General features: G+C 61.0%; 55 protein-coding genes and 1 pseudogene (1 of these 56 only partly in view). 27 read left to right on the top strand and 29 right to left on the bottom strand.

The annotated features are described in order from the left end of the window. The 3 genes from ALI44B_RS00865 to ALI44B_RS15710 form a co-directional block, all read right to left on the bottom strand. On the bottom strand, positions 1-113 hold the 5' portion of the coding sequence (locus ALI44B_RS00865) for a M23 family metallopeptidase (RefSeq protein WP_083709365.1). The gene continues 346 nt to the left of window position 1, outside the view; 113 of the gene's 459 nt are visible here — the first part of the coding sequence; its start codon is at positions 111-113; its stop codon lies beyond the left edge, outside the window. A gap of 541 nt (positions 114-654) precedes the next feature. Next, positions 655-819, bottom strand: a complete 165-nt coding sequence (locus ALI44B_RS16045; protein WP_179100182.1) for a hypothetical protein — start codon at positions 817-819, stop codon at positions 655-657. Positions 820-1,008: 189 nt separating this feature from the next. Further along, positions 1,009-1,458 (bottom strand): hypothetical protein, encoded by a 450-nt coding sequence (locus ALI44B_RS15710; RefSeq protein WP_143458869.1) that lies wholly within the window; start codon positions 1,456-1,458, stop codon positions 1,009-1,011. A 400-nt stretch (positions 1,459-1,858) separates the two neighbouring features. On the opposite strand from ALI44B_RS15710, the gene ALI44B_RS00860 reads away from it, so the two are divergent. Then, positions 1,859-3,196: a PP2C family protein-serine/threonine phosphatase gene (locus ALI44B_RS00860; protein WP_077052911.1), complete on the top strand. Its 1,338-nt coding sequence runs from the start codon at positions 1,859-1,861 to the stop codon at positions 3,194-3,196. Between the two features lie 336 nt (positions 3,197-3,532). Here the strand turns inward: ALI44B_RS00860 and ALI44B_RS00855 are convergent, their stop codons facing one another. After that, the gene (locus ALI44B_RS00855; protein WP_077052910.1) at positions 3,533-4,738 is read right to left on the bottom strand and encodes a PP2C family protein-serine/threonine phosphatase; all 1,206 of its coding nucleotides are present in this window, start codon (positions 4,736-4,738) and stop codon (positions 3,533-3,535) included. Between the two features lie 244 nt (positions 4,739-4,982). Between ALI44B_RS00855 and ALI44B_RS00850 the strand changes: the two genes are divergently transcribed. Genes ALI44B_RS00850 through ALI44B_RS00840 form a run of 3 tightly spaced genes read left to right on the top strand, consistent with a single transcriptional unit; the run spans position 4,983 to position 7,738 of the window. After that, entirely contained in the window at positions 4,983-6,965 is a 1,983-nt protein-coding gene (locus ALI44B_RS00850) for a glycosyltransferase (RefSeq protein ID WP_077052968.1), read from the top strand. Between the two features lie 31 nt (positions 6,966-6,996). After that, entirely contained in the window at positions 6,997-7,329 is a 333-nt protein-coding gene (locus ALI44B_RS00845; RefSeq protein ID WP_077052909.1) for an STAS domain-containing protein, read from the top strand. Further along, a complete protein-coding gene (locus ALI44B_RS00840; RefSeq protein ID WP_077052908.1) occupies positions 7,322-7,738 on the top strand; it encodes an ATP-binding protein in 417 nt (138 codons plus the stop codon). Before ALI44B_RS00845 ends, ALI44B_RS00840 begins: the two co-directional genes overlap by 8 nt. Before the next feature lie 192 nt (positions 7,739-7,930). Here the strand turns inward: ALI44B_RS00840 and ALI44B_RS00835 are convergent, their stop codons facing one another. After that, the gene (locus tag ALI44B_RS00835) at positions 7,931-8,275 is read right to left on the bottom strand and encodes a hypothetical protein (RefSeq protein ID WP_077052907.1); all 345 of its coding nucleotides are present in this window, start codon (positions 8,273-8,275) and stop codon (positions 7,931-7,933) included. Between the two features lie 439 nt (positions 8,276-8,714). After that, on the bottom strand, positions 8,715-8,966 hold the full coding sequence (locus ALI44B_RS00830) for a hypothetical protein (RefSeq protein ID WP_143458867.1): 252 nt from the start codon (positions 8,964-8,966) through the stop codon (positions 8,715-8,717). Between the two features lie 427 nt (positions 8,967-9,393). Between ALI44B_RS00830 and ALI44B_RS00825 the strand changes: the two genes are divergently transcribed. The 3 genes from ALI44B_RS00825 (at position 9,394) to ALI44B_RS00815 (ending at position 12,696) form a co-directional block, all read left to right on the top strand. After that, positions 9,394-11,268 carry an IPT/TIG domain-containing protein gene (locus tag ALI44B_RS00825; RefSeq protein ID WP_179100181.1) on the top strand — a complete coding sequence of 625 codons (1,875 nt, stop codon included), beginning with the start codon at positions 9,394-9,396 and terminating at the stop codon, positions 11,266-11,268. Between the two features lie 170 nt (positions 11,269-11,438). Further along, positions 11,439-12,200 (top strand): TetR/AcrR family transcriptional regulator, encoded by a 762-nt coding sequence (locus tag ALI44B_RS00820; RefSeq protein ID WP_077052904.1) that lies wholly within the window; start codon positions 11,439-11,441, stop codon positions 12,198-12,200. Positions 12,201-12,372: 172 nt separating this feature from the next. Further along, the gene (locus tag ALI44B_RS00815) at positions 12,373-12,696 is read left to right on the top strand and encodes a DUF7882 family protein (protein WP_077052903.1); all 324 of its coding nucleotides are present in this window, start codon (positions 12,373-12,375) and stop codon (positions 12,694-12,696) included. Positions 12,697-12,956: 260 nt separating this feature from the next. Here ALI44B_RS00815 and ALI44B_RS00810 read toward each other — a convergent pair whose 3' ends face one another. From ALI44B_RS00810 to ALI44B_RS00800, 3 genes are all read right to left on the bottom strand, one after another. After that, positions 12,957-13,253 carry a hypothetical protein gene (locus tag ALI44B_RS00810; protein ID WP_077052902.1) on the bottom strand — a complete coding sequence of 99 codons (297 nt, stop codon included), beginning with the start codon at positions 13,251-13,253 and terminating at the stop codon, positions 12,957-12,959. 111 nt (positions 13,254-13,364) lie between these two features. Further along, positions 13,365-13,664 carry a DUF7882 family protein gene (locus ALI44B_RS00805; protein ID WP_077052901.1) on the bottom strand — a complete coding sequence of 100 codons (300 nt, stop codon included), beginning with the start codon at positions 13,662-13,664 and terminating at the stop codon, positions 13,365-13,367. Positions 13,665-13,838: 174 nt separating this feature from the next. Continuing rightward, a complete protein-coding gene (locus tag ALI44B_RS00800) occupies positions 13,839-14,123 on the bottom strand; it encodes a hypothetical protein (protein WP_077052900.1) in 285 nt (94 codons plus the stop codon). A 577-nt stretch (positions 14,124-14,700) separates the two neighbouring features. Between ALI44B_RS00800 and ALI44B_RS00795 the strand changes: the two genes are divergently transcribed. Further along, positions 14,701-15,012: a DUF7882 family protein gene (locus tag ALI44B_RS00795; protein WP_077052899.1), complete on the top strand. Its 312-nt coding sequence runs from the start codon at positions 14,701-14,703 to the stop codon at positions 15,010-15,012. Next, positions 15,009-15,305: a hypothetical protein gene (locus ALI44B_RS00790; RefSeq protein WP_077052898.1), complete on the top strand. Its 297-nt coding sequence runs from the start codon at positions 15,009-15,011 to the stop codon at positions 15,303-15,305. Before ALI44B_RS00795 ends, ALI44B_RS00790 begins: the two co-directional genes overlap by 4 nt. Before the next feature lie 25 nt (positions 15,306-15,330). On the opposite strand, the gene ALI44B_RS00785 is transcribed toward ALI44B_RS00790, so the two are convergent. Continuing rightward, positions 15,331-15,669 carry a hypothetical protein gene (locus tag ALI44B_RS00785; RefSeq protein WP_077052897.1) on the bottom strand — a complete coding sequence of 113 codons (339 nt, stop codon included), beginning with the start codon at positions 15,667-15,669 and terminating at the stop codon, positions 15,331-15,333. A 346-nt stretch (positions 15,670-16,015) separates the two neighbouring features. Here ALI44B_RS00785 and ALI44B_RS00780 point away from each other — a divergent pair, with 346 nt between their 5' ends. Beyond that, on the top strand, positions 16,016-17,131 hold the full coding sequence (locus ALI44B_RS00780) for a fatty acid desaturase family protein (RefSeq protein WP_077052896.1): 1,116 nt from the start codon (positions 16,016-16,018) through the stop codon (positions 17,129-17,131). A 307-nt stretch (positions 17,132-17,438) separates the two neighbouring features. Then, a complete protein-coding gene (locus tag ALI44B_RS00775) occupies positions 17,439-17,768 on the top strand; it encodes a DUF7882 family protein (RefSeq protein ID WP_077052895.1) in 330 nt (109 codons plus the stop codon). A 139-nt stretch (positions 17,769-17,907) separates the two neighbouring features. Here ALI44B_RS00775 and ALI44B_RS00770 read toward each other — a convergent pair whose 3' ends face one another. The 3 genes from ALI44B_RS00770 to ALI44B_RS00760 form a co-directional block, all read right to left on the bottom strand. Further along, positions 17,908-18,672: a hypothetical protein gene (locus ALI44B_RS00770; protein ID WP_143458865.1), complete on the bottom strand. Its 765-nt coding sequence runs from the start codon at positions 18,670-18,672 to the stop codon at positions 17,908-17,910. A gap of 23 nt (positions 18,673-18,695) precedes the next feature. Then, a complete protein-coding gene (locus ALI44B_RS00765; protein ID WP_077052893.1) occupies positions 18,696-19,079 on the bottom strand; it encodes a hypothetical protein in 384 nt (127 codons plus the stop codon). A gap of 192 nt (positions 19,080-19,271) precedes the next feature. Then, positions 19,272-19,670, bottom strand: coding sequence for a hypothetical protein (locus tag ALI44B_RS00760; protein ID WP_077052892.1), 399 nt, complete (start codon positions 19,668-19,670; stop codon positions 19,272-19,274). Between the two features lie 299 nt (positions 19,671-19,969). On the opposite strand from ALI44B_RS00760, the gene ALI44B_RS00755 reads away from it, so the two are divergent. Both ALI44B_RS00755 and ALI44B_RS00750 read left to right on the top strand, forming a co-directional pair. Next, positions 19,970-22,357: an AAA family ATPase gene (locus ALI44B_RS00755; RefSeq protein ID WP_077052891.1), complete on the top strand. Its 2,388-nt coding sequence runs from the start codon at positions 19,970-19,972 to the stop codon at positions 22,355-22,357. Continuing rightward, a complete protein-coding gene (locus ALI44B_RS00750) occupies positions 22,347-24,233 on the top strand; it encodes a UvrD-helicase domain-containing protein (protein ID WP_077052967.1) in 1,887 nt (628 codons plus the stop codon). The genes ALI44B_RS00755 and ALI44B_RS00750 overlap by 11 nt, the downstream gene beginning before the upstream one ends. Before the next feature lie 333 nt (positions 24,234-24,566). Here the strand turns inward: ALI44B_RS00750 and ALI44B_RS00745 are convergent, their stop codons facing one another. Then, a complete protein-coding gene (locus tag ALI44B_RS00745; protein ID WP_077052890.1) occupies positions 24,567-25,676 on the bottom strand; it encodes a mannosyltransferase family protein in 1,110 nt (369 codons plus the stop codon). 238 nt (positions 25,677-25,914) lie between these two features. Between ALI44B_RS00745 and ALI44B_RS00740 the strand changes: the two genes are divergently transcribed. The 6 genes from ALI44B_RS00740 (at position 25,915) to ALI44B_RS00710 (ending at position 37,871) form a co-directional block, all read left to right on the top strand. Beyond that, entirely contained in the window at positions 25,915-30,342 is a 4,428-nt protein-coding gene (locus tag ALI44B_RS00740) for a beta strand repeat-containing protein (RefSeq protein ID WP_083709357.1), read from the top strand. A 545-nt stretch (positions 30,343-30,887) separates the two neighbouring features. Next, entirely contained in the window at positions 30,888-31,481 is a 594-nt protein-coding gene (locus ALI44B_RS00730) for an RHS repeat-associated core domain-containing protein (protein WP_179100180.1), read from the top strand. A gap of 19 nt (positions 31,482-31,500) precedes the next feature. Further along, positions 31,501-31,812: a hypothetical protein gene (locus ALI44B_RS16040; RefSeq protein WP_179100179.1), complete on the top strand. Its 312-nt coding sequence runs from the start codon at positions 31,501-31,503 to the stop codon at positions 31,810-31,812. Positions 31,813-32,436: 624 nt separating this feature from the next. Then, positions 32,437-32,640, top strand: coding sequence for a hypothetical protein (locus ALI44B_RS00725; protein ID WP_077052886.1), 204 nt, complete (start codon positions 32,437-32,439; stop codon positions 32,638-32,640). Positions 32,641-33,583: 943 nt separating this feature from the next. After that, positions 33,584-35,035, top strand: a complete 1,452-nt coding sequence (locus ALI44B_RS00720; protein WP_077052885.1) for a Shedu immune nuclease family protein — start codon at positions 33,584-33,586, stop codon at positions 35,033-35,035. Between the two features lie 2,269 nt (positions 35,036-37,304). Then, a complete protein-coding gene (locus tag ALI44B_RS00710; RefSeq protein WP_077052883.1) occupies positions 37,305-37,871 on the top strand; it encodes a hypothetical protein in 567 nt (188 codons plus the stop codon). A 6-nt stretch (positions 37,872-37,877) separates the two neighbouring features. Here ALI44B_RS00710 and ALI44B_RS00705 read toward each other — a convergent pair whose 3' ends face one another. Continuing rightward, positions 37,878-38,492: a recombinase family protein gene (locus ALI44B_RS00705; protein ID WP_238591941.1), complete on the bottom strand. Its 615-nt coding sequence runs from the start codon at positions 38,490-38,492 to the stop codon at positions 37,878-37,880. Positions 38,493-38,665: 173 nt separating this feature from the next. Then, positions 38,666-39,193, bottom strand: a complete 528-nt coding sequence (locus ALI44B_RS00700) for a GNAT family N-acetyltransferase (protein ID WP_077052881.1) — start codon at positions 39,191-39,193, stop codon at positions 38,666-38,668. A gap of 155 nt (positions 39,194-39,348) precedes the next feature. Between ALI44B_RS00700 and ALI44B_RS16035 the strand changes: the two genes are divergently transcribed. After that, complete coding sequence (locus ALI44B_RS16035) at positions 39,349-39,489, top strand: hypothetical protein (protein WP_179100178.1); 141 nt, start codon at positions 39,349-39,351, stop codon at positions 39,487-39,489. Positions 39,490-39,577: 88 nt separating this feature from the next. On the opposite strand, the gene ALI44B_RS00695 is transcribed toward ALI44B_RS16035, so the two are convergent. Next, entirely contained in the window at positions 39,578-39,820 is a 243-nt protein-coding gene (locus tag ALI44B_RS00695) for a hypothetical protein (RefSeq protein WP_077052880.1), read from the bottom strand. 436 nt (positions 39,821-40,256) lie between these two features. Between ALI44B_RS00695 and ALI44B_RS16500 the strand changes: the two genes are divergently transcribed. After that, the gene (locus tag ALI44B_RS16500; RefSeq protein WP_286140721.1) at positions 40,257-40,391 is read left to right on the top strand and encodes a hypothetical protein; all 135 of its coding nucleotides are present in this window, start codon (positions 40,257-40,259) and stop codon (positions 40,389-40,391) included. A 241-nt stretch (positions 40,392-40,632) separates the two neighbouring features. Here the strand turns inward: ALI44B_RS16500 and ALI44B_RS00690 are convergent, their stop codons facing one another. The 3 genes from ALI44B_RS00690 to ALI44B_RS00680 all read right to left on the bottom strand — a co-directional run bounded on the left by ALI44B_RS00690 (position 40,633) and on the right by ALI44B_RS00680 (position 42,896). Next, a complete protein-coding gene (locus tag ALI44B_RS00690) occupies positions 40,633-41,370 on the bottom strand; it encodes a hypothetical protein (RefSeq protein ID WP_143458860.1) in 738 nt (245 codons plus the stop codon). Positions 41,371-41,785: 415 nt separating this feature from the next. Beyond that, on the bottom strand, positions 41,786-42,136 hold the full coding sequence (locus ALI44B_RS00685; protein ID WP_077052878.1) for a hypothetical protein: 351 nt from the start codon (positions 42,134-42,136) through the stop codon (positions 41,786-41,788). 316 nt (positions 42,137-42,452) lie between these two features. Further along, positions 42,453-42,896, bottom strand: a complete 444-nt coding sequence (locus ALI44B_RS00680; protein ID WP_077052877.1) for a hypothetical protein — start codon at positions 42,894-42,896, stop codon at positions 42,453-42,455. Between the two features lie 313 nt (positions 42,897-43,209). Between ALI44B_RS00680 and ALI44B_RS00675 the strand changes: the two genes are divergently transcribed. Beyond that, positions 43,210-43,737 carry a GNAT family N-acetyltransferase gene (locus tag ALI44B_RS00675; protein WP_077052876.1) on the top strand — a complete coding sequence of 176 codons (528 nt, stop codon included), beginning with the start codon at positions 43,210-43,212 and terminating at the stop codon, positions 43,735-43,737. Here ALI44B_RS00675 and ALI44B_RS00670 read toward each other — a convergent pair. The 8 genes from ALI44B_RS00670 to ALI44B_RS00630 all read right to left on the bottom strand — a co-directional run bounded on the left by ALI44B_RS00670 (position 43,734) and on the right by ALI44B_RS00630 (position 52,240). Further along, positions 43,734-44,111, bottom strand: coding sequence for a hypothetical protein (locus ALI44B_RS00670; protein ID WP_077052875.1), 378 nt, complete (start codon positions 44,109-44,111; stop codon positions 43,734-43,736). The genes ALI44B_RS00675 and ALI44B_RS00670 overlap by 4 nt on opposite strands. Before the next feature lie 116 nt (positions 44,112-44,227). Beyond that, positions 44,228-44,848, bottom strand: coding sequence for a TetR/AcrR family transcriptional regulator (locus ALI44B_RS00665; protein WP_083709355.1), 621 nt, complete (start codon positions 44,846-44,848; stop codon positions 44,228-44,230). Between the two features lie 33 nt (positions 44,849-44,881). Beyond that, complete coding sequence (locus ALI44B_RS00660; protein ID WP_083709353.1) at positions 44,882-45,541, bottom strand: DUF998 domain-containing protein; 660 nt, start codon at positions 45,539-45,541, stop codon at positions 44,882-44,884. Positions 45,542-45,668: 127 nt separating this feature from the next. Beyond that, complete coding sequence (locus tag ALI44B_RS00655) at positions 45,669-46,910, bottom strand: DUF418 domain-containing protein (protein ID WP_083709351.1); 1,242 nt, start codon at positions 46,908-46,910, stop codon at positions 45,669-45,671. Positions 46,911-47,151: 241 nt separating this feature from the next. Next, the gene (locus tag ALI44B_RS15440) at positions 47,152-49,320 is read right to left on the bottom strand and encodes a CapA family protein (RefSeq protein WP_083709350.1); all 2,169 of its coding nucleotides are present in this window, start codon (positions 49,318-49,320) and stop codon (positions 47,152-47,154) included. Then, complete coding sequence (locus tag ALI44B_RS00640; protein ID WP_077052872.1) at positions 49,317-50,318, bottom strand: D-alanine--D-alanine ligase family protein; 1,002 nt, start codon at positions 50,316-50,318, stop codon at positions 49,317-49,319. The genes ALI44B_RS15440 and ALI44B_RS00640 overlap by 4 nt, the downstream gene beginning before the upstream one ends. Continuing rightward, on the bottom strand, positions 50,207-51,466 hold the full coding sequence (gene alr, locus ALI44B_RS00635) for an alanine racemase (RefSeq protein WP_083709348.1): 1,260 nt from the start codon (positions 51,464-51,466) through the stop codon (positions 50,207-50,209). The genes ALI44B_RS00640 and alr overlap by 112 nt, the downstream gene beginning before the upstream one ends. Positions 51,467-51,622: 156 nt before the next feature. After that, positions 51,623-52,240 (bottom strand): M15 family metallopeptidase, encoded by a 618-nt coding sequence (locus ALI44B_RS00630; RefSeq protein WP_077052964.1) that lies wholly within the window; start codon positions 52,238-52,240, stop codon positions 51,623-51,625. 86 nt (positions 52,241-52,326) lie between these two features. Here ALI44B_RS00630 and ALI44B_RS00625 point away from each other — a divergent pair, with 86 nt between their 5' ends. The 5 genes from ALI44B_RS00625 to ALI44B_RS16030 all read left to right on the top strand — a co-directional run bounded on the left by ALI44B_RS00625 (position 52,327) and on the right by ALI44B_RS16030 (position 56,691). Then, positions 52,327-53,022: a response regulator gene (locus ALI44B_RS00625; protein WP_077052871.1), complete on the top strand. Its 696-nt coding sequence runs from the start codon at positions 52,327-52,329 to the stop codon at positions 53,020-53,022. 34 nt (positions 53,023-53,056) lie between these two features. After that, positions 53,057-54,142, top strand: coding sequence for a sensor histidine kinase (locus tag ALI44B_RS00620; RefSeq protein WP_353615657.1), 1,086 nt, complete (start codon positions 53,057-53,059; stop codon positions 54,140-54,142). A gap of 281 nt (positions 54,143-54,423) precedes the next feature. Then, complete coding sequence (locus ALI44B_RS00615) at positions 54,424-54,990, top strand: aggregation-promoting factor C-terminal-like domain-containing protein (protein WP_238591940.1); 567 nt, start codon at positions 54,424-54,426, stop codon at positions 54,988-54,990. A 117-nt stretch (positions 54,991-55,107) separates the two neighbouring features. Beyond that, positions 55,108-55,566 (top strand): hypothetical protein, encoded by a 459-nt coding sequence (locus ALI44B_RS00610; RefSeq protein ID WP_077052868.1) that lies wholly within the window; start codon positions 55,108-55,110, stop codon positions 55,564-55,566. A 342-nt stretch (positions 55,567-55,908) separates the two neighbouring features. Beyond that, complete coding sequence (locus ALI44B_RS16030) at positions 55,909-56,691, top strand: hypothetical protein (protein ID WP_179100176.1); 783 nt, start codon at positions 55,909-55,911, stop codon at positions 56,689-56,691. Between the two features lie 231 nt (positions 56,692-56,922). On the opposite strand, the pseudogene ALI44B_RS16330 reads toward ALI44B_RS16030, so the two are convergent. Continuing rightward, a pseudogene (locus tag ALI44B_RS16330) lies at positions 56,923-57,126 on the bottom strand (NUDIX hydrolase); the annotation flags it as partial.

Genomic DNA, 57,126 nt, shown 5'->3' with positions numbered 1-57,126 from the left:
TTGCAGATCACTTCACGGGGGCCGTAGGGAGACGTGATCGGCGCATTGACCGGTGTTACCCGAGTGCCGCTGCCACCGGCTGAGCAGGTTTGGCCGACGAGCCCGTCGACCACGGCCTCGGCGGCTTTCTGGAGCTTCGCTTAGTGGTTTGAGTCCACGTTTGCTTGCACGCGATGAGCGGAGCCACCTATGCACCACTGCTAGTGAAAAAGCCCGAGTATGCATGTAGGGCTGCCGTCCGGGTTCGTACCGGCGTTGATATTGTCGTCGCAATCACGTTCCACACATCGCTCTAGCCCAGCGCCGCCGTGGTCCTGACGGAGTGCGACTCGCGAGAAAGCCCTTAGTCAATAGCGGATCTACATCCGCCCGTGCGAAACATTAGAATGCCGATAATGTTGATTATGTCAACAACGATTTCCTAACCCCGATAGTCAGATTTCGTTACCTCCCAGCCTCAGGCGCGGCGCCCAAGTTGTGAGCGATGTCGTCGCGTTCGTAGTTGCGTTGGCCGATAAGCGCTTGCGCACAGATAGAGGTACCACCTGTCGAGCTACTGGAGCCTCAGCCTCGATGTCCGACGGCTTTGCCGATGCGGAAGTCACTCGCGTATACACCACCGTTGACGTTGAAAAGGAAGTAGCAGTCTCGGGCTTAGGTGAGGCCCTTTGGGGGTTTGTAGTTCCAGCAGTTCCAAAGACTGCCGATATACACCGTCTTGTACTGTGCGGCCTGGGCAGCACCCCCAGTTGCCAACGTCATGCCTGCGGCGAGGCTGATGGCCAGTGCTGCGGCACCGAGACGCTTCTTGATGGTCATGTTTGTCCCTCTTTATCGAGAAGGATAATAGTGAACGCAGCCCTTGACGTAACAAGCCAATCGTCTGCGTCACCCTCGCGCCGCATCCCGCGATCCTGTGGGCGGGCCGTCGTTCCTCGACGCAACAGGGGCCAGGTCTGAGTCTCTCGGTATCGGAGATCCTCCGTCGCGATTGCGCCGTGTCACCGGCTAGCGATCGAAGCCAAGACCTTTGCGGTTTACTCGGATCGCGCCGAACATGTCGTCTGTGATGAGCCGCGCGTGCCAGGCGTCCTCCACTTCTAGCCAGGTCCCCACCCCCGGTTCCCAGGTCTCATCGAAGGGGTCGAAGGCGGGCATCGGGTCATACGCCCACCGGCTCAGCTCGTCGATCGCCTGCTGCTCGGAGATCTCTCCGGTTGCATACCGTTGCGCAACCTCGGTTGGCGATGCACCACTGAAGCCGGGTCGAGAACGAGCCGTTCGATTGACGATTTGGCTTACTCGAGGTTCGGACAGTCGCGCCCATTCTGCGATGGTCTTTTGACGAACATGCGCAGCGGCGTCCTGAACTGTCCGCTTGAAATCGATCGTCGCTAATTCCATTCGCGCTCGCGCAGCGACGACCTCATTCAAACGCTTCGCATTGTGAGATGTCATGGCTCCCCCGGGTCTGGGTCGTCATCAAACTCTCCTTCGGCGCCGCGCGCAAGGGACTATATCCGTCACTCAACCGTTGCACCGTTCGTCGAGCGAACGGCCACCGGATGCATGACAGTGCCGAAACGTTCGAAAATGCCGCACCTTAGGTGATCGTTGGCGGCTCGACGGCTGCTTCAATTTCGGGGCGAGGACCAGTGAGACGCTATGTACGAGAACCATCTACTGGCGACCTAGCTGCTGCGCGGCTCCTCGGCGGAAGTAAGTTCAACCCAGCGTTTGCTAACCGCTTCCTTCACTCATTACTTAGCGGCGGTTTTTGCTAGGGGGTAGGCCCCACTGCACGTTGCCCCTATCGTCAGTACGAACGACCGGATCAGATTTTGTAAAGGATTTCCTAATGATGACGCTGAGTACGTACCTTCAGCGTTACTCAGTTACGCCCCTTGTGAAGCAGGCGCCACTGACTGTCCTGGTGGCCCTGGCAGCGGTTCTCTCGCTCACGGTTCCGCAACTCGTCGTATCAAGCGAACCAGGACTTTACCTTGCTGTGGAGTTGATTGTCGCTGCGACCGTTTGTGCATGGGTCATGACAGCGAAAGGCTTAGCGCTTTCACCCTGGGTGAACATTGTGCCGGCGCTCGATTTCCTGGCGCTCGGTATTTTGCGCTGGTCGACCGGGTCGGCGGCGTCCATCTTCACCGCCCTAGTTGTTTTGCCGGTCGTGTGGCTAGCAGCTCAAGAAGGACGACGATTTGTGGCATTCGCCGCGCTCGGGACCGCGCTTGTCATACTTACTCCATTTATCGTCGGCATCGGTGATGGCGACAGGGTCATCGAGCTTCTCCGTTTGGTCATCGTCGTTCTCGTTTATGCGTCGCTAGCCGCAGTCGTCAACGAGCTGAGCCGCCAGTTCGGTATACAACTCCGGTTGACGCAAGCCCGCGAAAAGGTCATACAGATGGAATTGAACCGGGCCGCGGAGGTGCAGCGGTCTCTACTCCCACAAGCCCTTTCGAACGTATCTGGTTACTCCTTCGCCGGAACGTGCCTGCCAGCAGCCACCGTCGGAGGTGACTTCTTCGATTGGTATAGGACCGACGACGGGGTGGCGATCACTCTCGGCGATGTCATGGGAAAGGGCGTGGGCGCCGGCCTCATCGCTGCGGCGGTACGTGCGGTTTTACGCAGTTCGCGGATTGACCCCGACCCGAGCGCCGCTTTAGTGCGTGCTTCCGAAGGACTGAGCACCGATTTCAGCGACGGCAGCGCCGGTACCGGAACCGCCTTCACAACCCTGTTCCATGCCCGTCTCAGTGGCAACGTGCTGCGGTGGGCGGACGCGGGACATGGGTTGACAGTCGTATTGCGAGACAACGGGTCCGTGGAACGCTTGTCCACAACCAACTTGCCAGTGGGCATCGGCATTGAAGACACCTGGCTAACGAAAGAAACGCACCTCGAATCCGGGGACCTGATCGTTGTGTTCAGCGACGGCGTTCTCGACCTCTTCGGCGGGGGCCTCGATACCTTCGACCACATCGTTCAGCTAGCTCAGAAAGACCTTCGACCGTCCGCAATCGTGACTGCCCTATCGGAGCTGGCCCGCTCAACAGAGCATGAAGACGATGTCACAGTCGTCGCGATTCGTCGGTCACCTGTATGGGCGACCCAGGAGACACGTGCTGACGTCACCCCAGTCGCCTTCGGCGGAGAAAGCTTCAGCACGCCTCAATAGCCGGCACCCAGCCGAACGGGTCCAGCGTCCGAGGACCACCGTATCGGGAATACGCGGCCCGAATTGCCAAGCTGGAAAGTAATCGTGGGCAGGAAAAGCTGCTCGTCTCTAGGTGCGTCGCCCAAATCTATTGCACGGCTTTACTGAGGCATAGCTAACCGCCCACAGCGGCGTCAACGTGTGAGCCGTTCAGGTTGGCGGACACAAAGGAGGAGGCCGGGCAGACTCTGCCAGGCCTCCCTTTACCACCCAGTTTGGGGATGAGTGGTAAACGGAATCCTAGGCCCGATCGTCGCTGGTTGACAGAGACAAATGGAAGGTCTGCTCAAGGGCGTATCAGCCGCCGATCGAGGGCCGACTGACGACGAGGACCGTGATGTCGTCGGTGGGCGGATTTTCGTTGGCACGACGCTGAACGCGGGTGAAGAAATCTGTGACGTCGGAACTGGCGCGCAACTCCTGGGCAAGGTCGTCCAAACCCACCAGAGTGCCGTCGAAGATGTCGAGCACCCCATCCGAGACCGAGAGCAGCGCCTCGCCGGCGGCCAGGCCGACGACTCGCTCGTTCCAGCCCTCGCCCGGTTCTTGGAGCCCGAACGGCAGGTCGTTCGAGTACAGGCGCGTGAGCGTGCCGTCTCGACCGACGTGCAGCGTCAGGCCGTGACCGGCGTCAACGAAGCGCACAGTGTCGGTATCGGCGTCCATGACCGCGTGGAAGACCGTGGCGAACGTTTCGGCCGACGAGAGACTGTCGTGCGCCACATCCTGTGCCGTCGCCAACGTCGCCCTGGGCGACGGATCGACCCTGCCGAGAGTGGACGCGATGAGGGCCCCAAACGCTCCGGCGCTCTCCCCTTTGCCCATGACATCCCCGAGGCTCGCGTTGACCAGCGTGTCCGCGGTGGCGTGCGTGTGGAAGTCACCGCTCGTGTCACCCCAGGGCAAATCGAGCACGTCGATCACGAGCCCGCCGATGCGCGCGCTCTCGACACTGGGGCGGCCGTGGGTGCCGGGTCGCGCCGAGCTCTCTAGCTGCTCCAACCTTCCCGACCGCTCGGCGCTGCCACGGATGGTCTGCTGCGCCCACTCGCCGAACGCTTGCAGCCGGTGCTCGTCCTCCGGAGCGAGGGTGCGTGGGGCGGTGTCGAGCAGGCAGAGCGTGGCGACCGCCGTCTCGTCCTCGAGTGACAGTGGGATGCCCGCATAGAACCGGATGCCGTTCTCAACCACGGCCGAGCGATCGCGGAAGCGTTCATCGTCGGCCGTGTTCGGGACGATCAGCGGGCGCGCCTGCCGAACCGTGACCTCGCAGAAGGCCGCGCCGAAGGGCGTCACCCACCGGTCGCCCCCAGGCTGCCCCGAGATGGTCTCGATAGTGGAGTCGTCGACAAGATTCACGAGTGCAAGGGGCACGTCGAAAAGATCGCGGGCGGCCCGCGTGATCTTGTCATAACGCTCGCTCCCGTCGGAGCCCGTCAGCCCCGTGGCAGCAACACCGGCCGCCCGGCGCCTCTCCGTTGCTTCATCGATCTGATCGCTCACTACCATCCCCGTTCAGCGGTCGTGTCGGCCCTTCTCGGACGAGACTTTAGCACCGAGCCTCGGCCTAAAACGAGGGGCACCGAAGCGGGCGAAGCCGTGCTAATTTCACCGGAACGGAGTTTCCCAACCATTGGGGACGGTCAGAAACGACGAGCGACACGACGGGCGATGACAGATGACGTCTACGGGCAACGACGCCGACGAGGAGGCACGCCGCCAGCATCGTCGACGTGAGGATCGGCACATGCTGGTTCTTCGCATCGTGGCGCTGGCGACCGTCCTCCTCGGCGTCAATTACGTGGCGTGGCGCTGGCTCGAGTCGATCAACTGGGACGCGTGGTGGATCGCCGTCCCCCTGGTCGTCGCGGAAACCTACAGCCTGATCGATGTGGCACTGTTCGCGTTGACGATGTGGCGCGCACGTGAACGCCCGGCTCCCCCGCCCCCTCCCAAGGGCGTCACGGCGGATGTCTTCATCGCCACCTACAACGAACCGGTCGAGCTCGTGTCGGTGACGGCTCGAGCGGCTCGGGACATCCGCTACCCGCATCAAACGTACATCCTCGATGACGGCGATCGCCCGGCCATGCGGGCGGCGGCCGCCGAACTGGGGGTCGGTTACATCACGCGGGGCCGTGAATGGAAGGACCGCCCACGGCACGCGAAGGCCGGCAACATCAACAACGCGCTCATGCAGACCACGGGCGAGTTCCTGCTCATCCTCGACGCGGACATGATCCCGCGACCCGAGATTCTCGACCATACTCTGAGCTATTTCCATGACGAGAAGGTCGCTCTCGTGCAGACGCCGCAGGTGTTCAGCAACGTCGCGACGGGCGACCCGTTGGGCAGCCAGGCGCCCTTGTTTTACGGGCCCATCCAAGAGGGCAAGGATGGCTGGAATGCGGCGTTCTTCTGCGGCTCGAACGCCGTGTTGCGACGCGAGGCCCTCATGCAGTTGGGCATCGCGGGCTATGTTCGAGAAACCGACCGGGCCGTCGCGGCGACCCTGCGGGACGCCACCCGCGTCGTGCGCCGCGCCCGTCGTCGCCTCGGCACAGGCTCCGCCCGGGGCTCGGCGCACGGTGTCGCCGCCTCGACCCTGGCGGCGGCCCTTGACGAGACGGCTGCCGCGCTTGACGAGGCCCGCCGGCAACTGGGCAACGCCGAACCCCTTGGCGAGGTGACGTACACGCTGCAGCGACGGGTGCGGGCCGCATCCGCAGGTCTTGTGAGCGACGATCTGCGCAACATCCGCGCCGACCTCGCCGAGATCGACCGCCTAGCGGGCATCGAACCGCAGGCTTTCGACCCAAGCGACGGCGAAGATGCCCTGGCAGCCTTGTCCTCGCGCGAGCTGTCACCGCTCAACGCCCTCGAAGCGGTGCAACTCGCCCTGCAGGCGGTCGACGTCGACCGCGGCGACGAGGCGCAGGCGGTCATGCCTCTCGCCACGATCTCGGTCACCGAGGACATGGCGACGTCGATGCGGTTGCACGCCCTGGGGTGGAAGAGCGTGTTCCACAAGGAATTGCTGGCCGACGGTCTCGCGCCCGAGGATCTAGCCACGGCGCTGACGCAGCGTTTGCGCTGGGCCCAGGGCACCATGCAGGTATTCCTGCGCGAGAACCCACTGTTCAGCCGCGGGATGCGCTTCACCCAGCGCTTGATGTACTTCTCCACCATGTGGAGCTACCTGGTGGGCTTCGCCACCATCGTCTACCTCGCCGCCCCTGTCGTCTTCCTCGTCTTCGGGGTGCTGCCGGTGAAGAGCTGGGCCCCCGAATTTTTCTGGCACTTCCTGCCGTTCTTCATCGTCAACCAGATCCTGTTCTTGGTAGCGGCGCGCGGGTTGCCGACGTGGCGCGGGCAGCAGTACAGCCTGGCCCTCTTTCCCGTATGGATCCGCGCCTGCGTCACGGCGTTCAATAACGTGGTGCTGAAGCTTCCACTGGACTTCGCCGTCACGCCCAAGACCAAGCAAGCCGTGGGCAAGCGGCCGTGGGGCAAGATCCGCTGGCAACTCATCGCGGCAGCCATCCTGCTGGTGTCGGTGATCATCGGCCTCGTGCGCGTCTTCGTGCTGGGCGACGAAGTGATTGGAACAGTGGTCAACGTCGTGTGGGTCGCCTACGATTTCGTCTGCATGAGCGTTCTCGTCACGGCGGTGCGATTCCAGGGATACCAGGAGGCGCCGGAGGAGACCGCGGCCGCCGCGGACCGCTGACTGACACCCATTCGACCGACGAAGGAGAAACATGGACTTCAGCACAGAGAACGTCGACACCGATATCGCAGTCGTGCGCGGCGACGGTCGACTCAACATGGTCTCGGCGCCGCAATTGCGCGAAACAGTGCTTGCGGCGCTCGACGCAGGGCGCCGACGCATCGTGGTCGACCTCTCGAACACGTCGTTCATGGATTCGTCTGGCCTCGGGGCCCTCATCGGCTGTTTGAAGAGCGCGCGCCAGGCCGACGGTGACCTGCGCATCGCCGCCCCCAACGAGCAGCTGCGGATGGTGCTGAAATTGTCGAACGTTGACCGTGTGTTGCGTAGTTACGACTCGGCCGATGAGGCCTACCGTGACTGAACTCGTGCGCGAGCTCACCTCGCCTCCCGACACGGTAGATGAGGTGCACGGACTGCTCGACGCGCTCTGGGTCGCCGAACCCACGGTTACAGACGACGATCGGATGCGGTTCGAGACCGCACTCATCGAACTCGCAACCAATGTGGTGCAACACGCTGACGCGGGCGACGGTGTGGCCTGGGTCGTGACCGTGACCTGCCAGCCCACGCTTCTCTCGGCCCGCCTCACCGACACTGCCGCGCGCGCCTCGATCGATGCGGATGCCGAACGCCAGATGCCGCACGCCCTGGCCGAAGAGGGTCGCGGGCTCGCGTTCGTGCGGTTGCTCGTCGATACCGCCACCTTCGAGAACACCAGCACGGGCAACGAGTGGCGCATCACCAAACGGCGCGGCGACGACCAGGCATAGCGCGGTCTCCCGCCCAGGCTTCTGGCAGGTGACCCGATCAAGCAGCGGCGCGACATCCCGCAACACAGCAGATACATACATGGGTGCGCGTAGTCATGAGACGAACTGCGGCGGAAGCACAGGCGACCCGCACCAGCAGAGCAACAGGAGACGATAACGGCCAAACTCTTCTGCTCGCGAGCTTTCCGAGGCTCAGATAGCTTCGCCTTCTTCGAAATGGGCGATGCTTTTGCGTTCGAGAAACTCACAAAGAGCAGCAGCTGCGGACAACTCGGCGGCAAGCCCGTGCAGTTCAATGGAGGTGAGCTCAAAGGGCTCTGCGCGCGGTTCGAAGCGGATAAGCCACTGCTGGTCGCCCACGGACGCCGGTTCCATGACAATCTCTGTGCTGACGTTGACGAGGGGCACGATGACGAGACCCGTGTCTGCGCCGTCCTCGCCGTCTTGGATGAGGACATGTATGAGCTCGCCGTCCTTGCGGACCGATCGAAACTCAGTCAGCCAACGCTCGAGGGTCTCCTTACTTCGGAACGGCATCGAGCCCTCTTCGCACTAACGACAGCTATGGTGACCGTCTCGCAACTACGCGCCCGCCGATCGAGCACTCAATGCGACTATTTTACGTTCGGTAGCCATACTCAGTCCGTTGCTGGCCCGGATGTGTCGCGGATGGTCCAGAACGGACCGTGACGCGCTTCGCTCGTTAGCGATCGAACGCTCGTACTCTTTCGGCGACTCCCCGTGCTCCCCCACGCGATACTTCCTGTGGTCTTACGGCAGGAGTTGTCGATGTTGAGGACAGTATCAGCTGAACGCCGCCAACTGTCCTCGCCATCGCCTGTGTGGCCGGAGAGCGGGCGCCCGCTAAGGCGGTTCCAAGAATCCCAGCGGGACGCTCGAGCGTTAAGTGGTTGTGCGCTGGCCCATTAGGCCAGCGCACAACCCGAACCCCTATCTGGGATCGGACTTCAGATCATTACCGAGGTCCGACGGCCTTACCAATACGGAAGTCCTTGGCGTACACGCCGCCGTTGACGTTGAAAACGAAATAGCAGTCGCGGGTCTGGATCAGGCCTTTCGGCGGTTTGTAGTTCCAGCAGTCCCAGAGACTGCCGATGTAGACAGTCTTATATTGGGCCGCCTGGGCAGCGCCACCCGTGGCGAGCGTCATCCCCGCGGCAAGGCTGACGGCCAAAGCAGCGGCACCGATTCTCTTCTTTATGGTCATGGTTCCCCCTTCGTTGAGAAGGATGATAGCGAACACCGACCTCGGTGCAACAGGTCAGCTTTTCTATCGGAGTTCCCACGCCCATTCGTCTTCAGACGGCTGGGTTTGGGAACAGACAGGTTACGGGATACCGAGAAAGTTCATCCTGTCACGCCGCCCTCGGCCCCCTCCCTAGTGCGATGCACGATATTTCGGATCTCGAAGAATAGGCCATCAACGGATCAGTCCCTAGGTGCCCATCCCACATGGGATATTCACCCTCACCGGATGATTTTTCCCCCACAAATTCTGTGTAGGGGCTTCTCAAGAGTGTCTATTGCCACGTATGTTGTGCGCACTAGAGCTCAACGAGGAGTTCTAAGTGACAGTGGGGCGGGTTTGTATGTTTGCTCGATCTAAATCACGTGTCGGAGCCGGATTCTTCGTTGTGGGGGTGATCGCTGGCTCGAGCCTTCTCGCCGCGACTCCCGCGAACGCGGCCCCGAGTGATGCCTCCGCGGTAGGCGCCTCGGCGACGGTCGCACTCGACCTTCCAATCATCGGCTTCAACGCCGACGCAGCGGTAGGCAATGTTGCAGTTGCAGCACCCGGCACCGCCGGATTCGACGAGGACGGCATCACACTGCTCGACGCCGCCCTTGCAGACATCACCCTCGGTGCTGTCACAACGAGCGCGACAAGCTCAGCGGCAGGATCCGAAGGGTCCGCCCAAATCGCAGACGCGGATGTTTCTCTGTTCGGTCTCGACATCCTCACTCTGGACGCCGCCACCGCTACCGCAACGTGCCCGACCGGCGGCACACCGACGGCTGTTGCCGACGTTGCCGGCCTCACGCTTCTGGGCGGCGTGGCCACCGTTGATGCCGGCGATCCGGTCGACGCGACTGTTGCTCTGGGAGTCGACTTCGGTGGCGCAGGCGGTGTCGACCTCACGGGCGTGGATCTCACGGTCACGGTTGACCAGGTAGAAACGGTGACTGCTGGTGGGGCCACGGCCATCGCATTGGTTGCCGTTGTCACTCTCGATGGCACCGCGGGCGTGAATGTGTTCGACGACGAAGCCGTCGCGACCGTCACGCTTGCTAGCGCGACATGTGAGACGCCCGCAGTGGTGGCCGTCACCGCGGCAGCGATCACCCCGAACGTTGGGCCGACGGCAGGCGGTCAGACCGTCACAATCACGGGCACCGGCTTCACGCCGGCGACTACCGTCACCATCGGCGGCGCCCCTGCGACCGGTGTCGTTGTCAACGCCGAAGGCACCTCGCTCATGGCAGTCACGCCCGCAGGCACTGAGGGCGTGACGACCGCGGTTATCGCGAACCCGGGCAGCTCCGCCACACTCCCCTACACCTATGTCGAACCTGACGTGGCGAGCATCTCGCCAACGTCTGGGCCGGAATACGGCGGCACCACCGTGACGATCACGGGTGCAGGACTTGGAACAACTACCGGCGTTGAATTCGGTGGCGAGCCGGCTGTCATCCAATCGGTCAGCCCCGACGGAACATCGGTTGTCGTAACGTCCCCGGCCAGCGAAGGTTCAGTCGAAGTGACATTGACCCTGGCCGGTGGATCCACACTGACCGCTGACGAAGACTTCGTCTACGTCGCACCGATCGTGTCCGACGTGTCCCCGAGTTCTGGCCCGACGGCCGGCGGCACCACCGTCACCATCGTCGGTGAAGGCCTCGGCGGCACCACCGGTGTTCTCTTCGGCGACACCCCGGGCACCATCGTCGGCACCCCCACCGACACGCAGGTCGTCGTCACCTCCCCCGCCGGCACCGTCGGCGCGGTCGACGTCACGGTGCAGCTGCCGGGTGGCGTGATCGTCGTACCGGATGGCTTCACCTACGTTGCCGTGCCCGTCATTGACAGTGTCACCCCGGGCTCTGGTTCTACAGCGGGCGGCACCGTCGTAGTCGTGGTCGGCAGCGGATTCGTTCCTGGAGGCACCACCGTCACGGTGTGCGGCGTCGTCATCCCGGCAACACAGGTGACCGTGAACGCGGCCGGCACACAGCTGCAGTTCTCCACACCCGCTTGTGACGCCGGCACGGTCCCACTCGTTGTCACCACCGCGGGCGGCGCATCCGGCCCGGCTGACTTCCGTTACGCGCAGGCTGTTGCACCGGTGGTCGGTGGCAACGGTGCTGGTAACGGCTCGGGCAGCGGCTTCAACGGGCCACTCGCTAACACCGGCGGCGACACCGCACCCCTCATCGGGTGGGCAGTGACCTTGCTACTTGCCGGCCTCATCGCTGCCGCAACGCAGATCGTCCGACGCCGCGCCGCGTAACAGCATCTCAATAAAGAAAGGGGTACCGTCCACTTAAGTGGTCGGCGCCCCTTTCTTTGATTACCGCCGACGAGAGCGGTCTCATGAGCATCAAGCCGCGGTTATTGGTCCGCGTCCTGGCAAACAGGCCTATTTCCCCCGTTTCGGCGTTTCGAGGCGCACACTGAAGGATGCTCCTTTCCTCGAACGCTGTCCACGAACGCATCATTCATGCCGCGACTCCCCTGTTCACGCAGCGAGGCATCCGCCAAGTCACCAAAGAAGAAGTGCAACGTGTCGCAGGAATCACGGGACGCGAGTTCGACAAAGAATTCTCCTCGCGAGACGACCTCGCGACCGAGGTGCTCGAGCGACGAGAGCACACTTGGAACACCGGAATCGTTGAAGCCGGAGCGAGGGCCGGAGCAACAACCCCCGAGGGGCGGTTGCTTGCGATCTTCGATGTTCTTGACGAGTGGTTCCACCGCGACGACTACGAAGCGCTCAGCCGGGTCGACACGTTCCTTCATATGGGTAGCGACCACCCGATGGGGCTTGCGAACGTGGGTTACCTCAAAGAAATGCGTCACCTCGCCGCCCGCTTAGCGATGGAAGCGCGCCTGGATGACCCGGCCGAATTCGCGTTGTCATGGCACGTCCTCGTCACCGGTTCCATCATCAACGCAATCGAAGGGGATGACCGGGCCGCCTCTCGAGCGAAAGAGATGGGTCTCGCCCTGATTGCCAAACACCGTCCGCCCCGCATCGCCAACCCGTTCACCGCTGAGGACCTCCTAGATATTGCTAGGACGAGCGAGGTAGCCAGCGACCTGGAATATGGCGAAGATCTCCCCCAGCCCAGCGGCCCCGGTGAAGAGTCCTGGTTCATGTTCGATGAATGGGATCAATGGGCAGAAACAACACCAGAAGCCCCCAACGGTGGCCGCCGTTAGATTCTCGTGAGGCGATGCGAACGGCATCCGTCTGCGATGCTGAGGTACCGCTCTCCTCCCCGTGCGCGACACTGAGTACGGGAACAGCCTGCGATGCACGACCAGGACCTCGACGGCGCATCACCACGCCGGCCCTTGGGGGCCTGTCAGCACACGAGAGACAGGCCATCCCATGGGGACACTCAACTACGCAAAAACCACGGTCGATTTCGATGACCGGGTTCTAGCGCACCTCAAAGTCGTCATCGTTTCGAAACTGCGGCGCGGCGAGCCCCTGCAGCTGAGCTGGAAAGAGCCCGGCGAAACCGGCCACGGACGCAGCTCCATTTGGTTGCACCCCACGATTCCACTGACCTTCAAATTTAACGGCAGCCGTCCCCCCTCGCTGAACCCGGACTGGTTGGCCGTGCTCATGGCTAGTGCGAACTCCAATCAGGGTCTTCATGTTTCCTCTGAACCCGAGGGGCCGATTGCGCCGGCTCGGCGCCCGCGATGAATTCGGGGGCTCGATAAGGCACCGTTCGCTGAATGAATATGGGCCGTGTCTCTGCGTCGGTTCCAACGAATTGAACCGGGTATGTGGACGCCGAACCGGGCTTTGAGTTTGCGGCGGAGTATCACGAATGCTTCATTTGGCAACCCGTGCCTGGTGATTTGGCGGCGCACATCGGGCGGCGTACGGTGGCCTAGTTGTCCCCCGAATGACAACGAGGCCCCGCCCCCTTCTTGAGGCGGGGCCTTCATTATGCGTGGACGCTAGTAGTCCAATTCGCAATCGGTCCAGGTTTTTGAGGCACCTGTCTCCAGGTCAGCCAGAGCCGAAGCTTCTTCGTCGGATAACGGTGGAGTGTCCTCGACGGGCTCTTCCCGGATGACAACGTTCGTTGCGGGAGTGACGAGGACATCGAAGTTGGTGTTGTGCGGTCCGGGTATCGCAACGAAGTCGCCACCTGATCGGGCGGCACGCCGGAAGCTTTCTTTCATTGCCGCTTGATCAATGTCGCCCGGCAGGACGATGCGAACCCGGTTGATCTCCAGGGTTGTGCGCTGCATAGCTCTCCTCTCGATTCGTCGATCGTACGGAGCATCTGCCGACACGTGTAACCGATTGACTCGAGAAAGGGGCCTGGCTAGAGCGGCGCAGGAGGCCAAATGAGCACTCTGCTAGGCAAGCGGTTCAGAGGTGACGCGGAGCCCTGTTGGGGAGTTGGCTGATGCGGCAAGGCTGTCCAACCAGGCGCGGTTGATGATCGGTGGGCGCCCACCATGGAACTTGTAGACCAGGGACACGGATGGGTGGATCCAGATAGTGGTGCGGCCGTCTCCGATAGCGTCGTCGTCCTTCCACGCGAAGGAGAATGACTCTCCGCGGCGGAGTTTTGAGGTGATGACGATTTGGAGGTGTTCGAGCGTCCGGTCATCGAAGTCGATGACGAGTGACCCGCTGTAGGTCAGCTTGCCCATAAAGGTTGTGTCCCTACGTTGTTGATTGGTAACGATCCTCGACTATCTGTGGGATAGCAAGGTAAAACCGGCATTCACAGGTTCACTGTGCCGCCCCACCGTTAAAGGCAGAGGTGCCGCGTGATCCTTTTGGATCAGGCGGCACCTCGTAAGCGACGAGAACGTCGGCTGTGATTAGTCGTTGTGGTTCTCGTGTCCGCGCGTTCCGGCCTTGGCGATGCCGCGGCTCAGAATGTATGCGGCGGTGACGATGGCGACGTACTGCCACGCGTGGTCTGCTCCGAAGCCCTGTCCGTCGTCACCGTTATCGGTGACGGCTGCGGCGATGAGGATGCCGGCGGAGATGATGAGCCAGATGTAGAACTCAGTGGTCTTGAAGGCCGCTTTGGTTTCAGTGGCGACGCGGTGAGCAACGTTGGTGTTGTTGTTTCGCGGCGCGTTTTGGTGAGTGTTGGACATGAGTTATGTCTCCTTGAATGATGGGCGGAAAGTGTTTCCACCTCGAAGCAGTCGAGCGTCACACGCCGGTGTTATTCCGGGGCGCTGGAACTAAAGGCTTCGTGTTTCGAACTCTAAGCGCGGGTGTGAACTTCCGGGGAGGGGATATCCAAACATCGTGACCTCGTGCTAGTCGCGAGGCCTCCGCTTTTTCGTTGTACTCAAGAGCCCGGAGCGTGCCTCTCTTCTCTGCATCCTTGGTTGACCGTCGCTTGTTTCCTCGAGGAATCCGCACGGAGATCCTGCAACCTCGAGCCCGGCGGACAGCGTGCGGAGATTCGCAGTTGTTAGGGAGAAATAATCTTCTCGAGCAGCGAAGCGGATGACCCATTGCGTTTCGCCGCTGCCTGTCGGTTCGATGTCGATCTGAGCGATCGCATGGGACATACGGGACGACAAGCAGACGTGTATCTGCGCCGCCGTGTCCGTCCTGAACGATGACCCCAGTAAGGGCCTCATATAGCCGTTACCCAGCGTTGGGGTTTGCGTTTGCATTCGATGTGAAGGATCGTTTGCACTAACCAACAAAGGAACACTTATGGGGAAACTCACCTACGACGGCACGCTTGTCGTCGACTTCGACGACCGCGTTCTCGCCCACCTGCAGATCGTGATCTCCGCGAAACTTCGCCGAGGAGAGTCGTTCACCTTCTCCTGGCGAGACGACGCATCGATCGGCGACGGGCGCACCACAATTTGGCTGCACCCCGCCGTGTCCCTCGTCTTCAAATTCCTCGGCGGCCGGCAACCCGAAATCAACCGCACCTGGCTAGCTGAGCTCTCCAATGTTGCTAACTCAGCAACGGGGCTCACCCTGATACCTGAACCAACAGGAGAGTCGAAACGATGAAAAGAGTCGAAATCGACTATCTCGGGAAGTCGTACACGCTCCCGAACACCACCGCAGCGCACGTTCGAACGGAAATAGAAAACGGCCTCTCCAAAAACAAGCCGTTCTGGTTACGCGCGAACTTCGGCGAAGGCAAGCCTCAACCCGTGGATCTCCTCATCACCCCAGGAATCGGCATCACCGTCGCTGATATCAACGTCGACGAGACCACCGGCGATATCAACGCCGGCCCCGGCACCCTCGACGGAGCAAGCCACACGCTCTCCGAGCAGGACCACGAAGATTCACAATAGACCGAACCGGCCATAATCAACGCGGTTAGGCGAGATCCTCGTAAATATTCAGATTATCGGGGTCGTGAAGATCTAACGGCTGAGCCGGTCCGCCCTCGAGTCGTCTCATGTTGTCGCGGATCTTTTCGACGAGCGCTGCGTCAACGATCTCTGGTTGGTCGTCGTCATATTTTTCGGCAATGAGCTGGCTCGCCGGCCCCAGGAGAATGTTCGCTCGAGAGTCGGTTCCGTCCTCACCTCGTATCGGAATGTCGACGGTCGCGGACGTTCCGTGGCGCGCAAGGCACTCCGCGTACGCGAGAACAGCACGCGATATTTCTGTGCCGGTCCTGACGTTCTCTGCTGCGTAAGAAATGCGTTCCATCGTCCTATGCAACGCGCTCCGCCGCCATTAGGCAACCCGCTTGCTTTTACCTGCCCCCGAGCCAGTTTCCTCCCGGAGTGCCTACGGGCCCTTGTTTCGCCAAGCCGAAGTCAGGCCTAGCGCCGAGCTGAAAATATCCGTTTGCCGGGGTCATGCCGTTTTGGAACCAACCTCCAAAAGGGGCACCTGTGCCTGAGGTTAAGGCGCATAAGCGGACGATAGATGCACGCCGAAACTGAAATAGCGAGGCAGCAACAGGCCTGGTGAGCAGGAGTTAACCTTTCGGGATGACGGCGACGGGGACAGAGTGTTTTCGGTGCGGATGCCGCCGGAACCGAGGCACGCAATGAACTCCACACACCCCTCCCCTAGAATCATCGCGACGAAACCGCGGGACCCCAGCTCTCAGCAGACGCCGGCCGGTGCTGGGGGAAATTTATTCACCGGTCTCGCGCGAGAGATCCAAGAAGCCGGCCTTCTTCGACGCCGCTACACCCATTACTGGGTTCGACTGATCGCGGCGCCCGCGCTTCTCACCGGAGCCATCACCGGTTTCATCCTGCTCGGGGACACCTGGTGGCAGCTCTTCGTCGCCGCCGGTTTCGCGGTTCTCTTCACCCAGATCGCGTTCCTCGGGCACGACGCCGCGCACCGCCAGATCTTCCGCTCCGGGCGGTGGAACGACTGGGCCAGCCTAATCATCGCCGACCTCTTCGTCGGGCTCAGCTACGGGTGGTGGCAACACAAACACACCAAACATCACGCCAACCCCAACAAGGATGGCTCAGACCCGGACCTGGATCTCCCGATCATCGCGGTCACCCCCGCTCAAGCTGCGCGCGAACGACCCCCGATCGCACGGTGGCTGATCGCCCATCAGGGTGCGTTCTTCTTTCCCCTCCTGCTCCTCGAGGGCATTGCGCTCCATGTGTCCAGCATTCAACGCATCACCCAACGCGCACCCGTGAAGCGGCGCTGGGTTGAGATCGCATTCCTCGGTATCCGCATCGGCGGGTTCGTAACGGTGGTGTTCCTTGTCCTCTCCCCCGGCATCGCGTTCGCGTTCCTCGGCGTTCAACTCGGCCTGTTCGGCGTGTACATGGGTGCATCATTCGCACCGAACCATAAAGGCATGCCCATCGTCCCGCCGACCGCTCGGGTGGACTTCCTCCGCCGGCAAGTACTCATGTCCCGCAATATTCGAGGAGGTCGCGCTGTCGACACGCTCATGGGCGGCCTCAACTACCAAATCGAGCACCACCTGTTCCCCTCGATGCCCCGCCCCAACCTGCGGCACGCGGCGCCGATCATCGCGAAGTACTGTGCCGAACACGGTGTCACCTACACACAAACATCCCTGTTGGCGTCCTACGCGATCGTGATCCGCTACATCAACCAAGCGGGCCTCGGGGCGCGCGACCCGTTCGATTGCCCCATCGTCGCGGATCGTCGAAGCATCTAGCTCCCGGAGCAAAACACTCGAGGTGATCACCCAATCCGGGGGACAATATGAAGCTGCTAACAGGCATCGACAGAATCACCGTCCCTCGCGGCGTCCGGTAGCGTCATCTCAAGAACTGAGTCGAGAGGCCTCCAATCACGGCGATCAGCGTCACTCAGCCTTTCCTGTTGCGGCGTCTGCCATCCCCCGGTAAGTACCGCCTCAGCCCGCCGAACGCCACTCCCCCGTTTCCCTCGCCGATGAAAGTCTTGATAACGTCCCTCAGTCAGAAAATCACCGGCTCTTGTCTAAGGGGAAGAAAACCACCATGGGAAAGGTCATCTACGGGATCGCCCCGGCCATCGAAATCGAAGACCGCGGCCTGCGACACCTGCAGGTTGCGATCATGACGAAACTGCGCCGTGACGAACGGTTCACTTTCAGCTGGGGCGACGAACCGCTCGTCGGAGGAGATGTGGCACTCGAAGGCGGAGAGGGGAAATACGGCACTGTATGGCTCTCCAGCGCCGCGTCTCTCTACTTCAGCTACGACGCATTCCCTGCCGGGCCCCTCAACAAGACGTGGGTCGAAGCACTGCTCGAAATCGCGAACCGCACGGGCGGGCTACGGCTCGTTCCCGAACCCGACGAGAAGTAACTCCTCCGCTGCAACACTTCACGTTTCCTGGTTCCCTCACACCAAACGAATTGTGCGACAAGCTGTTGCACAATTGCCGTGAAGTCAGCTCACCGTTCTCCTCGAGGAGCTCGAAAACCCCACCGGAGAGAACAGCCAGTTACCGCGTCCAGATCTTGCAGAACTCTTGCGCGGTCTTCAGGTCAACGTCGTGTTCGTTGATGGGCGATTCATCGGTGACAGTAACTGGCTCATCGAGGCCAGCATCGGTCGCACGCATCCAGTACGCCCAGCAAGTGCCAGTCCCACCAGCTGGGTGCCCATGCTTTGAAATGAATCGGATACCCAGCGGCTGAGTGCCGTCGAACAAGGTTGCGGTGTCTCGTAGCCAGCGGGCCAGCAGCGTCGTTACAGCCCGGTCATCGGCGGTGACGTGCGCGACAGTTAGCCCACCCGTTATGCCCAGCTCCGCCAGTTCCTCCTCTAGATGACGGGACAGAGCGGTGAGGGTGCTGATGGACATGATGTCCACCCACCATCCTTGCGGGTAGTCAACGCAATAGATCGTCCGGCCGTCCCGCCATGCCCGGGGCAGCCAGCGGGCACGCATCGTGCCCGCCTGGTCCCAGTCCTCGACAACCATTGCCCAGTACTCATCGAGCGGGATCCCCATCGCGTCCGCGTCTCTCTGCAGCGCACGACGAGCCCCATTGATCTCGGTCCGATACGGGGCGAGAAGCTCCATGAAGGACGTCAATCGATCATCCGTCGTATAAAGGGTGTGACCAACGGTGTCGAAACGGCTCCAAGCGGCGGTGTCGAGAGTTCCATCCGCCTCGGTCTCTCGCTCTTTAGGCGCGAGGGGACCGTAAGAGCTGCGGGCAATGCGGTAGTTTCCAGGTCTGGGCCCCTCGACGAGCTCCAACCCGGTGACGTTACAAAGCGCCATCAACCAGAGAACGAATCATCGAGGACCGCCTGGGCGGCCTTGCCTGCATCCTTGAATCGATCCTCTCGAATCGCGGTGATGGGAGTGTCGTAGTCCAACCACGGATTTGCGCCAATAAACCACGCCCGGGCCACGTGTTCACCTTCGGTCTCCGCGAGCCGCGTCCATTGCTCGTAGGCGAATTGCAGGCGCCGCATCGCCTCGTTTTTTGGAGCAGGGCCGTCGATTTTGGCCCACCGGTAGGGAAGCTTCGCGTCTTTACTTCCGGCGAGAGAGGCAACAAGCGTGCCACCGAGAGAACCGTTGAGGCGCCGAGTGATCTCCCGGATATCCAGCTTGAGCGTCCGCGTGTGCGCTGTGGCAACGTGCGTCGTGTCTGTCATGGTGACCCTCGATCCTGGTGGCGTGACCCAATACTACTCGCTTCACACGGATAAACCACTATATTTACACCATCAAGGTTGAGATGCGGGATACCGACGAGGTGCTGACTGACCCCCAAGCCAGCGATGGACACCGCGCACCCTTTCCCCATAGTCCCCCGGTTCGCCAGCGGCCTCAGCCCTCCCCCGCCTCTAACCAGCCGCCGGGAAAGCGCGTGCCGCGGCGACCCCCCGTGGGCCGACGATATCGAGAGGTTCATCGCGCAGAAGACGCGCAGGCGCATTGTCGTCTAGCTGCGAATTCAAGCCTTGGAACCAGGACTGTATCGTGGCTTTCCCCTCGCGTTCGTAGAGCAAGCCAGCCGCATAGTACGCAACCCGAAGCCGCTGGACGATCTCTGTGCTTGGCGCCCGATCGCCGTCTGCCCATTCGCGCACCGACCATGTGTGGGAAACGTTGCCGATGTAGGCAACAAGTTTCGCGCCGAGAACCTCTCGCAGCTCCGAGACAATGAGGGCACTTCCGAACCGAATCGAGTTGTCGCATGCCTGCAGGCCCGCGCGGGCGCTTGTCTCCCTATCGATGCTCATGCCGGTAACGTACTCCCGCCAGCGAGATGACGTGCCTAGTTAATCCCCGAAACTCCATCTGAGACCGACAATAGGCCCACGGCCTATCGAAGATCAGGGAATCGTCGCGCTAGATCAGCCTCTGAGACAAGCACAAACTTGTCTCTCAACCCATGCGTTTCGACACACCAATGTTTCGAGACAGCTGGTCGGCGCGAAATGAAACGCGCAACGTGCGGTCGCATCGGAAGGCGCGGCCGGGTGCGCGTTGCCTGGATCAAATAACTCAAGTCTGATCTTCACCTATGCCAACATGAGGCATGCGCATTAAGGCTGTCGAGATCCGGAACTTCCGCAAGTTGGCTTCGGTACGGCTGGATTTCGCGGAAAGAACGACGCTCCTTGTCGGGGCGAACAACAGCGGTAAGACGTCGGCATTGATCGCGCTCCGCTCTTTCCTCAAACAGGGCATTTCGGCCTTCAACAAGAACGATCTGACTCTTTCCCGTTGGCAAGAAGTCAATGAAATCGGCGTTGACTGGGCATCGAACCCTGCCGTCACGCCTGCCGGAACCTGGGCCCGCCTGTTACCCAGCCTCGACGTTTGGCTCCACGTCGAGGATGACGAGGTGCATCGTGTAAGTTCCCTAATTCCCACCCTTGATTGGACCGGCGGCCTGGTGGGGGTTCGCTTCGCAATGCAATTGAAGGACGAGGAGTACCTTGCTCGCGCTTTCCACGATGCCTGGGGGGCCACGCAGGCGCTGAAGCAGGCGTGGCGCGTCCCTGTGCCCTTGCCGACAACACTCAACGCCGCGTTGAGCCAGACGGCGATTGCTGTGGGAGGAGACCCCGTCGCGGACAGATCTGCTCGCGATGGATCGACCGATGAACCCGCCGCGGGGACGGGCCAACAGCGAAAAGGGATCCGGGGGGCGGGTGATCTCTCCCTCTGGCCAGATGACCTGATCGACTTCCTGTCGAAACACTTTCAGACTCACCTCGAGCTGCGCCACTATGTGCTCGATCCCTTTCAGTTTCTGCCTCCGAAGGATGACCGTGCATGCGTGCAGGACCTGCCGGAAGACGCGCTGCCCCTCGCGTCGAATCCTCTCGCGAACATTGTTCTCATCGATGAGATCAACGCACAGCGGGGTCTTGGCGACGCCAGCGAGTCATCGGCAGACGTAGCGTCAGGTCGGATTTCTGACACAGCAAAGCTGTCTCGGCAGTTGAGCGACTACTACACCAAGCACCTCGATCCAGCCGAGAATCCGGGCCCAGAGGACCTTGATGCACTCGAGACGATTGCCATAGCTCAAAAGGAATTTGACGACAGGCTCAAGCAAGCATTCAAAGTCGCCTTTGATGAGATGGCGGACCTGAGCTACCCGGGTGTCACTGACCCGCGAATCCGAGTGGCCTCCAAGCTGAGCGCCTCGGAGAGTCTTAGGCACGAGTCAGCTGTCTCCTTCGAGCTGGAAAGAGCCGGTGGACCAATCACTAGCGAGATGTACTTGCCCGAAGGCCAAAACGGGCTCGGCTACCAGAATCTGATCTCGATGGTCTTTCGTCTCATGAGCTTCCGCGATCGATGGCTGCGTGTCGGCAAGGCAGCCAAACCCACCTCGGACGAATTCATTCAGCCAATCCACCTCGTCCTCATTGAGGAGCCCGAAGCGCACCTGCACGTTCAGGTCCAGCAGGTGTTCGCGAAGAAAGCATTCGACGTGCTCCGCAACCACGCGGATCTCCTCGACAAGCCAGAACTTACGACGCAACTCGTCATCAGCACGCACTCGAGCCACATCGCGCACGAGTTGCCATACGAAAGTCTGCGATATTTTCGCAGGCTCCAAGCTGGTGCCCACGGGGCCGATGTCCCTACGTCGAACGTCATCAACGTGGACTTGACGTACGGCACCACAACGGACACGCAGCGCTTTGTCACGCGATACCTCCGCGTTCAGCACGCCGACATCTTCTTCGCTGACGCGCTGATCTTGGTCGAGGGCAGTGCGGAGAAAATGCTCGTTCCCCTATTCATCAAGAACCATCACCCGGCCCTGTATCAGGCCTATGTGACGATGCTCGAGATTGGTGGCAGCCATGCTCACCGCCTGCAGCCGCTGATCGACGCCCTAAAGATCCCAACCTTGGTCGTGACGGACCTTGATCCCAAGTCCAAGAGCGGCCCGAACGAGCCCACACAAAGGGGCGCGGAGCAGATCAGCGGGAATCCGACGCTGAAGAACTGGTCGGACATACAGACCGATGTGGATTCTCTCCTGGACGCGGAAGCGGAAACCAAGATTAAGAAGGGCGATGGCCAGTATGCAGTGCGGTTCGCATACCAAACGCCGGTGGCGGTGTCGCTTGGCACGAAGTCGGAAGAAGCCCTACCGAGCACGTTCGAAGATGCCCTTGCCTTCGAGAATGTTGCCTTCTTCCAAGGACTCACAGGCGCTGGGTTGACAAAAAAGTTCAGCGACATCCTTGCAACTGAAACTAACGTGAAATCAGCTGCCGAGAAGCTCCATGCGGCGCTCAAAACCGGCAGCAAAGCGGAACTCGCCCTGGACATCATGGTGTCGGCCGATTTCGAGACCATGAAGCCGCCTCACTACATCGACGAGGGGCTGAGCTGGCTCGAAGACCGCCTAAAGAAGCAGGAACTCAACATCGACGGTGGCACCGATGTCAACTGACCCTTCCGTCGACGACAGGGTCGATATCGACATCGCCCAGTGCCTTGCGCCCGGCGTTGCGCGATCGTTCTTCCTCTACGCTGGCGCCGGATCAGGCAAAACGCGATCGCTCGTCCTGGCCCTTCAACACGGCACGAAGGAGCGAGGGCACGACCTGGCCCTGCGGGGACAGCAAATCGCCGTCATCACTTTCACCAATGCCGCCGCCACCGAGATCTCCAGCCGTCTGGACTTTGACCCACTCATCACCGTCTCCACCATCCATTCCTTCGCTTGGAATCTCGTCAACGAGTTCCAGGAAGACATTCGCGACTGGATGAAGCTTGAACTCGCCGCCTCCATCGCCAAACTCGAATCGTCTTCGAGCAAGCCCGGCACCAAAAAAGAGGAGGACAGGCTCTACCGATTGGAACGAGATCGAGCCAGTGCCGCGTTGATCGACGGCATCCGCCGGTTCACTTACAACCCCGCGGGCGAGAATCGTGAAAAAGCGGCCCTCAATCACTCTCAGGTGATCAAGCTCGCAGCGCACCTGCTTACGAGCAAACCCACACTTGCTCACATCCTCATCAACAGGCATCCAATCCTCTTCATCGACGAAAGCCAGGACACCAACAAGACTCTGCTTGAGGCATTCATACACGTCGCAAAGGAAAACGAGGGACGGTTCGTACTAGGGCTATTCGGCGACACCATGCAGCGCATTTACAACGAAGGCAAGACCGACATCGAGACTTCCATCCCGGCCTCGTGGGCAACACCGGTCAAGGTAATGAACCATCGCAGCCCCGAGCGAATTGTCGAATTGAGCAATCGCATTCGGGCCGACGTTGACGACCATCCGCAGCAGTCGCGAGCCGATCGCGGGATGGGAACTGTCAGGTTGTTCGTCGCGGGGGTGGATTCTGACACCGCCGCTAGTGAGACCGCGGCCGCCGAACAAATGGCTGAGATCACCGGCGACGCCGACTGGGCCATCCCCGCAATAGACGATGTGCGAACGGGGAAAAACCCTGCAGTGAAGCGTCTGATCCTTGAGCACAGCATGGCCGCGCAGCGATTCGGCTTCGCCGAGCTGTTGAACGCCTTGAAATCCCTGCCCGGGGACAACACGAGCGTTCTGGATGGTTCCGTGGCAGAACTTCAAGTCTTCTTGAATCAGGTGGGACCCTTAATTCAGGCGCATCAGCGCGGAGACAAGTTCACCATTGCCCGAATTGTGCGAGAGAACTCACCGCTCATGAGAAGGGAACTTCTCGAGCAAGTTTCATCGGAATCGGGAGCCCTGCGAAGGATCCTTTCGGAGTGCCAGGCCGCAGTCGACCAACTGACAAACCTTTGGGAAGGCAACTCGCCTCCGACAGTTGGACAGGTCGCCGGAGTCCTCGAAGAAACACGTCTCTTCTCGTTGACTACCTCGATCAAGACAGCTCTACTAACGGCTGAAGCCGAAGGTGGCGACGAATTCTCGACCGCCGAGATTGATGTCTGGCAGAGCTGCCTCGCCTCATCCTTCAGTCAAGTAGAGCGCTACGGGCGCTACTTCGCTGGAACGACTCCATTCGCAACTCATCAGGGCGTCAAGGGTCTGGAGTTCCCTCGAGTCATGGTGGTCATCAGCGATCAAGAAGCTGGCGGGTTCATGTTCAGCTACGACAAACTGCTCGGTGCCAAAGGTCTGACCACTACCGACATCTCCAACGCCGCCGAAGGTAAAGACTCGTCCCTAAGCCGCACCAGGCGCCTCATGTATGTTACGGCTAGCCGCGCTTCAGAGTCGCTAGCAGTTGTCGCATATACGAGCGACCCACAAGCCGTGCGCGCCTTCGCAATCGACAACGCATGGTTCACAGACAAGGAGATCATCATTCTCTAGGCGAATTGCTGCCGTAACCGGGTGTTGATGCATCCCGGCGCAACCAGGCCCCTCGGTTCCAAATGGAACGGTTACATTCGGGCGATGGAGATTGCCGCAGTTCTTCGCTGGTGGCCTGTGACCTGACGAAGGTCGAACGACCAGCGCTCGTTGATTGCCTACTATCTTTCGAAAAGTTCGCCCTAGGCACAGGCACATTACTCCGCACGGTGACTATGCACGCGTGAGCAGGGGTCAAGCGGGACATTATCTTGTGTCTCATATCTCTACGGTTTCGGGACGGCCAAGCAGCGAGACATCGAGCGACCGATAGTAGCCGAGGCGTCTCGACCGCTATGCGGTGACGTGGAACGGCGTGTACATGATCGTGAAGGCGTAAAATCCCGACAGCGCAGCGAAGACGACCAGCACAATCGGTACAACGATACGCGGCCGCCAGGCGGTGACGGCGAGGCCGACGAGCACGAACAGGGGAACGATCGCAAGCAGCATGCGGGGGCGTGGGCCGACATTGCTGTACAAGAAAACCGACCCCAGCAGCACGACCGCGTAGGCGATGACCGGCCAGGGCAACACACGCCAGAAGCGGATGCCGAGGGCGACGAGCACGACGAAAAGCACAAGACTGGCGAGCATCACGAGGTAGTTGATGCGGTCGGGCTCAGTGCCGACGATGGCTCCGCCGAAGCGGCTGACCAGTTCGACACCAAAGTCAAGTGTCTGGTTCCACTGGCGCTGCGCCTCGAGCCAGATCAGGGGCCGGCCCGTGCGCACGTAGGCGTACCCGAACGACAGTGCGAAGCCGACGGCACCCGCAGCGAGGGGCAGCGCGGCAAGCCACGGCACGGCACGGCGCGGTTCCGACATCCACCACCGGCGGCCGACGATGACGAGTTGCACGACCACGGCCGCCAGAACCGCGACACCCGTCGAGCGGATGCAGCACGCACCAAACACGGCGAGGGATGCGATGACCCACCGTTCTCGCACGAGCGCGTCGAGCGCCGCCACCGCGAAGAACAGGAAGGCGGCCTCGGTGTACGGCAAAGACAGAACGACGGCGCCGGGGAAGAAGAGGAACAGCGCCACGACGACCAGGGCGGTGCGGTCTCCCACAAAACGAGCGGCAAATCGGCGCAGAACGAGTGCGAGTGCGACACCGAAAACAGACGCGACGATCAGACCCGCGACCGCGTGGTCCACGTGCAGAACCCGGGACACGACCCGGATGATCATGGGCCAGGTGGGGAAGAACCCCCACGGACCGTAGTTGGGCCGGTCGGGCAGATTCAGGTCGCTCGGATAGCCGAATTCGGCGAGGTAGAGATACCACCAGCCATCCCACCGCTGCTGCGCCGCGACGAGTGAGGCGGGAACGCCCTCGGCACGCTGGGCAGCGAGAAACCCGATGACGGCGGGCACCCGGCTGAGCACGAAGAGCACGACAACGGCGAGCCACGACAGCCAGAGGGGTTTCCATCTAGTTGCTGGGGGTTGCTCAAGGCGGGTTGGTCGGACGCGGTGGGCGTTCGTAAGCGATGACACCTGAGGAAGCCTACCGAGCAAATCACTCCCCCATCCGCCGGGCGCACCAAATACGGAAACTACCCCTGAACGGGGGTGCGCGGAGGTAGCAACAAATCGATAACTTGAGCGTAGGGCCCGCTATTTGCGTGGGCTATTGCTCGGTTTGGAGCATTTTCTGCGCGCGCTCGATGGTGTGCGCTGGGGGGAATCATTCATGTTCGTACCGGTGTTTGTGTTGCGCAAAACCTGGCTCACCGTTCTGGCAATGCTGGCGCTCGTCGCTCTTATTGCAACAGGGCTAACTGTTCATGCGTCCCCAGCTCGAGCTGATACCGCAGCTACCGGAGGCGGCGGATTATTCGTGCCGCAGCAAGGCCGGGCGTATTCGAGCGCCAACCCGGGCAACACGAAACTGGTACCAAATCAGTGGCGCACTGTCCCACTACTTGGTCAAGCGAACTTGCCAACTTCAGGCGTATCGGCCGTTCAGGTTTCGCTTTCAGCGGTCAACCAGACCAGTGCGGGCAAGCTTTACACGGCCAAGAGTGGCGTCTCCTCCCCGAGCACTGACAATCCGCAGGTGATTTACGCGAATGTCGCAGCGACGAACACACTCGTCCTGCCTGTAGGGGCAGACGGCGCAGTCCAGCTCATGGCCACGTCTGTGACTGACGTGATCGTGGACGTTCAGGGGTACTACACCGCGGGAAACACTGCTGCCGGCGGTTATGTGCCGATAACCCCCACCCGGCTGAACACAATCCCCGACACTGTCTCCTACCTTCCGGGACAAAAGGTCACTTTCGGAGTTGGTAAGGGCGGGCTCATCCCGTCGAACGCGTCCTCGGTTCTGTTGAATGTCGTCGCGTTTGCCGATGACTCCACCGCTAACGGCTGGCTCGGCATCACGCCTGCGAACCCACCAGCATCTTTCCACGGTGCACAATTCAACTGGCCCGCGGGCAAGAACTATGTGTGGACAACGGTCGTCGACCTCCCCGACTACTCGAACGGAAACGTGACCATCGCAATGGGCCCCCGCGGCTCTGTGAAGCTCGCGGTTTCCGTCCAGGGTTACTACACCGCCGCGAGCGGTACCGCGAACGCGGGCATGTTCACGCCCGCACAGTCAGTCGTCGCTGATACACGTTCCACGTCGACCCCACTCGCAGCGATGGAAACGCGCACGATCCAGGTCACAGGGGTTAACGGGGTTCCGGCGAAGAGCTCCGGCATCTCATCTGTTGCCGTGAACTTGGAGCTTTACCCGACTGCCGCCGGTCACGAGGAAGCATTTGCGTCGGACTCGGCGCCCGGGCTGACGCAGCAGGCGTTCTCAGCGAATACGCCCATGACCGCGTTCACCGTTGTCGAACTCGGCCCTGACGGTGCAATCAAAATCAAGAACACTTCTCCCGGAACGATGGGTCTCGTGGTGAATGTGCAGGGGTGGTTCTCGAGCCTCCCAGCCGGGCCCGCGTCAACGAACCTCACCGGGTCCCGTCCATCGGCTACGAACCTGTCGTTCGGCGTCTCCGATCAGACCAGCATCCAGGTCGACGTTGCGACGGGAAACCTGATGCTCTCGACCGTCGGCGTCTCCCTGCCTGGCGTGACCTCGACCGCTCCGATTGGCGCGTCCTACAACTCTCGCGGATGGCAGGCGGCATCGTCGATGACCGGCGACGCGAACAAGTGGACCTACGCGCTCAGTGCAGCCGGCTCTCTGTCTTCTAATGCGCAGGGTGTCGTCTACACCTCGGCCGATGGCGCCACCTGGCAGTTCAAACCGGGGACCGCGGCCGGTTCCTTCACCACCCCTGCGGGCCTCCAGCAGACCTTGGCCCGCACGAATACCGACTACACCCTCACGGGCTGGGCGTCGCGACAGATCATCCACTTTGACCTCAACGGGAACCCGATCTCGATTGAGGACCGTAACAAGAACACCACATTCCTGAACCGCCAGGGCGTCGACTTCAAGACCATCGTCAGCACCGCGGGCACCGCCGCAGCCCGCACCGTGACCGCTTCCTACGCCGACAACACGCAGACGTTTACCCAGACCAGCGGCAGCTCGAGCCGCAACATCGCCTACACGAAGAACGCTGACGGAAACATCGTCACCTACCGAGATGCCCTCGGCGGCACGACCACGTTCGGATATCAGGGAACCAACCTCACCTCCATCACCGCACCCGGTGGCGGAGTGACATCGGTGACGTATGACTCATCGAGCCGAGTGACTCGCATCTCGCAGGCGAACACGACGACTGGGTCGCCTGGTGCAGCCACCACCCGGCTGGCTTACACCTCCGCCACCGAGACCCTGGTTGCCGACGCGAACACCGACCAGACCGCAACCGTAGCCGCAGCACCGCACACCACCTACACGTTGGACTCCACGACGAACCTGGTCACCAAAGCTGTCGACCCCGCGGGCCGCGTGCAGTCCGCGACGTATAACGCGGCCAACAACGGTGTGGCATCGAAGGCGACCGGTGAAGGATCCTCGGCGTCGACGTCGACGGGAACCTACGGCGCCAATGGCGGCCAGTCGCTCACGAAGGTGCAGTCCGGCACCGGAGCTGCATCATCGGCCACCTATGGCTCGACGGCATCCACCGCGTATCTGCCGGCGACGTCGACCGACTCGTCGAACAACACCACGACCTACGGGTACGACGGTGTCGGCAACCAGATGTCGACGACCACCGGGTCCGGTGCGCAGGCCGCCACAGCGAACCTCGCCTACAACGCTGACGGAACCATCAAGACGGCGACGGCACCCGCGAACACGGGCAACCCCACCACCTACGCGTACGACGCCAACAAGCAGCTGTCGACGATCACGCCGCCGTCTGGCACGAGCCTCGGCGTGAAGACATACACGTATGACGCATTCGGCCGAGTCGCTTCTCAGACCGATGGTCGCGGCGGCACAACCTCATTCACGTACGACAATGCTGACCGCCTTCTGACGACGTCGTTCTCCGACGGCACCCCGACGGTCACGAACACGTACGACGCCAACGGAAACCAGAAGACCGTCGCGTCAGCCACCGGCACGATCACGAACACCTACGACCAGCAGAACCGCCTCATCTCGACCGTGAACACGGCCGGCGGCGGGACCACCGGGTACGGCTACGACAAAGCGTCGAACGTGAAAACGGTCACCACCGGGGCCGGCACCACCACCCACACGTACGACGCCGCAAACGTGCCCACGAGCACCAGCTACCCGAAGGGTGCCGGCACGGCAAACCTGGTCTACGCGAACGACGATAAGGGCCGCCGCACCGACACATGGCTCGCCTCCAACGCCGACCACAGCACGTGGGCTGCTCGCACGAACACCACGTACGACGGCTCGAACCGGGTCACCGCGGTGAAGGCGTGGACCGGAACCGGCAACAGCAGCAACACCGTCACCTTCGACACCAGCTACTGCTACCAGGCCGGCACCACCGCGCCCACCTGCACCGCGTCGGCAACATCTGACCGCGACACGTTGCAGTGGTCACGCGACAACCTCACCGGCCAGGTCACCGCCTACGGATACACCGACGGCCGCCTCACCTCCGCCACCCAGACAGGCGGTGCCGTGAACAGCACCTGGACGTACTCCTACGACAAGAACGGCAACCGAACCGGCGAAGCCATCACCGGCGCCAACCCGTCCTCGCAGAACCTGACGTTCAACGCGGCCAGCCAGATCACCAACGCCGGCTACGTCTACGACGGCGCCGGAAACCTCACCGCCTCCCCCGGCGCCACCTACAGCTACAACGGCGCTCAACAGATGACCGCTTCCACGAAGGACGGCGTCACGACGAACTACACCTACGCCGGCGCCGACCAGAACCAGCTCCTTAGCGAAGCGACCGTCGGCGGAGCAAGCTACTCGTACACCTACGGGAAAGCCGACGGGCAGGGTGTTCCCACGATCGTGAAACAGACGATCACAGGCGGTGCAACGTCCTACGTCACCTCGGACCCTCGCACCGGCCAAGCCCTCGGCCTCACCACTGGCGCCAGCTCAATGGGGATGTTCCTCGTCGACGGGATCGGCAACCAGGTCGGATCACTCACCGACGCCGGTAGCACGGCATACCGCGTGTTCTACGCACCCTACGGAGCACAGACCGTCACCTCAGGTGACACCAGCGACCACTGGAAACAGAACCCCTACGGGTTCAAGAGCGGCAATCGCACCAACAACGGGACGGTCGTCAAGTTCGGCATGCGGTGGTACCTGCCGGTATCTGGATCATGGACTCAGCAAGACACGCTTGACGTTCCTCTGGATCCGAAAAACGCGAATCGATACTCCTTCGCAGGCGCCGATCCGATAAACAACAGCGACCCAACAGGACGAGCGATCAACTGGCGTGAGACTGGTAAACAGACTGTGTCAGCAGCAGCAACGCTCGCTCTTGGAACCCTGGGCGGATTCGCGGTGGCGGGTCTCTGCGTAGGAAGCATCGGTATTGGCTGCGCTCTGGGAGGTATCGCTGTCGGTATTGGGGCGGACTACCTTGGAAACAAGACTGGAGATGCAGTCTATGGCGACTTGTAACCAAGCCACCCCCATTTCCAGCGCCCACCAATGGAAGGCAGATTCATGTCTCATACGGAACGAGACTTAGCAGCACCGAGACGGAAGGACCCGAGCCTTCACACCTTCCGGATGCTCTCTTGGATCTTCTGGTCATTCGGTTTGGCCGCAATAATCTTGTCCATAATTCTGACTGCTAGCGACGTCCCGGAACCGCTCTGTTGGGCTGCGCGGATTGCAGGAATCCTAGTTTTCATGCTCGGTTGGATTTTTCGCTTTCGCGCCTGGGGCGCGTCCGACCGCCAGGACTAGCCTGGTTCTTGCTGGAAGTGTCATACCGAGCTTGGCTGTCTCTTCACCCATGGGTTTCAAGACAGATAAGTTACGAGACACCGAGAATATCGATCATGTCAAGGCCGATTGGGCGTCTAACTCGCTATGCGGTGACGTGGAACGGCGTGTACATGATCGTGAAGGCGTAATACCCCGACAGCGCGGCGAAGGCGACCAACACGATCGGCACGACGATGCGCGGGCGCCACGTGGTGACCGTGAGGCCGACGAGCGTGAAGCAGACGGTTGCGGGTGGCGCAACGTCCTACGTCACCTCGGACCCCCGCACCGGCCAGGCGCTCGGCCTCACCACTGGCGGCGGCTCGATGGGGATGTTCCTAGTAGACGGGATCGGTAACCAGGTCGGGTCACTCACCGACGCCGGTAGCACTGCGTACTGCGTGTTCTACGCACCGTACGGAGCACAGACCGTAACCTCGGGCGACACCAGCGACCACTGGAAGCAAAACCCCTACGGGTTCAAAAGCGGCAACCGCACCGATAACGGCGCGATCGTGAAGTTCGAATTCCGCTGGTACATAGCCGCAACGGGTTCCTGGACGCAGAGAGACACTCTGGACGCACCCCTCGATCCGATAAATGGGAACCGTTACGCTTACGCTGGGTCAGATCCCATCAATGAGACTGACCCCACCGGACTCGCTCCGAATAGCTGCACGGTTGGCATGTCGGTCGTAACCACCCTCGTCGGAGCTTCCTGGACCGCTGCAGGGCTACTTGCTCCCGCCGGGGCCGGAGCTGCTGTAGCGGCGATCGCCGGAACTGTTTTCACGGCCGGCCTAACCGTTGCCAGCTGGTACTGCTGAAGATAAAGGAGAAGATCTTATGGCTTCGAGCACATCCGTAGGACAACCAAGAATCGGGCTCGCCGCCGGAGCGATAATTTTTGCGACGATGGGGGTTCTCTCCGCTGTGCAATTCTTCAGCATTACCAATGCTGGCGAGAGCCCGCCTCTCGCCACGACCATTCTCGCCATACTCGGGCTAACCAGCGCCGCACTCTTCGCCTATTGGGCAGCATCCCTCGGATCGGAAAAGAAACGTCTCTCACGGCGCGACTGGGTCTTGACACTGATACTCGCTGCGGTGTCGGGTTCGGCGCTGTCTGTCGCAGCGTGGGTGATCGCGGGTTCTTAGTTTCGCGATAACGGATCCGCCGCGACTGAAGCTTCACGCGCTCACGCGGTTGGAGTATTCACAGCACTGTGATGAGGCTCGGAGCTCGTAGTAATTTAGTCGCAGGCGTAGCTGCTGACGCAATTGTTCGGGCCCGTGGGTGCTCATTGAAGGGAATCCCATGGTCACTAAGAAGACTAAACATCGCCACTTTTTCGAGTTGTGGGGATCCTGGGGCTTGGGATTGGTACTTGGTGGTTTGCATTCCGTGTTGTGGGTCAGGTAACTGGTTACATCGAGACGTGGATCCCCGGTATCACGATTTCGGTAACCGGGGTTATCGCTGCCATTACTGGAGGAATCGGATTAGCTCTTCATTCAAAAAGATCTGTCCCTCGCCCCCCCTTCTAACTGAGACATCACTTGATCGGATTGATCGGCGCCGCTCTCTTCGCCTAGACACACCGTTATCACGGACGGCACCAGCGACCACTGCAAGCAGAACCCATACGAATTCAGTAACGGCAACCGCATCAACAATGGTGCGATCGTGAAGTTTGGGCCCCGCTGATACTTCGCTGCAAACGGCGCCTGGACCCGGCGTGACGCGCTTGACACCTAATTACGAACCATAGTGAGGGTCAAATGACTCAAAAGCAGCTCTTCTCTTTCTCCCTCTTCACTGGCGCGCTTACCGGGGTTCTCGGTATCGGAATGGTGATCCAGCTCAATCGACACGGTAGCGACGCGGTGATCATCTCTCTGATCTGTCTTGCTATCGCTGGGTCGATCCTTTCCGGAACACTCGCTGTCCGCAATAGGCCGAGCACCTGGTCGAAGCAAAAGTGAAAAAGCTACGGCGCTACGAGGCGACTGAAGTTACCTCATAGCGCCGTTTCTTCCAGGCTTGGTTGTTAGGACGACAGATCGACTCCGCGTCCCGCCAGAAATTTCGCAGTAGCACCCTCAACCAGCTCAAACGGGCAGGGTGTTCCCGAGATTGTGAGGCAGACCATCGCGGGCGGCACGACGCCCGCTCAGGGGCTGCAGTCGACACAGTCTCCCCCGATCTCGCTAACGCGGTGGGCGCAGGGGTCGGCCTAGTATGGGGCGTGGCCGGCATCCTTGGCCGCTCGGGAGCTCGAATGAAAAAATCGAATGCCATCGTACTCATCGTTAGTGGAATAGTGTTCCTCGTTGTATTTGGCTTGTTCTTGGCGATGAAACCGGACTCGGCGATCATCTCCGGCTCGGGAGTGTTCGCCGGGGCTGTGATGCTAGTCGTCGGAACTATCAAGTCTGCGAGAGGTCGCGGCCACTGAGAGCACGAGGACCATCGGTTCCATCCCGATCCGCATTTTGTCTACGACAGATCGACAACGCCGAAGGCGCTTGGAGACAAGCCGGGGGGCAGTCGAATGTTACCTTCACATACTTGACGATGCGTGTCGGCAACCCTCGAGAGCGCGCTCGAAAACTCGAGCCCACAATTCCCACAACCCATGGCTTCCGAGGCAGGTAGGTTACGAGGCACTGGAACGCTCGGGGAGTGCCACGCGAGTGCTTGTTAGTCGCGCCCTCAACGGCACTTTGTCCTGCACTGTTGCGCAGCTGCCCTTACAACCACCCTGCACGCAATGTGTGGCTGACAGCCACTGACGCATTACGTGAAGCGCCCGGGCCTGATGGAGACTCGCGCTATTCGATTCCCGCCACTTGATCGGTCGTGGTTGCGACTGCTTAGGAGATCGCACCCGGTACTTTGAACAGGACCACCTATACGGAGAAAATCATGGCGCGCTTTGGTAACAACTCGGATGACCGACTTCAGCTCTCGGAGGCTACCGGCCCACAAGGGCAGTTCCAGTACCTTGCCTTCCCGCTAGAACGAGTGGCGCTGGCCTCCGATGGGCGCGTGGATGCATCGGCCCGACATGTGTTGATTGAGCGGTCCCTCGCCGACGGCACGGTGACGATCAGTCCCCTAAACACCCTCGAGGGGAGTGAGCGTTTCTTTCAGCCTAAGTATGCGCAGCTTGCGCGGATCTCGTTCGAGTATTCCGGGGACGGAGAAGTTAGTGATCCGTTCGAGGAAGCAGACTCACCGGCCCTCTACGGGCCTGACACCTTCGACGTTTACGACTTTCTCGATTTGATGCCCGCAGGGTTCGTGAAGGACCCGCAGTATGGCCTTGGGTGGCTCAGGGACTGCAATCGACTTGTGCATCTCCTAGAAGAACACACGGGGTGCACAGAGGTGAGATTTGAGAGCGGATCAGACATGAAGCTTGAGGGGAATCTGTTCCGTATCGGACTAGAGCGATGGCGCGACATCTGGTCAGAAATCGTTCGAATCAACAGCCGCGCCAACGTCGCCGCAAGCCGTATCAAGGACTCTTTCGTCAATAATGAGCTCGCCGACACACTTGGTATCGACCACACCACACCGATCCTGGGGCGTCATGCGATGAGCAAGCTATTAGCCAGCGCGGCCAACGGCGAAGAGGTCCTGACAGAAGAAGACCAACGCGATCTCATGTCCGCGATGTCGGCTCGAGCGCGGACAGCCTCGGAAGTAGCTCCGGATAGCGTCATCGCCCTGCAACGCGACCTTGAACTCGTGAATTTGGACCGGCTCATTGAACACTTCGAGCACGACATTGAAAAGCAGTACAACGAAGAGCACTGGCAAGATTTTTTCGAATCGAACGCATTCGCGCTACAGCAAGTCTTCGGCTCGCCAGTTGTCAACGTGGTGTCGAAGGCGTCCGTCGGAGGGACAAAACTTCGCGGATCCGGGAACAAGATCGCGGACTATTTGGTCAAGAACCCGCTTACGGCGAACGTAGCCCTTGTCGAGATCAAGACGCCGAAGACAAAGCTAGTGAAGTCGAACGCATACCGCGATGGAGTCTTCGGCATTTCCACCGAGCTGTCCGAAGCTGTGACTCAAGTCCTAGATCAGGCTCATCAGCTCAAGTTGCATTTCGCCAATATCAAGATGGATTCGCAAGAGCGTGACCTTGAGGCATACTCCATCGGTTGTTTCGTGATTGCGGGTCAGCTTCCGTCGGAAGACCAACCCGACAAGGTGAAATCGTTCGAGCTTTTCCGGGGGAACTCGCGCGTCGTAAGCGTTGTGACGTTCGACGAAGTTCTTGCGAGCCTCAAGCTCTTACGCGACCTCCTGAACACTGGTGCTCCCGAGCCGCAAGCTGACTCCGGGACTCGTGTCCCTGAGTAGTCCCACAATGCGGAATCCTCCGCCTACGTCAACAGCCCGACATGATCGCGTCCGGTCGGTCGGTCGAAGTAGGAAGGGAGTGGTCGCGGACGAATGACTGAATCGGGCCGAAGCTACTCAAGTAAATCGACAAGCGAGCGGCCAGCCGACGTGTCGAGAAGACTCAGCCTGAGGTCTGCACGCACTGCTAGGTCTACTGGATGCGTGCCATCCACTAGGGCTGCATGAGTTACGCGATCTAACCCGGCGCCAATCAGTGGAGCTGCGGTGCGTAGGGTCATTGGCAGCGTGTCTACGTTCACCGCGCCGCCATGCACAACAAGGTTCCGATGCCTGTAGACGCGCCGCATCGCCGTGACCATATGTTTCTGGATATCTCCAAGTGTTCGGCGAGGAGCCGACACAAGTTGCGACATTCGAGCTGCGGCTGCAACGTCGCTGGCAGATTCCAAATTGAGAGCGTTCCCGCCTTTCATCCACTTCAAGACCGTTTCCGCCCTGTCTCGGTTGGTATCCGCGCCGTTTAACTCAACAGTGAGTCGATCCGAGGATGGAGGCTTGTGTCGGTACGACAGCGCAGTTAGGTCAGCGCGCGGCCAGGAGCAAGTGATCAAGGAGGCCATACGATCGGCTGCGAGGGCACCTCGCCCCCCTTCCGCTTCGTCTGCTGGCGCGAGCAGCAAGGACTCTACCGCAGACCAGCTCCCCGAGATAGCGGCGGCGGGAGGTCCCTCGTTGAGCGATGAGGCGACTTCCAGAGCGTTATCAAGCGCAGACCTGTGACCGACGGCATATAGAAGTTTCTCCGACACGAGCGATAGAACGAAGGCCCCTCGTGAGGGTCGCGTCAGCGGCACAGGACGGTTGAGTCCTCCAACCCAGAGCTCTCCATTGGGTTCAAGACGAGCATTTTTGCGACTATATGTCGCACGGGCACGCATGCGATCTATAGTCTCTCGACCTAAGTCGGCCGCAGCGTAAGCATCTCGCGCTGAGATCACGTACCTAAAACCGCCATTATGTCGCTGTTCAGAGGAAACGCCGTGGGCGCGAAACCAGGAGACTGTTTCACGAGCGGGTAACCAATCTTGGCTAGTTTTAAGGTTGCCATCTAAGTCTTGAACACGTGCTATCGGAATCAGCAATTCATACTCGTGAGCCGGCGATGAGGTGAGTTCGCAAGCCGCTTCGGCTATCTCCGACAGGGTTGAGGGTGAAAGTCTGTTTACCCAGTCGCGAAGGAACTGCGAGCTAAATCCTGCATCGAGCAGATGCGTCCCCACAGCGCGAGCAAAGCGCTCGGGCGACGGTAGCCGATCGTGCTCGCTGGCAGCAGCAGCCCAACGCGCAAGATATTGAGAATCTATTAGGGCGGTTATCTCGGCTAAGGCGCGGTGGTGGGCGTTGCTATTGGCTAGGGGTGCCCGTAATAGCCGTTGTAGCTGCGAATGTAGCGTCTTGTCACCAACGCCTCGGTCGCGGCCAAGAAGCCGTTCGAGGTCGCCTGCCAGCCACTTAGCGGCGCTATGGCTGAGGACCTTAGTATCGGACCACGTAATGGCGTCATGAAGCTCTCGCAGTCCAAGGACAGCCCCTGCGTCCCAGAGCCGACGCTGCCACGGAGTCGACGAGTCAAAGAAGTCGCGAAGTCGTGCGGTCACGTAGCGGATACGTTGAGTTTCGGCGCTAGCTGTTGTATTGGCTGCGCCTGACGTTATGGCATCGTCGACCTCAGCGAGGGCATCTGGGCTGGAACACACAGGTTGATCATGACAGAGAACACGTGTAATCTCTTAGGTACCGCAAGGTCCACGATCTAAAGCGCGTTAACCGCATCCTGAATAGGCTTGCCGTTCAACCGCTTCTTCTTAAATTGGTCCCGTCAACGAGGTTGACGGGACCAATTGTTTTTATGCGTGACGCAGGCGACCCAATAGCGATGGCGAGAGCCGCGCGATTGCAACTCATCGCGCTACCGCTCAAAAGTGCAGCAAGCGGCAATTGCGATCCTGAGCCATTTGCTCTTGCTTAAATGGCAACGCTCGACCGACGTGCGCAGTTGCAGGCGGATGTTCCTTGTGCGTCTCGTAACCATAGTGTTGCGAGACGTCTCACCACTCCCTCACGCCACCTACCAATACCGCGCAAAACCGGGTCTCGAGATTCCTGTAGCTATGTCTCGCAAGTGCCAGAGAAACCCGCTGTACATAACATCCGTTACGAGACAGCTCGGCTCCTTCCGCTCCCTCCCCCACGGCATAGTGGAGCCATGAGACTCGATACACTCCTCACCCACGCCGACACCGAAGACGTGTTGCAAGACGTGGCTGCATTGCCGACCTATCGGACGTTACGGGTTCACGGCGTCCGACAGGAAAGCCCCAACTCGTACCACCAGTTCTACGCAGAACTCGATCGCGTGAATGAGAGCTGGTACTACTTCCAAGACAGACCGGGCGGGGAGAGATTCAGTTATTCAGATGGCATTCTCAAAACAGCAGACCCGGCGACAGAGATCGAGTACCCGCGAGGAATGCCATCCGAGGTGCAAATGCTCGACCCTCGAAACCTCCATATGTGGGGTGGTAGAACGAGCTTCTATCCGATGCTGACGCAGAACGTCGGAGAACATTCCTTGCTGATCACATTCGAGCACGTGAACGACCCCACCTTCCGACCCACCGTGGTCATCGACCGGCGTAACGGCATAGCGACCCGCATGGTCAAGCTCGGCGAAATCACGATCCTTACCGAGGTGCAGGTAGATGTTCCCCTGACCCGCCCGGAATCGGTGATCTTCAAGCCCATTACTGACTGGATACGTCCGGACTACTAACCCGCGTCAGATCTCAGGAGGAAGCGGCAGCACAACTTCAGCTGTCGTGTCACCGCGAGCTGCGCGACGATCGCGGGCGCGATACAGGGTGCCTCGCGACACCCCAAAGATGTCGGCTACTTCGCTCATTGTGTGTTCGCCACCGTCCAGCAAAGCGAGAGCATGCGCTTCCTGTCGCGCTGTCAGCTTTGGGGCTCGCCCCCGCAGCCGACCTTTAGCCTTCGCGACCGCCATACCCTCTCGCGTGCGCGCACGGATAAGGTCTGATTCGAACTCAGCCATCATCGCCAACACGTTGAAGAACAGCCGGCCAGTCGGTGAGGTGGGGTCGTAGATCTCGCCACCGACACTGAGGCGCACTCCCCCGCGTGCCAGCTCGTCGGCGATGTCTCGAGCATCGGGCATTGACCGGGCAAGCCGGTCGAGCTTCGTCACGATGAACGTGTCGCCTTTCCGGCACGCCGACAGCGCCGCGGTCAGGGCCGGCCGGTTCCGGTTGCGTCCGGTGAGGCCCTGGTCGACGTAGATCCGGTCAGCGTCGACGCCAAGAGCGCGCAGTGCGTTCGTCTGCGCCGTGGTGTCCTGTTCGTCCGTCGAAACGCGCGCATAACCGATCAGCACGGCTACCCCCTGTGTGTTCTGTTTGAGGTACCTAACCAGAACATATTATCGGACGGGTTATGCGGACACGCCGTTATGCGGATCTCGACCGGCGAGAAAGGTGTCCGGTGACCGATCCCCTATCGGACACCCCCGTGGGTCGCGCGCGCCGAAGATCTGCTCGCGAAGCGCGCTCAATCGAGCCCGAGCGCGAAGACAACATCGGTGTACGTGTCGTGAACTGCATCCAATTCAAAGTGACGGCGCAGCCCGCCCTTCTCGGCGGTGCGTTGTGAGGGCAGATTGTCCGCGGTTGTGTATGCGATCAACGGGATATCCGTGCTCAGTTTCCGCCATTCTCCAACCGCGGCGTCTATGATCTGAGTCGCGTACCCTCGACCCCAGACAGATGGCGCTAGGCGGTAATACAGGTTGTAGACGTGGCTGCCGCGCCACTCGGCAATGTGGATACCTCCGAAACCGACAACGTGGCCTGGATGCGCCCGCTCCTCTACAGCCCAGTAACCGATCTGGTGCGAGGACCAATCGGCTGCCCACTCCCTGGCCTGCACATGAGCGCGTTGCGGATCGACCATCGGACCCGACGGATTGTATTTGTTGGTCTTGGGGTCAGAGTGGATTCGCCAGATCGCATCCGCGTCCGCCTCTAAGACCGGCCGAAGGATAAGAGATTCAGTATTTGTCGCCTGCAGTCGCGTCATTGATACAGGGTAGCCACGGAGCGTGGTGTTTCACGGGCAAGCTGTCCGATTGGGCATCCCCTATCGGACGTTCGCGCTCACCACCTGATCGGCGCGCCGCGGACAGTGCTGACGGAACATGCAAGCCGTCAGAACGCTGCAGTACCGTGGGGTCCATGGATATCCCCTCGATGATCATGGGCGCGTCGATCGCCTCAATTGTTTGGATCGCCATCTACCCCTGGGCGAAGTTGAAGAAGCTTCGCGAAATGGACGGCGTGACCGAAAACAGATCGGGCTCAGAGCCGCCTTCCTAGGCGTTCATCAGCGGGGGCGCGAGCTACGCTACCGTGCGCAATCACGCTTTACGCATTGAATGTCGGGTGAAGCATCGGCTACCGGACACTACACGAACGGGACAGATGCAGGGGAATCGGGCCCCACATCGATGATTGCGACCTTGCGCCCGAGGAGTTGGCCAACGATCTGCTCCAGCGTCCGGATGTCGCGAAGCCGTCCCAAGTCGTCTCGCCCAAGCACGAATATGCGTTCGTCCTCGCTGGTGACGGGCAGCGTTCGAATCGCCCCTTCGTAGCCGGCGAGAGCGAACGCACCCTCTACGGCGGTGCGCCGACCTACGTTGAACACCCTCCGATGGTAATGCCGTGTTCATCTGCGTTGCATCCAAGCCGACCGGCTTGCGACCGTCTCGTAGACAATGCCTCACCGGACGCTTCAAGTGTGAAACACCAGCCAGTGGCAACAGCCGATAACGCCTACGTCACTGACCGCGCTGAACGAGGCCTCATCGCCGCCTGAGCCCTTTCGGCAGCTCACCCGGATTAGAGGCGACTGGGAAAACACAGGGCGCCTGAAAGTCGATCATCGGGATCGCCTGGAAAAAAGATGACGGTGCATGGCGAACTGTCATCACTCCTCGCGGCGCGTACATGCCGATCTGACTGGGAAGTTTGACGGAGCAGTGACGGCGCCTCGACCAGAATCGTGTGCTCCGCCTTCCGGTGGAGGTGAACCCGCCCATGGCCGGAGGTCCACCCTGACACACTCGCATAGCGTGGAGCGTATGGAAAACTTGCCACTGTTTCTGCTGCTGCTCGCACCTGGCCTCATCGGCACCATCACCGTCTCGCTGCTTGCACCTAAATTGAACCGGCAGTGGCGCGAGCGGCACGCAGCCGCGGTGACAGAAACTGATTGAGCTTGGCTGGCTCCCCGGGAAGTGCCCTGACCGTGACGGCGGCGAACTCCATCGCCCTTGTCATCATGATGGTCCCCGCTGGGGATCGACACCGGGGATCCACAGGGCGCCAAACGAAGCGCGTCCGCCGCTTAGCTGAGACCACCCCATCACGCGCATCACCTTTCACGCGCGCGGTGTCCCACCTACCTGCGCCTTTCTCCGGCGCCGCACATGCCACGAAGCTACGCCATGCGGGAGCTCACGATTGAGGGATCGCCACCGGGTCCCACAGGGCCGTCAAACGAAGCGCGAACGGCATTTCCTTCACCGATTGGGGGAACGAGATATCAACGCCGAGACTGAACCCGCCCGCCGCGGGAACCGATTCCCCTACACCCTCACGCATCGGGTCCTCGATGGGATCAGCGTTCGCCGCATCCGTGATCTTCGCGTCGAGTTTGCGAACGCTGTCCAGGGGCAAACCCAGCTGCTCGAGCACAGCACGGTAGGACTCGCGACCTTTTTCCGCCCCTTCGCCGGTCACAACATTGACTTGAAGCGTGAAGAGCCGCCCCTCTGGCACGGTGACCTCGCCCGATGCGGAAGTGATCGCCTCGGTGTTGTCAGTGAGATCGAAAGTCACAAGCGAGGCCATGACTTCCACGCTGCGACCTTCGGGGAGGATCAATCGCACCGGATGCCCGCCGGGGGAGCTCACACTGTAGGCACCCACGCTGGGCGAATGGCTCGGCGTCGACGCGACCTCAATGCCGAACGCCTCGGCGCTCGGCGGCACCGTCAGGTCCCACACCTCGACACCGTCCTCATAGCTGCGAGCAGCCGGCTCGGGACCCGTATGCAACACTCCGTATTCATTGCGCGGAAACTTGTCCGGGCCCGCCGTCGAGACACTAACCACCGGAAAGCACCCCGTCAACGCGAGCACAATGCTGCCGGCAAACGCTACAACTACGCCGCTACGCTTTGCCCTGACCACGGTCCCCGCTTCCCCGACCTCTTCAACCCCATTGCGACACAATCTACGGGAACCCGGGAAGCGCCGCGGATCCTGTGGCCGACATCCCCCAAACATGGACGCCAGGTCGCCGACTTGAGGTCGGACATGTCATGTTGGTTCATCGCTGGTCCCTACATCGTGATCACACATGAAGGACAGGACAGATGTCAGTCAAACAGGCTGCGAGGACGACTTATCTTCCAACGGGTCGTTCGTCAGCACCTACAGCCTCTCGTCGATGCCGTTGAGAGGTTCATCACCCGGCCGAGTGTGACACGTAAATTTTTTGTCTCCGCTAAGTGGCCAGTCGCCCACGGGCGGAACGGTAAGGGCTGGGGACTGCCTTCTCGGTCAACGTCCGCGGCGAACGAATCGCCGTTTGGGGCAGAGAGCCCTAGTTGTATTGGATGCAGTCTTCGACGCCGCGCGGGGTGAGATCTGAGCCGTCACGCACGAGCTCGTAGCACCTGGGGTCGCCGGAACCGCCGTTAATGCCGAACGCGATCGTCATCTCGTCCTGCCGTCCGGTGGCAAAACCGTGGCCACCGCAATCGGCCTCCATCGACGACAGGTGAAAGTTCTGCACCTCCACGTTCAGCGACCACGTTCCGGTGCAGCTGACCGATCCCAAGCCCGTGGCGCTCGTGTCTCCCAGCGTGACCCACCTCGGCATGTCTGTCATCTCGAAGGTGCCGTCTTCGTTGAGCGTGAGCCGGCCCGATTCGTGTGTCCAGGTGCCGGCCATATCCGCTGGCTTTTCGGCGTTCGGGTACCGGTCGAACAACCCGGCACACCCGGCAAGACCGGACGTCGTCGCTGCCAACACAACGGCGACGAAGAGGGGGGCACGACGCGACCAAATACGCATATTCGAAAACTAGCAGGAGAGGGGTGGAGCGTGATTTGGAGCGATGCGGCTGTGGAACGTGTCGGGGGCGCATCCGGATGACCCGTCGTGGGATCAGCGGCTCACAAGCCTTCTCGAGATGTGACGCTGCGGCGCAGGCCAGAGTTGAGCGCTTGAGGCTGATGGCAACTCTGTATAGGTTGTCCGTGGCCCGCTAGTCCTTCGTCGTCGGCGAGGGAGCCGCCGTGCTCTCGGTGGCGGGCGTCCATCCATACCAACCACCGGTGGCCGGCACGACAGCCCAGTCCCCGCAGGAGAACACCTGGTCCTCGGCATACACGTCAGGTGCGTCCTCAACCTGCACCGTCGGAGCGGACACCCGAGGGACCGCCACACAAGAGCTCGGGTCGAGGTCACTTGAACTCTGGAAGAGAATGGACACCGCATCCCCCCGTGTGCCGTCGACCCGCGTGATGCCCGTCGCGTCGACCGGGATCCACGCCGGGATCTCGCCGGACAACGCCTCGCGCGTGTCGGCCGTCGACGTCACGCTGCCGCTCGTGACGTCCTCCACGACGCCACATCCAGACAACCCACCCACGGCGAGCACCACCACAGCGGGAACGAGCAGCGAACGGATGAAGGTCGTTGTATTCATGTGATTTTCCTCAACGGTGAATCAGGTGATGGGATCGGCTCCTCGAAGAGGTGCGCCTCAAACCTACGAAGACGCGTGGGCAGTCACATCAGCCTGAAGCTGCAACCGGTATCAACCGTCGGAACGACTTTTGACCACCTGACGGAGCGCGGAATCATCGCGTCACCATTCACCAGCTGACCAGACCGGCCGGCTTTGCAGCGCAGGGAACTGGATCCAGCGGCCCTGCGCGGTGACGCTCATCCTGTTTCACGCGCGCCGCGTCCGGTTCAGCATCCCCTATCGGACGGACGGAACCGTATAGCCTGATGCGGTGATCACGACCAAACGGCTCCACTTGCGTCGATGCCTGCCGAGCGATGTCGACGCCGTTTTGGCTTATCGATCCCGCGAAGACGTGGCGGAGCATCTCTCCGCCGGCGTGTGGTCACGCGAGAAGACACTGACCGAGCTCGAAACGTATGCGTCGGCGCCCTTCGCCGCGCCTGGCGACGAACTCGTCCTGCTCGTGGAGACACAGGAATCCGGTGAGGTCGTCGGCGAGGTCGGCCTCGTGTGGCTTGACGAGCCCGCCTCCACCGCCGAGGTCGGCTACGTCTTCAATCCCGAATACGGCGGCCGCGGTTATGCCACGGAAGCAATTGAAGCACTGGTGCAGGCCGCGTTCGTGAAGTTCGGATTCGATGGCGTTATCGCGAAGACCGACGAAGACAACCGCCCGTCACGAGCGCTGTGCGAACGCATCGGCATGCACCTCACCGACATCTCGCCCAGCCCGGATGGGCGCGGCGTTAACGAGTGCACCTACAGCCTTCACAACCCAGCGGCGCCTCGCGCTTAACCTAGCGGCGACGTCGCAAGCACCAGAGCGAGCCAGAGAACGAAGGACGCCAGCGGTGCCGCGAAACCCACCACGACAGCGACGGTGCCATTCCTTCGGCCACGGCGCTGGACCGTTGCGATGATTCCCTGGATCGCACCCCACAACGCCATACCGACCCACGCCAGCTGCGACCCCATGACGATGAACACGGTAAGCAGCAGAGTCTGTTCCTCGTTGGTCAGACCGGTGTTCGAGCGCACCTCGAGCGGCCCGAGATGTAGACCTGTGAAGACCGATGCGGCGAGAGATCCGACGGCCCCCGCCACGGACAAGACTAAAGCGACCGTGCCCAGTCTGCTCGAGCGGATGTCGTGGCTAGCGTGCGGAATCATGCAACCTACCCTGCCAGGTTTCGACCACATTCCGTGAAAACAGAACCGTCGAGACGACAAGCCTCCCTGCAGAGCGAGCTCACGTTTCACGCATCCAACGTCTGGTGGAGCATCCCCTATCGGACACGTGCCTGCACGATGCGTCGGGCGATTCCGACATACTGGCGCGCAAGGTGCTCAGGTTTGTCCTTGTCGGGGTCGAACCAGAAGGGGACGAGCTGCGCCATTCCTTCAAGTGCGTGCGCGGTGATTTCCAGGTTAACGATGTCGAATAGACCATCCGTCACGCCTTGCGCGAGAACCGCGCGTAGCAGACGGGCGGCTTCAACGGTTGGTGCCGTTGCCGGCCCGGCGAGTTCGGTTTCAAGGGCCGACATCTCCCGGTTCGTTACGATCGCAAGAAGTGGATGTTCGGCGTGCGCAATAGTGGTCGCCCTAATAATGGCGTCTAAGCGGTCAGTGGGTGCAGTCGCGTTACCGAGAGCAGTAGTGATGCGTCCTAATAGCTCGTGACTACCGCGAGAAACGAGTTCAGCGAGAATGTGCTGCTTCGAAGGGAAGTGAGAGTACAAGGTTGCCGAGTTGACGCCTGCACCCTCGGCGATAACGCGGATGGAGGTGCCATAAAAGCCTTGCGCGGCGAGGGAGACCAAAGCGGAAGTGAGTATCCGCTCCTTCGTGCTCGAATGGGCCGGGTACCCAGGGATAGTCGGCTGCAGGGCGGGATCTAGGGGCATTTCGGATCCGTTGATTGGTCAGGAGGCGGCGGTTCACGCCACAAAACGTTTTATTCTGGCAGTGCGGACGAGGAGCACGGATGCAGTCAGCAGCCACGCGAAGATCGAGTAAACCGCCATCCGCTCGAAGACCGCCGAGCTGAACAGCAGACAGCCTCCTAGGGAAAGGATACCCACGATTCCGAGGACTTTCGCGATCAGCGCGAACCAACCAGGTAGGCCCAGCTCGCGGGTATTAGCACCAGTGATAATACCGAGCACATTTCCAGCAAGGATCGCGACGACTGCCCCGAGAACGTGGAACACAATCGTCCCGTTGTCAGCTGACTCGATACCGCCATGGAAAGTCGCTACCAGGAGCATGCCCAGTGCGAGCAGACAGCTGAGAACCGTTGCGAGGATGCGGCGCCCGCGAGGAAGTGCCACAGCGAACAGAGCAACGGCAGCGGCGACTGAGACCCCCATCACGGCGAAACCAAGATTCATGACCCCATGTTGAGGCGAACACATCACACGACCGCTGAAAGTCGAACCGCACACCGTCGTACCGAGATCGCTAATGAAATTCACCCCATAGTCATAGATCCCGGCCGTCCACGCCGTGGCCGAAATCGCTTCACAAGCTAGGAAAACGAGAGGGCCGAATGCGGCCAACACTCCTGATGCGTATCTTGCTTTAACACTGAACTTCATTTCTTCTCCAAACGGCACGTGAGGGCACGCGCCCGTAAACTGATTCCCAACCAACCAATCGATTGGTTGGGAATCAGTTTACGTTACGAGGCTTGTGCGGCGTTCGGGCGCGTAACCGTTGCTGGTTCTAGCCTTTACTGCGGGTGATAAGACGAAAGCTGATGTCCCAGACGTATTCCAAGGGTCCCTTTCGGAACTTTCGCATCCAGAGTTCCGCGAAGAGGACGAGAAGCAGGGTGATCACCGTGAACATGGCCACAGTTCCGATCACAGGGTCGACCATGCCTGAGAGGGGGCTGTTCCCGATCAATGACTGAGCGACGCGTCCAAGAATGTTTTGCAGCACGTAGCAGGTCAGGGCCATCTGACCAATGGCGGAGAGGCGGCGCCCGACGAACCCAATTCGATGGCGTTGATAGAACGAGGCCATCAGTCCGAGTACCCCGAAGGCAACTATCGGCGCTGCAACGTATCTGCCGAAACCTGACGTGTCGCCAGTGACGAAAGTGAAGATATCCCAGGGGAGGCCGACGCCGAAGCCAATGACCATGAGCCACTTCCGCAGGCGGGCGCCGCGGGCCTCAAATAGACCGTTCCGGTAGAGCATGGCTCCGAGGGTGAAAACCGCGAGGCCGAGTGTGATGATCGTCCCGACGTCGCCCCCGGGAGTGATGGCGGCGAACACGGTCAGAAAATTCTCGTGGACGGTCTGCCAGTAGTTGGGCCGCCCCTCGTAGACGGGGAATTCCCCGGGAAGCACGATTCCAGGTAGTTGTGTCGATCCTGGAGCGAAAACATCGACAGTGAGGATGGTGAGGTGCGTTGTTAGTGCTAACCCGATGAATATCCACTGTCGCTTTTCCGGCAGTAAAAGAATGAAGGCGACGATGAAGCCGACGATCGCGTAGGCCCGGAGTACGTCGAACTGGACGACGAGGATGTAGTTCAGGGCGCCGTCGAGGAAGAGGAGACCTGCTCGGATGGGGTATGTGCCGGGCCAACGGCGTCCACGCCGCTTAGCCGACTGGCGCTGGATCTCCAGCCCGATCCCAAACATGATTGTTAGCAGTCCCAAAAATTTACCGTTCGGGATCCAGTCCAAGAGACCTTGCCACCAGATGTCGATCACGCGGTCTCCGGTGAAGGACACAAACAGCCAAATGTTGCTTGCGAGGGTGCCGATGATGGCGACCCCGCGAATCACGTCGAGCGAGGGAATACGGCGCTGTTGTCGACCCGAATTCCGAGGCGGCAACTCCGTCCGACCTGCCTGTTCGGGATGGATGGTTGTGGCTGAAGTAGACGGCGTCGATGGCCCTGTAATGCGGCGGTATCGGGGTGGGGGAAATGGCGGAATGCGGTCTGTCATTCCCCCAGTCAACGTTCTTGGATGTTGCGGGCCCGTATGTCTTTATCGATACACGGACGGAACGTCCCAGCTCGTATAAAAGCACCTTGGATGCGGGGGTTATGCAACGGTTGTTGCTCGGAGTAGTGCGCCTCCCCCGAGGTTCGGCTTGGGGCTAGCAGAAGCAGGAGAGCGCCCCGATCACCACCAGTTCTGACTGATCGAGAGGACGGAGAAGATTCTTGAGTGTGCGATTTCGTGGCTAAGGCGCGGTGAGCGCACCGTCGCTACCAATGATCGCGGCCGTTTGGGGAAAGTCTCGATTGCCTTTTTCGTTGATGAGCTCGGCTGCCCGGTTTTCGGAATCGGGCAGGGGTACTCCGTTGCCGTAGTCGAACCGGACAGACTGAACGTGTCCGGTGATTATTGTTCCGTCGGAGCGGAATCTAAGCGCGAGGTAGGCGCCGTAACGGGTAGAAGCGTCTTTACCGAAAACACCCCCGCCGCCGAAGTTTCCGAGGCTGTAGGCAATCAGACGGCCGCCGTACCACTCCATGCCTCGAAGAACGTGCGGCCCGTGACCGATGACGGAATCTGCGCCTGCGTCGATGGCGGCGTGTGCGAACGCGATCGGGTCTCCCCGGTTCTCCCCATACATGGTTTCAGTTCCGGGAGTCACGGCATCTGCGGCGGGGCCTTCGGCGCCCATGTGCGCGTGGACAATCACAATGTCCGCGTGTTCGGTTGCGGTGCGCACGATCGTGCGCAGATGTCGCAGATCGGTAACCCTGTTGAAGCCCGTATAAGACGTGAAACCCACGATCGCCACGGTGGTATCGCCGACCTGCGTGTAGGCAATCTCGTTGCGGTCGCCGACGGCACGAATGCCAGCGATTTCGAGCGCCGTGCGGGTGTTGTCGTAGCCCGCTTGCCCGAAGTCCCGAGTGTGGTTATTCGCCAGATTCAGGATGTCGAAGTCGGCCAGACCGCGGGCAGCCGCCGGGTCGCTACGGAAGGTGAGGCAGTCCGTGGCTTGCCCACATTTGTCGTATCCCGTGTCGTCGGAGATTGCCTGCTCGAGATTTCCGGTGACGATGTCCTGCGCGAACCAGGGCCGGACGTTGTCGAGGTAGCTGGCGGCATTGTCGGCCGGAATGGTGTGCTCTACGTCATAGAGCAGAATGTCACCCGTCGCGCCGACGCTGACCTCACCGGCTCGAGCGGCGGGCTGTTTCGGGATTTCGGATGGAAATGGTGGAAGCGCTGCAGCACTGGATACGCCGATGCCAACGAGTATGAGGGTGAGGGTCGCGACGGGGGTGCGCCACGGGAGACGACGTCCCGGGCGGGTCGGGGCACCAGGTCGCCCAGTTGGCCCAGAATGCGTCGCCGGGTGCCGCTCCGGTAGGTCGAGCAACCAAGACAGCCGGTCCCGCGCGATCAGCTGTCCAAGCGTTGTACTGACCAGGATGATAGACGCGGTGAGAAGGATAGGCAGAGTGACCGCCGCGGCCAGTTGCACGGCCATTCGCGCATCCGATATCAACCCCACCGCGGCAGCGTCGGCGAGAGCCAGGATAGGCATATGGATGACGTAAATCGGAAGCGTTCTCGCACCGAGCCATGTCAGGCCCTGGCCGAGCCGGGCAGTTCTCGCAAGCAACGGTGCGACCGCTACGCCAGCAACGACGCCGATGAGAGAGATGGTGGGCCACACGCCGGGCACCGCTTCTGATCCTGTCACCCGCACAATGGCGAAAACTGCGAGGTAGAGCACGATGAACGCCGCTGCATGGAGCGGGCGGGCATGACCGGCGAAGCGTTGAATCTGCGCAGAGAATCGAACGCCAAGTAGAAAGAAGAGCAGGTTGGCTATGAGCGAACCGCGGTTGCTGACGATGTCGACAAGTCCGGCAGCGACTGCCACTGACAGCGACGCGGCGACGGTGAGGACAACCCAGGACGGCAAACGCCGGGACCCTTTGGCCGCGATGAAGTACAGGGCAAGGGCGTAAAGGTACCAGGCGTTTGGGGGGCTGATCGTGATGGCCTCGAAGAACTCCGCCAAGCCACGCGGAATAAGGGTCGGGAAGTCCGGGAATGCCCACATCGTGACGGTGTGGATCAGGGTCCACAACAGATATAGGTACAGGTAACGCACGACACGGCCCCGGAAAACCGCGGCCCAGGGCCGTGCGACTGCGCCCGCAGCGAAGCATCCGGAAATAAGGAAGAACAGTGGCATCCGAACCGGGTGGGTGACGTCCGCGATGAGACCCCAAGCGCCGGGTATTGGGATGTCAATGCGCCAGTCGATCTGCAGATAGGTCTTCAAGACGACATGCCAAAAGACGACAAGGATGATGAGCAGGCCTTTTGCTGCGTCTGCCCATGCCAGTCTGCCGGCAGGTGCGTGCACCGCGGCAGTCATGCGCGCCGCGTAGTCGGCTCGACCGTGTTGCCGGAAACGGAACAGCTGACGGCGTCGAGGAGTTCTGCGATGAGGCCGGTGTAGCTGAGGCCAATCGTGGCGTACATCAACGGTACTTGCGAGTGCTCGGTCATCCCGGGTGATGTGTTCACCTCGTTGAGAATGGGTCCGGAGTCGGTGAGGAAGAAGTCGAAGCGGGCAACTCCTGCGCATTCCAGTGCCTCGTAAAGCAGGGCCGCAGCGGTTCGGATTGCTGACTCATCTGCGTCGCTGATCCGTGCGGGCACGGTGAACTGTGCCCTTCCGTCGTACTTCTCTGCAGCGCCGAATACTCCCCCGGAGGTTACGTCGATCTCCAGGACCGCCCCCAGACGGAGCGTGCCGTTCCGGTCCCGGAAAGCGGCGATGTCCAACTCCCGCCCCACGACATACTCTTCGACCAGCACGGAGTGGCCATATTTCCGCGCTTGGGCGACAGCTTTTGCGATGTCGTCGGGGTCGGCGACAACGAAGACGCCGTTGCTCGAACCGCCTGTGGCTGGTTTTACGACGAACGGGGGTTGGAGACTGGTCGTCGTCGCCTCGGACCCGGGTTGGACGAGCTGCGACTTCGCAGTGGCAATGCCCAGCGATTCGGCGATGAGCTTGGTGACGTGCTTGTGTATCCCGAGTGCCCCAGCTCGCACCGGTGAACCGGCGAACGGGATGCCCGATAGGTCGAGCAGGCCCGCGATCGTGCCATCTTCGCCCCGGACGCCGTGTAGCACTGGGAATGCAATGTCACAGCCGGTGAGTATCTCGATGGCGCGATGCGCCGGAACGTCGGTACCGCTCTCGTCCCGCCATGTACCGTTTTCGGTGATGGTGAGTGGGACGGCGGTGAGGTTCAGTTCGCGGATGGCTCGTGTGACGGCGGCAGCGGATGCAAGGGAGACGTGATGTTCGTCGTTCGCTCCGCCACCGATAACGGCGATTCGGCGGTACGTGGGCTGGGGCATGAGGTGTCTCCTTGTTGCTGGTGCGGTTCTTGGCGCGTTGTGTCATGGGTGCGTTGAATGCGGGAGTTCCAGGAGCCCACCCGGGTGAGGATTTCGTGTTCGATCGTGTTCGACCATTGCGCCCATTCGGCGACGGTCGGTTCCCCTTCTCGTCCGGGGCCGAAGATGGTGACCGTTTCTCCGGGATGAAGGAGGTCGTCGCCGGTGTCCACGACGACCATGTCCATCGAGAACCGGCCCACCAACGGGCGTCGTCGCCCCCGTACAAGCACTTCTGCTTGCCCGGACGCGCTGCGGGGAAGTCCGTCCCCGTAGCCGAGAGGCAGGAGCGCCATATGGGTGCGGGCTGTGGTGATGAAGTCATGCCCATAGCCGATGCCCGCATGTGTGGGCACTTCATGGGAGGAAACAACAGCCGTAGTCAGCGTCAGAGCAGGCCTGAGGAAGCTTGTTGTGCCGGAAGGGTCGATACCAAACAGGCCCGCACCGATTCGATGGATCCCGAGACTGCCACCCGCGTTGGTCAGCGTCGCCGCCGTTGCGGCGAGGTGGGTTAGCTGGGGGTTCAGTGCTCGCCGCCTAGCGGTGCGAACCGCGTTCTCGAAGACCAAACGTTCGCGCGCGTTCTGCGGGTTACCCGGGTCGTCCGCACACGACATGTGTCCCATTACGCCGACTACGCGGATCGTGCCAGCGGCCTCGTGCTCGCGGGCGAGCGTGCACAGGGCTGCCCAATCATGAACCGGGCAACCGTCCCGGTTGATTCCTACGTCAACGTGCAGGTGCACGCGCGCCGTTTTGCCGGTACGTCGCGCTGCCTGCGCAACGGCATGGAGCAGTTCGAGGTTGGGCACCGCCAGATCGATACTCTCGCGCAGGGCCGTCTCAAAGTCTGCGCCTGGGGTGTTGAGCCAGCTGAGGATAGGGGCACCAATACCGGTGGCGCGTAGCGCGAGTGCCTCGTCTATGCATGTGACACCGATTGAGCCAGCGCCGGATTCGAGCACCGCTCGTGCGATGTCCCCGTGTCCGAAAGCGTCGGCCTTGAGCACGGCCATGAGTCGTCCTCGGGTTAGCGAATGGAACCGCAGGGTGTTTTCGCGGATCGCATCGTCGTGAACGATGAGCGCCGAGGTGGGTGATCGCATGTGATCAAGTCAAATGATCCGCGTGTTGCGGCAATGTATCGGGTTTTCGATACAAGGACGATATGTCAGCGCCATTTCCTTGGGTGGGGTGTCCAAGAGGTCAGAACTGGCCAGCAGGCGAGGCGGCCATCAGTGCGGCGGAGAGCGGAGACAGCCTCACGGTTGCATTCTTGGGTCGTGCGTCGGGTCGAGGTATTGGTCCGGGCACCCCTGGGACACGGCATCCGGAATAAGCTCAAAATGCCACCGCTCGTTCACGTAGATCTGGCACAACCCGTATGCCGAACCATGGTCGGGTTCACCGAGCCAGAGATAGCCGTCCATCCCGCCGATATCGACCGCTGTACCGGTCACATGTGCTGAGGTTTCCGGGGTAGCAACCCACCGAGCAGCTTCTTCACGGGAGCCGTATTCCAGGACAGCGTTATCCAAGAGCCGGTTCTGAAGCACGGCCGAACGCCACCCACTGGTCACCACCAGCTGCACATCGTCCTCCTCGAGAGCTGCCCGGGATGCCTGCTCCACCGCGGCCCGCAGCGCAGGATCGAGATTTGCGATGCCGGGAAGGTTCTCATCGAACACCGTCGCGCCGTCGGGCAGGACACCTTCAGCAGCATCGCTCCCGACGGTTTGCGCAAAGCCATCCTGGGGCGCGGACATCGAGCCGCCGTCGGCCAGCTGACAACCCGCCAAACCAGTGCCTACGAGAGCGAGCAGAGCGAAAGGAACAAGGGTACGTGAAGCCAGTCGACGGGCATTGGTGAGTCGTGTCATGTGCTCAGCACACACGGGCCCGTGTTACATGGTCGTATGGGCTTTTCGATACGCCGACGATAAGCGGCACGCCGTACCCTGAGATCATGCGTGTGTTGATCGTTGAGGACGAACCGTTCATGGCCGAAGCCGTGCGTGACGGACTACGACTCGAAGCTATCGCGGCCGACATTGCGAACGACGGACACACCGCTCTATACCTACTCAGTATCAACGAGTACGACATTACGATTCTCGATCGTGATGTTCCCGGCGTCTCAGGCGACGAGATCGCTAAACACATCGTCGCGTCCGGCACGGGGATGCCGTTCCTCATGCTCACTGCCGCCGACCGTCTCGACGACAAAGCATCCGGATTCAGCCTTGGCGCTGACGACTATCTCACCAAGCCGTTCGAGTTGCCGGAGTTGGTAATGCGGCTCCGTGCTTTAGACCGCCGAAGGGCGCACAGCCGGGCCCCGGTCCAGGAAATCGCCGGTCTACGACTCGACCCCTTCCGTCGCGAGGTGTACCGCGAAGACCGGTACATCGCACTCACCCGCAAGCAGTTCGCTGTGCTCGAAATCCTCATGGCAGCAGAGGGCGGGGTAATCAGCGCCGAGGAACTTCTACGGAAGGCCTGGGATGAAAACGCCGATCCGTTCACCAACGCCGTCCGGATAACGATATCGGCTCTCCGGAAGCGCCTCGGAGAACCGTGGCTCATTTCCACGGTTCCGGGCGCGGGATACCGCATTTACGCGGACACGGACGTTCCGTCCAGTGGCACCTCGCATGAATAGGGCTCCCGGGCCGAGTGCGCGCCTAAAGTTTGCCTTGAGCTACGTCTGGTTAGTCATGCTGGCCGGGGCGTTGCTGCTGTCTGTGGTGTGGGTGTTTTTGTTGCGCTATGTCCCCCCAAGCTCGGCGAGTGGACGTGATGGTTTCTCGCCGGGCAGGGGCGACCTGATTCGGGCTTTCATTCCTGCTGCTACTGGCGCGTTCGTGTTCCTGTTACTCCTCAGCTTGGCCGGCGGATGGGTTCTGGCTGGTCGCATGCTGGCGCCCCTCAACCGCATGACGGCCGCTACACGAGAAGCCGCTACGGGTCACCTCTCGCACAGGATCCGGATGAAAGGTCGGCAGGACGAGTTCCGCGAGCTCGCCGACGCGTTTGACTCGATGCTCACTCAGATCGAGGCCCACGTTTCGGAGCAGCAACGATTCGCCGCTAACGCCTCTCACGAGCTACGCACCCCGCTTGCCATCATGCAGACCCTCATCGATGTCGCCCAACACGACCGAAACAGAGATCACGCAGCAGATCTCGCCAGACTCAAAGAGACGAACACCCGTGCCATAGAGGTAACCGAGGCGCTGCTCCTGCTGAGCCGCGCTGACAAAGACATTCCTACACGCGAGGCCGTTGATCTGTCTCTATTCGCCGAGCAGGCCGCCGAAACACTTCTCCCTCTCGCCGAAGCGCACCACGTGCGCATCGATATCGATGGTGACATCACTATGGCGACCGGTTCACCGCCGCTCCTGCTTCAACTGATCGCAAACCTCATCCACAACGCCATTGTTCACAACCACCCCGGCGGAGGAAGCGTCCAGGTGACGACACAGGAAACCCCAGCTGGCGGGGTCCTTACCGTCGAAAACACCGGCACGGAACTCACCCCTGAGCGGGTGGCAATGCTGACTGAACCATTCCTCCGCGGCACCGACCGTGCACGCACCGAGGGCTACACCGGAACGGGACTCGGGCTTTCTATCGTCGAGCGAATCATTCAGGCACACCACGGCACCCTCGGGTTGACGCCTCGCGAAGGCGGCGGACTCCATGTGCGGGTTGAGTTTCCACGAGAGCCCACAGCGACAAACGCCGGCACGGTTGGCCCGGTGCCCTCAACCGAGTGACACGGGTAGAAAGCGGTCATTGAATCGTCGTGGTGAATGGCGTGTTCGAGGGGTTCTCAAGCAAGAGGCGTCCCCGTCGAGTGACCACGCCTCCGCGCAGATCTTCACGTAAGTGACGTTCAGCCCACCCGCGTATGGTGAATGGTATGGGGAAACATCTTGCCGCTCACAGCGTTCTCACTCGGCCCGCCGGCCACGCACGTCGAAGCTTCCGTCGACCGATATCTCGTGGCCGCGCCGTACTCTCTGCATTCGCTTTCGCAGCCGTCGGAGCCGTGTGCGTGGTGAACGTCGTCGACCCGACCGCCGGTGCCATCGCATCGCCCTACTTCCAGCCCGCAGGACGGTTCGATGGCGAGGCCACGCAAACCGTGACCGCGACGGGCAGCTACGACACGGCTTTCGATCGTGACGGCTACACGGTGGCTCTTGCGCCGAAACCGGTCATCACACCGCCACCCGTCGAGACCACACCCGCAGCGAAGGCACCGAAAGCCGGAAAGCCTGCTCCCACGGTTCCGACCGGCCCGGTCGCCGCCCCGGACCCGGGCTCCGCGAAAGCGATCGCCCGCGAGATGCTCGCCGCTCGAGGCATGGGCGACGACCAGTACTCGTGCCTTGTGTCGTTGTGGAACAAAGAATCAGGATGGCGGGTGAACGCTGCGAACCCGTCCTCCGGTGCGTACGGCATCCCACAGGCATACCCCGGTACGAAGATGGCTTCGGCTGGCGCCGATTGGCAGACAAACCCTGTCACGCAGATCACCTGGGGGCTCGGCTACATCGCCGCCCGATACGGCAGCCCGTGTGGCGCATGGGCCCGCTCGCAAGCCGTCGGCTCGTACTAGACCGGCACCGGGCGGCGCTCGGTGAACCATTCGGACGATGAATGAGACATCCTTCGGATGACAGTGCAGACCCCCTGGGGTGACGCGTGTCCGAGCGGCAACCGGTTGGCTCTTCCTATGACCACTCGAACCACCCCCACAGCCTCTCCCCGAACCCGAACCATCCTCGCCGCAGCCGCCCTCACTGCCAGCGCTGCTGTCACTCTCAGCGGTTGCTCGCTCATCGAAGCCGCACAGACCAAAGATGCGTCCTACCAATTCGACACCATCGCAGAAGCCCGCAAGTCCGATGACGGAGTCCGGTTCCCCGGCTTCATCACCGGCGACAGCCGAGACGTTGAACTCTTCGCCAAACTCGATGACTTCGGCGCCGCCGCCCGATGGACCAGCGAGAACGGCATCACCGCTGAGTACTGCACGCCCGGCCCGATCGAGGGCAAAAGCGCCGTCGAGCCGGCATGGTGGCCAACCGACATCCCCGAGACGGGTTGGGACTGCGACCGGTGGATGACGTTCGAGAAGGACGGCACCTACTACGCCTGGGATACCGCTAGCGGTGACCCCAAAGGCAACTAAGTACTGGAATCTGCGACCACAACTTACGAATCGGTTTCGGCTGGTCCAATAGGGTCGAAAGGTGAGTTCGAAACCTCGCTCCGCCTGGGATGACCTCGCGGCCGCCCTGATCGTCTTCGCTGTTTTTGCTTGGGAATTCGTCGTTTTGCTGCTGATCGACCCATTTCTCTGCAGCGAAGAGAATGACACTGCGGCGCCGATCTGGCATCACGCGATCACCGCCGCAGGTGGGGCTCTCAGCGCGGCTCTCCTATCGCGAAGCGCCGCGCGGGTTGGCGTGTTCACTGATCGGAAGAACGCAGCGCCAGCCGGTTCCGTGACGATACGCACCCTCGTCGTCGTGTGGCAGCCGCAGCGGCCGCTGTTCTCATCCGGGCGGTCGCGTTCGGCGAATTCAAGATCAGTGCAGAGATCGTCGACATCATCACCGACTCGGGAAGCTTGGCCCGCTGTTTTTACGTGAAAAGCGTCCGGTGGAGCATCCCCTACCGGACACTACGTGAACAGGACAGATGCAGGGGCGTCAGGCCCCACGTCGATGATTGCGACCTTGCGCCCGAGCAGTTGGCCAACGATCTGCTCCAGCGTCCGGATGTCGCGAAGCCGTCCCAAGTCGTCTCGCTCAAGCACGAATATGCGTTCGTCCTCGCTGGTGACGGGCAGCGTTCGAATCGCCCCTTCGTAGCCAGCGAGAGCGAACGCGCCCTCTACGGCGGTGCGCTGACCTATGTTGAACACGCTTCGATGGTAATGCCGCGTTCATCCGTGTTGCATTCAAGCCGATCGGCTTATGGCCGTCCCGTAGACCATCCCCTACCGGACACCGAGCACGCGCGGCCGCTAACCGATCGGCGACGTCGCCAGAACGAGAACAAGCCAGAGCACGAAGGACACCAGCGGCGCCGCGAAACCCACCACGACAGCGGCGATGCCGCTCCTTCGGCCACGGTGCTGAACCGTTGCGACAATCCCCTGGATCGCACCCCACAATGCCACGCCGACCCACACCAGCTGAGACCCCATCACGATGAACACGGCAAGCAGCAGGACCTGCTCCTCATCGGTGAGACCGGTGTTCGAACGCACTTCCAACGGCCCGAGGTTCAAGCCCGCGAACACCGATGAGGCACAAGACCCGACGGCGCCCACTACCGCCAACACGAGAGCGACCGTGCCCAGCCTGGTCGAACGGATGACGCGGTTCCCCAGCTCATTCATGCAACCTACTTTGCCAGGCCGGCGCCGAGCCCCGTGAACACAGCACGGTACTCCTCGCTAGCCAACTCGATCCATTTCACGCCTCGGGTGCCCGGCCAAGCATCCCTTATCGGACGCCACCCGAGCCCCACGGCGGCATCACATTACGAGGGGGAACAAGTGTCGATCGCGAAGTTGAGGGTCATCGCTGATATTCACCCAGGCGCCTTCGACGATCGGTATGTTCTCCGAGACCCATACGCCGAAGTGTGCGTGCGGCGTCGGCCAGGCGTAGTCGTCTTGGCGTGATTCGACGACGTTCCTTACTGCCCCAGCAAAGACGAGGCCAGTCCCGTGGCCGGT

The sequence above is a fragment of the Leifsonia sp. ALI-44-B genome, from assembly GCF_001984125.1.
Taxonomy (GTDB): domain Bacteria; phylum Actinomycetota; class Actinomycetes; order Actinomycetales; family Microbacteriaceae; genus Okibacterium.
The sequence above is the reverse complement of the archived record's forward strand: the minus strand, read 5'-3'. Positions and strand labels throughout refer to the sequence as shown.

Excerpts from the sequence above, each read along its gene's own strand:
- ALI44B_RS00795 (WP_077052899.1), top strand. The coding sequence starts at position 14,701 with ATGGGGAAACTCACCTACGACGGCACGCTTGTCGTCGACTTCGACGAC.
- ALI44B_RS00610 (WP_077052868.1), top strand. The coding sequence starts at position 55,108 with ATGACCACTCGAACCACCCCCACAGCCTCTCCCCGAACCCGAACCATC.
- ALI44B_RS00760 (WP_077052892.1), bottom strand. The coding sequence starts at position 19,670 with ATGAGCATCGATAGGGAGACAAGCGCCCGCGCGGGCCTGCAGGCATGC.
- ALI44B_RS00700 (WP_077052881.1), bottom strand. The coding sequence starts at position 39,193 with ATGACGCGACTGCAGGCGACAAATACTGAATCTCTTATCCTTCGGCCG.
- ALI44B_RS00800 (WP_077052900.1), bottom strand. The coding sequence starts at position 14,123 with ATGTCCAACACTCACCAAAACGCGCCGCGAAACAACAACACCAACGTT.
- ALI44B_RS00680 (WP_077052877.1), bottom strand. The coding sequence starts at position 42,896 with ATGAATACAACGACCTTCATCCGTTCGCTGCTCGTTCCCGCTGTGGTG.
- ALI44B_RS00625 (WP_077052871.1), top strand. The coding sequence starts at position 52,327 with ATGCGTGTGTTGATCGTTGAGGACGAACCGTTCATGGCCGAAGCCGTG.
- ALI44B_RS00790 (WP_077052898.1), top strand. The coding sequence starts at position 15,009 with ATGAAAAGAGTCGAAATCGACTATCTCGGGAAGTCGTACACGCTCCCG.
- ALI44B_RS00720 (WP_077052885.1), top strand. The coding sequence starts at position 33,584 with ATGGCGCGCTTTGGTAACAACTCGGATGACCGACTTCAGCTCTCGGAG.
- ALI44B_RS00860 (WP_077052911.1), top strand. The coding sequence starts at position 1,859 with ATGATGACGCTGAGTACGTACCTTCAGCGTTACTCAGTTACGCCCCTT.
- ALI44B_RS16045 (WP_179100182.1), bottom strand. The coding sequence starts at position 819 with ATGACCATCAAGAAGCGTCTCGGTGCCGCAGCACTGGCCATCAGCCTC.
- ALI44B_RS00780 (WP_077052896.1), top strand. The coding sequence starts at position 16,016 with ATGAACTCCACACACCCCTCCCCTAGAATCATCGCGACGAAACCGCGG.
- ALI44B_RS00655 (WP_083709351.1), bottom strand. The coding sequence starts at position 46,910 with ATGACAGACCGCATTCCGCCATTTCCCCCACCCCGATACCGCCGCATT.
- ALI44B_RS00775 (WP_077052895.1), top strand. The coding sequence starts at position 17,439 with ATGGGAAAGGTCATCTACGGGATCGCCCCGGCCATCGAAATCGAAGAC.
- ALI44B_RS00805 (WP_077052901.1), bottom strand. The coding sequence starts at position 13,664 with ATGGGCAAGCTGACCTACAGCGGGTCACTCGTCATCGACTTCGATGAC.
- ALI44B_RS00845 (WP_077052909.1), top strand. The coding sequence starts at position 6,997 with ATGGACTTCAGCACAGAGAACGTCGACACCGATATCGCAGTCGTGCGC.
- ALI44B_RS15440 (WP_083709350.1), bottom strand. The coding sequence starts at position 49,320 with ATGACTGCCGCGGTGCACGCACCTGCCGGCAGACTGGCATGGGCAGAC.
- ALI44B_RS00725 (WP_077052886.1), top strand. The coding sequence starts at position 32,437 with ATGACTCAAAAGCAGCTCTTCTCTTTCTCCCTCTTCACTGGCGCGCTT.
- ALI44B_RS00765 (WP_077052893.1), bottom strand. The coding sequence starts at position 19,079 with ATGACAGACACGACGCACGTTGCCACAGCGCACACGCGGACGCTCAAG.
- ALI44B_RS15710 (WP_143458869.1), bottom strand. The coding sequence starts at position 1,458 with ATGACATCTCACAATGCGAAGCGTTTGAATGAGGTCGTCGCTGCGCGA.
- ALI44B_RS00850 (WP_077052968.1), top strand. The coding sequence starts at position 4,983 with ATGCTGGTTCTTCGCATCGTGGCGCTGGCGACCGTCCTCCTCGGCGTC.
- ALI44B_RS00660 (WP_083709353.1), bottom strand. The coding sequence starts at position 45,541 with ATGAAGTTCAGTGTTAAAGCAAGATACGCATCAGGAGTGTTGGCCGCA.
- ALI44B_RS00670 (WP_077052875.1), bottom strand. The coding sequence starts at position 44,111 with ATGATTCCGCACGCTAGCCACGACATCCGCTCGAGCAGACTGGGCACG.
- ALI44B_RS00820 (WP_077052904.1), top strand. The coding sequence starts at position 11,439 with ATGCTCCTTTCCTCGAACGCTGTCCACGAACGCATCATTCATGCCGCG.
- ALI44B_RS00640 (WP_077052872.1), bottom strand. The coding sequence starts at position 50,318 with ATGCCCCAGCCCACGTACCGCCGAATCGCCGTTATCGGTGGCGGAGCG.
- ALI44B_RS00835 (WP_077052907.1), bottom strand. The coding sequence starts at position 8,275 with ATGCCGTTCCGAAGTAAGGAGACCCTCGAGCGTTGGCTGACTGAGTTT.
- ALI44B_RS00785 (WP_077052897.1), bottom strand. The coding sequence starts at position 15,669 with ATGGAACGCATTTCTTACGCAGCAGAGAACGTCAGGACCGGCACAGAA.
- alr (WP_083709348.1), bottom strand. The coding sequence starts at position 51,466 with ATGCGATCACCCACCTCGGCGCTCATCGTTCACGACGATGCGATCCGC.
- ALI44B_RS00630 (WP_077052964.1), bottom strand. The coding sequence starts at position 52,240 with ATGACACGACTCACCAATGCCCGTCGACTGGCTTCACGTACCCTTGTT.
- ALI44B_RS16035 (WP_179100178.1), top strand. The coding sequence starts at position 39,349 with ATGGATATCCCCTCGATGATCATGGGCGCGTCGATCGCCTCAATTGTT.
- ALI44B_RS16500 (WP_286140721.1), top strand. The coding sequence starts at position 40,257 with ATGGAAAACTTGCCACTGTTTCTGCTGCTGCTCGCACCTGGCCTCATC.
- ALI44B_RS00755 (WP_077052891.1), top strand. The coding sequence starts at position 19,970 with ATGCGCATTAAGGCTGTCGAGATCCGGAACTTCCGCAAGTTGGCTTCG.
- ALI44B_RS00830 (WP_143458867.1), bottom strand. The coding sequence starts at position 8,966 with ATGACCATAAAGAAGAGAATCGGTGCCGCTGCTTTGGCCGTCAGCCTT.
- ALI44B_RS00685 (WP_077052878.1), bottom strand. The coding sequence starts at position 42,136 with ATGGCCGGCACCTGGACACACGAATCGGGCCGGCTCACGCTCAACGAA.
- ALI44B_RS00750 (WP_077052967.1), top strand. The coding sequence starts at position 22,347 with ATGTCAACTGACCCTTCCGTCGACGACAGGGTCGATATCGACATCGCC.
- ALI44B_RS00815 (WP_077052903.1), top strand. The coding sequence starts at position 12,373 with ATGGGGACACTCAACTACGCAAAAACCACGGTCGATTTCGATGACCGG.
- ALI44B_RS00665 (WP_083709355.1), bottom strand. The coding sequence starts at position 44,848 with ATGCCCCTAGATCCCGCCCTGCAGCCGACTATCCCTGGGTACCCGGCC.
- ALI44B_RS16040 (WP_179100179.1), top strand. The coding sequence starts at position 31,501 with ATGGCTTCGAGCACATCCGTAGGACAACCAAGAATCGGGCTCGCCGCC.
- ALI44B_RS00810 (WP_077052902.1), bottom strand. The coding sequence starts at position 13,253 with ATGCAGCGCACAACCCTGGAGATCAACCGGGTTCGCATCGTCCTGCCG.
- ALI44B_RS00710 (WP_077052883.1), top strand. The coding sequence starts at position 37,305 with ATGAGACTCGATACACTCCTCACCCACGCCGACACCGAAGACGTGTTG.